The sequence below is a fragment of the Amycolatopsis sp. NPDC004378 genome, assembly GCF_053602455.1.
Window position 1 is genome coordinate 204,467 of record NZ_JBSGDR010000010.1, and the last position, 56,236, is coordinate 260,702.

The 56,236-nt window shown below is 68.3% G+C and carries 53 protein-coding genes, 2 tRNA genes and 3 pseudogenes (1 of these 58 only partly in view); 37 read left to right on the top strand and 21 right to left on the bottom strand.

Annotated elements, in window-relative coordinates; all coding sequences use genetic code 11:
- A protein-coding gene (gene cimA / locus ACWEN0_RS27840; protein WP_451979587.1) for a citramalate synthase crosses the window boundary here: on the top strand, positions 1 to 163 show its 3' end. 1,442 nt of this gene lie to the left of the window's left edge; only the last 163 of its 1,605 coding nucleotides appear in the window; the start codon falls outside the window, past its left edge; its stop codon occupies positions 161 to 163.
- Positions 164 to 257: 94 nt separating this feature from the next.
- Complete coding sequence (locus tag ACWEN0_RS27845; RefSeq protein WP_451979590.1) at positions 258 to 1,028, top strand: fumarylacetoacetate hydrolase family protein; 771 nt, start codon at positions 258 to 260, stop codon at positions 1,026 to 1,028.
- On the opposite strand, the gene ACWEN0_RS27850 is transcribed toward ACWEN0_RS27845, so the two are convergent.
- On the bottom strand, positions 1,025 to 2,266 hold the full coding sequence (locus ACWEN0_RS27850; RefSeq protein ID WP_451979594.1) for an FAD-dependent oxidoreductase: 1,242 nt from the start codon (positions 2,264 to 2,266) through the stop codon (positions 1,025 to 1,027). The genes ACWEN0_RS27845 and ACWEN0_RS27850 overlap by 4 nt on opposite strands.
- Positions 2,267 to 2,370: 104 nt before the next feature.
- On the opposite strand from ACWEN0_RS27850, the gene gltX reads away from it, so the two are divergent.
- The 4 genes from gltX to ACWEN0_RS27870 all read left to right on the top strand — a co-directional run bounded on the left by gltX (position 2,371) and on the right by ACWEN0_RS27870 (position 5,176).
- Positions 2,371 to 3,861, top strand: a complete 1,491-nt coding sequence (gene gltX, locus ACWEN0_RS27855; RefSeq protein ID WP_451979596.1) for a glutamate--tRNA ligase — start codon at positions 2,371 to 2,373, stop codon at positions 3,859 to 3,861.
- Between the two features lie 283 nt (positions 3,862 to 4,144).
- Positions 4,145 to 4,879, top strand: coding sequence for an HAD family hydrolase (locus tag ACWEN0_RS27860; protein WP_451979827.1), 735 nt, complete (start codon positions 4,145 to 4,147; stop codon positions 4,877 to 4,879).
- Between the two features lie 50 nt (positions 4,880 to 4,929).
- Positions 4,930 to 5,001 (top strand) — tRNA-Gln (locus ACWEN0_RS27865).
- Between the two features lie 102 nt (positions 5,002 to 5,103).
- Positions 5,104 to 5,176: transfer RNA gene (locus ACWEN0_RS27870), tRNA-Glu, on the top strand.
- An 830-nt stretch (positions 5,177 to 6,006) separates the two neighbouring features.
- On the opposite strand, the pseudogene ACWEN0_RS27875 reads toward ACWEN0_RS27870, so the two are convergent.
- Positions 6,007 to 7,035, bottom strand: a pseudogene (locus tag ACWEN0_RS27875) (recombinase family protein); the annotation flags it as partial.
- Positions 7,032 to 7,313, bottom strand: a complete 282-nt coding sequence (locus ACWEN0_RS27880; protein WP_451979599.1) for a hypothetical protein — start codon at positions 7,311 to 7,313, stop codon at positions 7,032 to 7,034. The pseudogene ACWEN0_RS27875 and the gene ACWEN0_RS27880, both read right to left, overlap by 4 nt.
- A gap of 306 nt (positions 7,314 to 7,619) precedes the next feature.
- Between ACWEN0_RS27880 and ACWEN0_RS27885 the strand changes: the two genes are divergently transcribed.
- The 7 genes from ACWEN0_RS27885 to ACWEN0_RS27915 all read left to right on the top strand — a co-directional run bounded on the left by ACWEN0_RS27885 (position 7,620) and on the right by ACWEN0_RS27915 (position 15,910).
- Positions 7,620 to 8,492: a hypothetical protein gene (locus ACWEN0_RS27885; protein WP_451979602.1), complete on the top strand. Its 873-nt coding sequence runs from the start codon at positions 7,620 to 7,622 to the stop codon at positions 8,490 to 8,492.
- A gap of 76 nt (positions 8,493 to 8,568) precedes the next feature.
- Complete coding sequence (locus tag ACWEN0_RS27890) at positions 8,569 to 9,462, top strand: conjugal transfer protein (protein WP_451979830.1); 894 nt, start codon at positions 8,569 to 8,571, stop codon at positions 9,460 to 9,462.
- 15 nt (positions 9,463 to 9,477) lie between these two features.
- The gene (locus ACWEN0_RS27895) at positions 9,478 to 9,717 is read left to right on the top strand and encodes a hypothetical protein (protein WP_451979605.1); all 240 of its coding nucleotides are present in this window, start codon (positions 9,478 to 9,480) and stop codon (positions 9,715 to 9,717) included.
- A gap of 80 nt (positions 9,718 to 9,797) precedes the next feature.
- On the top strand, positions 9,798 to 10,178 hold the full coding sequence (locus ACWEN0_RS27900) for a hypothetical protein (RefSeq protein ID WP_451979608.1): 381 nt from the start codon (positions 9,798 to 9,800) through the stop codon (positions 10,176 to 10,178).
- A 74-nt stretch (positions 10,179 to 10,252) separates the two neighbouring features.
- Entirely contained in the window at positions 10,253 to 12,754 is a 2,502-nt protein-coding gene (locus ACWEN0_RS27905) for an ATP-binding protein (RefSeq protein WP_451979611.1), read from the top strand.
- A gap of 166 nt (positions 12,755 to 12,920) precedes the next feature.
- Complete coding sequence (locus ACWEN0_RS27910; RefSeq protein WP_451979614.1) at positions 12,921 to 14,918, top strand: hypothetical protein; 1,998 nt, start codon at positions 12,921 to 12,923, stop codon at positions 14,916 to 14,918.
- Entirely contained in the window at positions 14,915 to 15,910 is a 996-nt protein-coding gene (locus tag ACWEN0_RS27915) for a C40 family peptidase (protein ID WP_451979617.1), read from the top strand. The genes ACWEN0_RS27910 and ACWEN0_RS27915 overlap by 4 nt, the downstream gene beginning before the upstream one ends.
- Positions 15,911 to 15,951: 41 nt before the next feature.
- Here ACWEN0_RS27915 and ACWEN0_RS27920 read toward each other — a convergent pair whose 3' ends face one another.
- On the bottom strand, positions 15,952 to 16,422 hold the full coding sequence (locus ACWEN0_RS27920) for a hypothetical protein (RefSeq protein ID WP_451979620.1): 471 nt from the start codon (positions 16,420 to 16,422) through the stop codon (positions 15,952 to 15,954).
- A 222-nt stretch (positions 16,423 to 16,644) separates the two neighbouring features.
- Here ACWEN0_RS27920 and ACWEN0_RS27925 point away from each other — a divergent pair, with 222 nt between their 5' ends.
- A complete protein-coding gene (locus ACWEN0_RS27925; RefSeq protein WP_451979623.1) occupies positions 16,645 to 17,250 on the top strand; it encodes a hypothetical protein in 606 nt (201 codons plus the stop codon).
- 35 nt (positions 17,251 to 17,285) lie between these two features.
- Here ACWEN0_RS27925 and ACWEN0_RS27930 read toward each other — a convergent pair whose 3' ends face one another.
- Complete coding sequence (locus ACWEN0_RS27930) at positions 17,286 to 17,690, bottom strand: histone-like nucleoid-structuring protein Lsr2 (protein WP_451979626.1); 405 nt, start codon at positions 17,688 to 17,690, stop codon at positions 17,286 to 17,288.
- 189 nt (positions 17,691 to 17,879) lie between these two features.
- Between ACWEN0_RS27930 and ACWEN0_RS27935 the strand changes: the two genes are divergently transcribed.
- The 10 genes from ACWEN0_RS27935 to ACWEN0_RS27980 all read left to right on the top strand — a co-directional run bounded on the left by ACWEN0_RS27935 (position 17,880) and on the right by ACWEN0_RS27980 (position 29,349).
- On the top strand, positions 17,880 to 20,054 hold the full coding sequence (locus ACWEN0_RS27935; RefSeq protein WP_451979629.1) for an ATP-binding protein: 2,175 nt from the start codon (positions 17,880 to 17,882) through the stop codon (positions 20,052 to 20,054).
- 4 nt (positions 20,055 to 20,058) lie between these two features.
- Positions 20,059 to 20,913: a replication-relaxation family protein gene (locus tag ACWEN0_RS27940; RefSeq protein WP_451979632.1), complete on the top strand. Its 855-nt coding sequence runs from the start codon at positions 20,059 to 20,061 to the stop codon at positions 20,911 to 20,913.
- Positions 20,910 to 22,010 carry a ParB/RepB/Spo0J family partition protein gene (locus ACWEN0_RS27945; protein WP_451979635.1) on the top strand — a complete coding sequence of 367 codons (1,101 nt, stop codon included), beginning with the start codon at positions 20,910 to 20,912 and terminating at the stop codon, positions 22,008 to 22,010. The genes ACWEN0_RS27940 and ACWEN0_RS27945 overlap by 4 nt, the downstream gene beginning before the upstream one ends.
- Positions 22,007 to 23,098, top strand: coding sequence for a DUF4417 domain-containing protein (locus ACWEN0_RS27950; RefSeq protein WP_451979638.1), 1,092 nt, complete (start codon positions 22,007 to 22,009; stop codon positions 23,096 to 23,098). The genes ACWEN0_RS27945 and ACWEN0_RS27950 overlap by 4 nt, the downstream gene beginning before the upstream one ends.
- Positions 23,098 to 23,403 (top strand): hypothetical protein, encoded by a 306-nt coding sequence (locus ACWEN0_RS27955; RefSeq protein WP_451979641.1) that lies wholly within the window; start codon positions 23,098 to 23,100, stop codon positions 23,401 to 23,403. Before ACWEN0_RS27950 ends, ACWEN0_RS27955 begins: the two co-directional genes overlap by 1 nt.
- Before the next feature lie 12 nt (positions 23,404 to 23,415).
- The gene (locus tag ACWEN0_RS27960; RefSeq protein ID WP_451979644.1) at positions 23,416 to 25,833 is read left to right on the top strand and encodes a hypothetical protein; all 2,418 of its coding nucleotides are present in this window, start codon (positions 23,416 to 23,418) and stop codon (positions 25,831 to 25,833) included.
- On the top strand, positions 25,833 to 27,803 hold the full coding sequence (locus ACWEN0_RS27965; RefSeq protein ID WP_451979647.1) for a hypothetical protein: 1,971 nt from the start codon (positions 25,833 to 25,835) through the stop codon (positions 27,801 to 27,803). The genes ACWEN0_RS27960 and ACWEN0_RS27965 overlap by 1 nt, the downstream gene beginning before the upstream one ends.
- Entirely contained in the window at positions 27,800 to 28,246 is a 447-nt protein-coding gene (locus tag ACWEN0_RS27970) for a hypothetical protein (protein ID WP_451979650.1), read from the top strand. The genes ACWEN0_RS27965 and ACWEN0_RS27970 overlap by 4 nt, the downstream gene beginning before the upstream one ends.
- A 429-nt stretch (positions 28,247 to 28,675) precedes the next feature.
- On the top strand, positions 28,676 to 28,909 hold the full coding sequence (locus ACWEN0_RS27975) for a hypothetical protein (protein ID WP_451979653.1): 234 nt from the start codon (positions 28,676 to 28,678) through the stop codon (positions 28,907 to 28,909).
- Between the two features lie 8 nt (positions 28,910 to 28,917).
- Entirely contained in the window at positions 28,918 to 29,349 is a 432-nt protein-coding gene (locus tag ACWEN0_RS27980) for a hypothetical protein (RefSeq protein ID WP_451979656.1), read from the top strand.
- A 122-nt stretch (positions 29,350 to 29,471) separates the two neighbouring features.
- Here the strand turns inward: ACWEN0_RS27980 and ACWEN0_RS27985 are convergent, their stop codons facing one another.
- Positions 29,472 to 30,350 carry a hypothetical protein gene (locus tag ACWEN0_RS27985; protein ID WP_451979659.1) on the bottom strand — a complete coding sequence of 293 codons (879 nt, stop codon included), beginning with the start codon at positions 30,348 to 30,350 and terminating at the stop codon, positions 29,472 to 29,474.
- Positions 30,351 to 30,622: 272 nt separating this feature from the next.
- Here ACWEN0_RS27985 and ACWEN0_RS27990 point away from each other — a divergent pair, with 272 nt between their 5' ends.
- Positions 30,623 to 31,483, top strand: coding sequence for an N-6 DNA methylase (locus ACWEN0_RS27990; RefSeq protein ID WP_451979662.1), 861 nt, complete (start codon positions 30,623 to 30,625; stop codon positions 31,481 to 31,483).
- 40 nt (positions 31,484 to 31,523) lie between these two features.
- The gene (locus tag ACWEN0_RS27995) at positions 31,524 to 31,805 is read left to right on the top strand and encodes a hypothetical protein (RefSeq protein WP_451979665.1); all 282 of its coding nucleotides are present in this window, start codon (positions 31,524 to 31,526) and stop codon (positions 31,803 to 31,805) included.
- Positions 31,806 to 32,315: 510 nt separating this feature from the next.
- Here ACWEN0_RS27995 and ACWEN0_RS28000 read toward each other — a convergent pair.
- From ACWEN0_RS28000 to ACWEN0_RS28025, 6 genes are all read right to left on the bottom strand, one after another.
- Positions 32,316 to 32,927, bottom strand: coding sequence for a DUF2231 domain-containing protein (locus ACWEN0_RS28000; protein WP_451979668.1), 612 nt, complete (start codon positions 32,925 to 32,927; stop codon positions 32,316 to 32,318).
- Between the two features lie 154 nt (positions 32,928 to 33,081).
- Positions 33,082 to 33,348: a hypothetical protein gene (locus tag ACWEN0_RS28005; RefSeq protein WP_451979671.1), complete on the bottom strand. Its 267-nt coding sequence runs from the start codon at positions 33,346 to 33,348 to the stop codon at positions 33,082 to 33,084.
- 23 nt (positions 33,349 to 33,371) lie between these two features.
- Positions 33,372 to 33,914 carry a phage holin family protein gene (locus ACWEN0_RS28010; RefSeq protein ID WP_451979674.1) on the bottom strand — a complete coding sequence of 181 codons (543 nt, stop codon included), beginning with the start codon at positions 33,912 to 33,914 and terminating at the stop codon, positions 33,372 to 33,374.
- A complete protein-coding gene (locus ACWEN0_RS28015) occupies positions 33,914 to 34,714 on the bottom strand; it encodes a hypothetical protein (protein WP_451979677.1) in 801 nt (266 codons plus the stop codon). Before ACWEN0_RS28015 ends, ACWEN0_RS28010 begins: the two co-directional genes overlap by 1 nt.
- A gap of 217 nt (positions 34,715 to 34,931) precedes the next feature.
- On the bottom strand, positions 34,932 to 35,663 hold the full coding sequence (locus ACWEN0_RS28020) for a hypothetical protein (RefSeq protein WP_451979680.1): 732 nt from the start codon (positions 35,661 to 35,663) through the stop codon (positions 34,932 to 34,934).
- Positions 35,624 to 36,043: a hypothetical protein gene (locus ACWEN0_RS28025; RefSeq protein WP_451979683.1), complete on the bottom strand. Its 420-nt coding sequence runs from the start codon at positions 36,041 to 36,043 to the stop codon at positions 35,624 to 35,626. The genes ACWEN0_RS28020 and ACWEN0_RS28025 overlap by 40 nt, the downstream gene beginning before the upstream one ends.
- 233 nt (positions 36,044 to 36,276) lie before the next feature.
- Between ACWEN0_RS28025 and ACWEN0_RS28030 the strand changes: the two are divergent.
- Positions 36,277 to 37,139: pseudogene (locus ACWEN0_RS28030) on the top strand (manganese catalase family protein).
- A 498-nt stretch (positions 37,140 to 37,637) separates the two neighbouring features.
- Here the strand turns inward: ACWEN0_RS28030 and ACWEN0_RS28035 are convergent.
- The gene (locus ACWEN0_RS28035) at positions 37,638 to 38,048 is read right to left on the bottom strand and encodes a hypothetical protein (RefSeq protein WP_451979685.1); all 411 of its coding nucleotides are present in this window, start codon (positions 38,046 to 38,048) and stop codon (positions 37,638 to 37,640) included.
- Between the two features lie 363 nt (positions 38,049 to 38,411).
- On the bottom strand, positions 38,412 to 39,539 hold the full coding sequence (locus ACWEN0_RS28040; RefSeq protein WP_451979687.1) for a lipase family alpha/beta hydrolase: 1,128 nt from the start codon (positions 39,537 to 39,539) through the stop codon (positions 38,412 to 38,414).
- 409 nt (positions 39,540 to 39,948) lie between these two features.
- Here ACWEN0_RS28040 and ACWEN0_RS28045 point away from each other — a divergent pair, with 409 nt between their 5' ends.
- Complete coding sequence (locus tag ACWEN0_RS28045; protein ID WP_451979689.1) at positions 39,949 to 41,544, top strand: polymorphic toxin-type HINT domain-containing protein; 1,596 nt, start codon at positions 39,949 to 39,951, stop codon at positions 41,542 to 41,544.
- Positions 41,545 to 41,935: 391 nt separating this feature from the next.
- Here the strand turns inward: ACWEN0_RS28045 and ACWEN0_RS28050 are convergent, their stop codons facing one another.
- Positions 41,936 to 43,045 (bottom strand): hypothetical protein, encoded by a 1,110-nt coding sequence (locus tag ACWEN0_RS28050; protein ID WP_451979691.1) that lies wholly within the window; start codon positions 43,043 to 43,045, stop codon positions 41,936 to 41,938.
- Positions 43,046 to 43,313: 268 nt separating this feature from the next.
- Between ACWEN0_RS28050 and ACWEN0_RS28055 the strand changes: the two genes are divergently transcribed.
- Together ACWEN0_RS28055 and ligD are read left to right on the top strand one after the other, a co-directional pair.
- A complete protein-coding gene (locus ACWEN0_RS28055; protein ID WP_451979694.1) occupies positions 43,314 to 43,556 on the top strand; it encodes a hypothetical protein in 243 nt (80 codons plus the stop codon).
- A 380-nt stretch (positions 43,557 to 43,936) separates the two neighbouring features.
- Positions 43,937 to 45,184 (top strand): annotated as a pseudogene (ligD, locus tag ACWEN0_RS28060) (non-homologous end-joining DNA ligase); the annotation flags it as partial.
- A 40-nt stretch (positions 45,185 to 45,224) separates the two neighbouring features.
- Here ligD and ACWEN0_RS28065 read toward each other — a convergent pair.
- Positions 45,225 to 46,343 carry a class I SAM-dependent methyltransferase gene (locus ACWEN0_RS28065; RefSeq protein WP_451979833.1) on the bottom strand — a complete coding sequence of 373 codons (1,119 nt, stop codon included), beginning with the start codon at positions 46,341 to 46,343 and terminating at the stop codon, positions 45,225 to 45,227.
- A gap of 66 nt (positions 46,344 to 46,409) precedes the next feature.
- On the opposite strand from ACWEN0_RS28065, the gene ACWEN0_RS28070 reads away from it, so the two are divergent.
- Positions 46,410 to 46,643 carry a hypothetical protein gene (locus ACWEN0_RS28070; protein WP_451979697.1) on the top strand — a complete coding sequence of 78 codons (234 nt, stop codon included), beginning with the start codon at positions 46,410 to 46,412 and terminating at the stop codon, positions 46,641 to 46,643.
- A 368-nt stretch (positions 46,644 to 47,011) separates the two neighbouring features.
- Here ACWEN0_RS28070 and ACWEN0_RS28075 read toward each other — a convergent pair whose 3' ends face one another.
- The 3 genes from ACWEN0_RS28075 to ACWEN0_RS28085 form a co-directional block, all read right to left on the bottom strand.
- Positions 47,012 to 47,788, bottom strand: a complete 777-nt coding sequence (locus ACWEN0_RS28075) for a Scr1 family TA system antitoxin-like transcriptional regulator (protein WP_451979700.1) — start codon at positions 47,786 to 47,788, stop codon at positions 47,012 to 47,014.
- Entirely contained in the window at positions 47,785 to 48,000 is a 216-nt protein-coding gene (locus tag ACWEN0_RS28080) for a hypothetical protein (RefSeq protein ID WP_451979703.1), read from the bottom strand. The genes ACWEN0_RS28075 and ACWEN0_RS28080 overlap by 4 nt, the downstream gene beginning before the upstream one ends.
- 603 nt (positions 48,001 to 48,603) lie before the next feature.
- Positions 48,604 to 48,834 (bottom strand): hypothetical protein, encoded by a 231-nt coding sequence (locus ACWEN0_RS28085; RefSeq protein WP_451979706.1) that lies wholly within the window; start codon positions 48,832 to 48,834, stop codon positions 48,604 to 48,606.
- A gap of 179 nt (positions 48,835 to 49,013) precedes the next feature.
- On the opposite strand from ACWEN0_RS28085, the gene ACWEN0_RS28090 reads away from it, so the two are divergent.
- From ACWEN0_RS28090 to ACWEN0_RS28105, 4 genes are all read left to right on the top strand, one after another.
- Positions 49,014 to 49,850, top strand: a complete 837-nt coding sequence (locus ACWEN0_RS28090; protein ID WP_451979709.1) for a helix-turn-helix domain-containing protein — start codon at positions 49,014 to 49,016, stop codon at positions 49,848 to 49,850.
- A complete protein-coding gene (locus ACWEN0_RS28095) occupies positions 49,847 to 50,020 on the top strand; it encodes a DUF397 domain-containing protein (protein WP_451979712.1) in 174 nt (57 codons plus the stop codon). Before ACWEN0_RS28090 ends, ACWEN0_RS28095 begins: the two co-directional genes overlap by 4 nt.
- Before the next feature lie 87 nt (positions 50,021 to 50,107).
- Positions 50,108 to 50,278: a hypothetical protein gene (locus ACWEN0_RS28100; protein ID WP_451979715.1), complete on the top strand. Its 171-nt coding sequence runs from the start codon at positions 50,108 to 50,110 to the stop codon at positions 50,276 to 50,278.
- A gap of 83 nt (positions 50,279 to 50,361) precedes the next feature.
- On the top strand, positions 50,362 to 50,988 hold the full coding sequence (locus ACWEN0_RS28105; RefSeq protein WP_451979718.1) for a prepilin peptidase: 627 nt from the start codon (positions 50,362 to 50,364) through the stop codon (positions 50,986 to 50,988).
- Positions 50,989 to 51,001: 13 nt separating this feature from the next.
- Here the strand turns inward: ACWEN0_RS28105 and ACWEN0_RS28110 are convergent, their stop codons facing one another.
- A complete protein-coding gene (locus tag ACWEN0_RS28110; RefSeq protein WP_451979721.1) occupies positions 51,002 to 52,336 on the bottom strand; it encodes an FAD-binding protein in 1,335 nt (444 codons plus the stop codon).
- Positions 52,333 to 54,585: an ATP-binding protein gene (locus ACWEN0_RS28115; protein ID WP_451979724.1), complete on the bottom strand. Its 2,253-nt coding sequence runs from the start codon at positions 54,583 to 54,585 to the stop codon at positions 52,333 to 52,335. The genes ACWEN0_RS28110 and ACWEN0_RS28115 overlap by 4 nt, the downstream gene beginning before the upstream one ends.
- Before the next feature lie 358 nt (positions 54,586 to 54,943).
- On the opposite strand from ACWEN0_RS28115, the gene ACWEN0_RS28120 reads away from it, so the two are divergent.
- Both ACWEN0_RS28120 and ACWEN0_RS28125 read left to right on the top strand, forming a co-directional pair.
- The gene (locus ACWEN0_RS28120; protein ID WP_451979727.1) at positions 54,944 to 55,279 is read left to right on the top strand and encodes a DUF6355 family natural product biosynthesis protein; all 336 of its coding nucleotides are present in this window, start codon (positions 54,944 to 54,946) and stop codon (positions 55,277 to 55,279) included.
- 71 nt (positions 55,280 to 55,350) lie between these two features.
- Complete coding sequence (locus tag ACWEN0_RS28125) at positions 55,351 to 55,962, top strand: hypothetical protein (protein ID WP_451979730.1); 612 nt, start codon at positions 55,351 to 55,353, stop codon at positions 55,960 to 55,962.
- Positions 55,963 to 56,236 lie beyond the last annotated feature (274 nt).

Consider the following 56,236-nt stretch of genomic DNA (forward strand, 5'->3'; position numbering starts at 1 on the left):
CCTCCAGGGCCACCCGGGCACCGACGCGGTGACGCGGGTGCTGGTCGAGAGCACCGACGGCGAACGCGAATGGACCACCGTCGGCGTGCACGGCAACATCGTCGAGGCCAGCTGGCTGGCCCTGTGCGACGCGCTCGTCCACAAGAGCACCACCGTGGCCTGAGTCACTGTGACATCCGGGCCTTCGGCCCGGGCCGGGGGCTCCGCCACCCGGAACCCCCGAAGGGCGTCGAGTGGGCGCACGTAGACTGAGTCACGTGCGCCTAGCCCGAATTGCTCATCCCGGTGGAGTCGCGTTCGCTTCGGTCGAAGGGGACGGTGACGACGCCCAGGTCCTGGAAATCGCCGAGCACCCCTTCGGCAACCCCAACTTCACCGGCAAGCGGTGGCCGCTGGCCGACGTCCGGCTGCTCGCGCCGATCCTGCCGTCCAAGGTGATCGCCGTCGGCCGCAACTACGCCAAGCACGCGGCCGAGTTCGGCAACGAGGTGCCCACCGCCCCGATGCTGTTCCTCAAGCCGTCCACGACGGTCGTCGGCCCCAATGCCCCGATCCGCCGTCCATCGAACGTCGGCCGCGTCGACTTCGAGGGTGAGCTGGCCATCGTCATCGGCCAGCCGGTGAAGAACGTGCCCGCCGCGCGCGCCGCGAGCGCGATCCTCGGCTACACGATCGCCAACGACGTCAGCGCGCGCGACCTCCAGAAGTCCGACGGCCAGTGGGGCCGCGCCAAGGGCTTCGACACGTTCTGCCCGCTCGGCCCGTGGATCGAGACGTCGCTCGACGCCTCCGACCTCTCGCTCACGGCGTCGGTGGACGGCGAGCTGAAGCAGGACGGCCGCACGTCCGACCTCGTCCACAAGATCCCCGAGCTGGTCGAGTTCGTCTCCGGCGTGATGACGCTGCTGCCCGGCGACGTCATCCTCACCGGCACCCCCGAGGGCGTCGGCCCGATCGAGGGCGGTCAGAGCGTCTCGATCACCATCGAAGGCATCGGCACCCTGACCAACCCGGTCGAGAACGTCTAGCCGCGGGAAACCGGCTCCATCGGCCGCCGGGCGAACGCCGGAGCGTGCTCCGGCCGCAGCCCGAGGCCGAGGAGCCGGGCCGGGAAGTACGACAGCCGCGGGAACCGCGCGAACGCCTTGATCATCGGCTCCGGCGGGCCGTTGCGCCTGCCGCTCATCACGCCGCGCACGACCGTCCGGTGCATCAGGCGCTGCAGCCCCTGCACCAGCAACGTCGGCGCGAGCCGCCGCGAACGCACCTTCGCCAGGTCGGCCTCCGACGGGCGGCCCCGCCGCAGCGGCTCGGCCAGCAGCGTCGCCGCCGCGACCGCGTCCTGCACCGCCAGGTTGATGCCGACGCCGCCGATCGGCGACATCGCGTGCGCCGCGTCGCCGATGCACAGCAGCCCGTCGACGTGCCACTTGCGCAGCAGGTTCAGCCGCACGTCGAGGAACTTGACGTCGTCCATCGTCTTCAGCTCGTCCACCCGGTCGCCGAACTCGGGGCAGATCTGCGCCACGTTCTCGCGGAACGCCTCGACGCCCTGCTTTCGCAGGTCTTCGCCCTTGGGTGCGAGGTAGGCGACCTGGTAGTAGTCCGGCCGGGGGAGCGGCACGGCGAACCGGCGGTCCCGCATCTTCGGCAGCAGCATGCCGCCCTGCTCGCCCTCCTTGCGCGAGAGCCGGAACCACCAGACGTCGAACGGGCAGTCGTACTCGTGCGGCACCAAACCGGCTTCGCGGCGGGCGAGCGACCACCGGCCGTCGGCGGCGATCACCAGGCCGGCGCGGATTTCGCCGGTGTCACCGGCCGTCGTGCGGTAGGTGATGCCGGCGACCCGGCCGTGCTCGCGGACCAGGCCGGTGCACTCGGTCTCCATGCGCTGGACGAACGTCGGCTCCTTGCGGGCGCTCTCGGCGAGCAGGTCGAGGAAGTCCCACTGCGGCACCATCGCGATGTACGGGTGGGGGACCTTCAACCGGGTGAAGTCGGCCAGCTTCATCAGCTCGCCGTCCTCCTTCGGGAAGCCGGCCGCGGTCAGCTCGCTGTGCGGCAGCGCGTCGAACCTCTCGCCGAGGCCCAGCTCGTCCAGCAGCGTGAGCGTCGACGGGTGGACGGTGTCCCCGCGGAAGTCCCGCAGGAAGTCCGCGTGCTTCTCGAGCACTGTCACCTCCACGCCGGCCCGCGCCAGCAGGAGTCCCGTGACCATCCCGGCCGGCCCGCCACCGATGACGACGCAGCCCGTGCGCTCGGCCATCTCGACCATCTCCCCTGGTATTCATCGCTTGTTGAATAAGTTGAGGATGCACCGGGCCGGTCCCCGGCGTCAAGCGATGCGGCGACGGATACGCTGATCGGGCTATGAGTGAGACATCGGTGGTACGCGCGCGCTTCTGTCCTTCGCCGACCGGCACCCCGCACGTCGGGCTGATCCGCACGGCGCTGTTCAACTGGGCCTTCGCCCGGCACAACCAGGGGCAGCTGGTCTTCCGGATCGAAGACACCGACGCCGCCCGCGACTCGCAGGAGTCCTACGAGCAGCTCCTCGACGCGCTGCGCTGGCTCGGCATCGACTGGGACGAGGGTCCCGAGGCCGGCGGCGAGTACGGGCCGTACCGCCAGAGCGAGCGCCGCGCGATCTACGCCGACGTCGCCGCGAAGCTGCTCGAAGCAGGGGAGCTGTACGAGGCGTTCTCGACCAACGAAGAAGTCGAAGCGCGGCGCAAGGCGGCGGGACTCGACCCGAAGCTCGGCTACGACAACTTCGACCGCGACCTCTCGGATGAGCAGCGCGCGGCCTACCGCGCCGAAGGCCGCGCTCCGGTGTTGCGCCTGCGCATGCCCGACAAGGACCTCGGCTGGAGCGACCTGGTCCGCGGGGACATCAGCTTCCCGGCGGGCACGATCCCGGACCCGGTGCTGGTGCGCGCCAACGGCGACCCGCTCTACACGCTGACCAACCCGGTCGACGACGCGCTCATGAAGATCACGGACGTGCTGCGCGGCGAGGACCTGCTGCCCTCCACGCCCCGCCAGATCGCGCTCTACGAGGCACTGCAGCGGGTCGGCGTCGCCGAGTTCACGCCGCGGTTCGGCCACCTGCCCTACGTCATGGGCGAGGGCAACAAGAAACTGTCCAAACGCGACCCCTCGTCGAACCTCTTCAACTACCGCGACCGCGGTTTCATCCGCGAGGGCCTGCTGAACTACCTGGCCCTGCTGGGCTGGTCGATCGCCGACGACCGCGACGTGTTCAGCGTCGAGGAGATGATCGCCGCGTTCGACGTCACCAAGGTCAGCGCCAACCCCGCGCGCTTCGACCTGAAGAAGGCCGAAGCGATCAACGGCACCCACGTGCGGGCCCTGCCGGCGGACGAATTCGTGAAGCGCGTCACGCCGTATCTGGTCACGGCGGGTGTTCTCCCGGAATCACCGGGCGAAGAGCAGCTCGCGCGGCTGAGCGCGATCGCGCCGCTGGTGCAGGAGCGCGTCACGGTGCTTTCGGACGCCGCGCCGATGGTCGCCTTCCTCTTCGTTGCCGAAGACACTTTCGCACCGGAAGAAGACGCCGCCGCGAAAAATCTCGGCGAAGCCGCGCAGCCGGTGCTCACCGCGGCGGTCGCCGCGCTCGAGGCGCTGCCTTCGTGGGAGACCGCGGCCATCGAGGAGGCGCTCAAGAGCGCCCTTGTGGACGGTCTGGGTCTCAAGCCCCGCAAGGCTTTCGCGCCCGTGCGCGTCGCCATCACCGGGCGGACCGTTTCCCCGCCGCTGTACGAATCCATGGAGCTGCTCGGCCGCGATGTCTCATTGGGACGTCTTCGCCGCGCATTGGTCGAACCTTATTCGGGCTAGGCCGGCGCGACGGGTCGCAGGGCGCCTGCCTGCAGTGACGCCGGCGCCGGCCGACGGCTGAATAAGGTTCGCAGGTAACCGAAAGAAGACGGTTCGCCAACTGGGAGTAGAGCCGGTGCGCCGGAACAGGGGAGCCGTAATCACCTCTTTGGCAGCGTCGCGAACGCGGCGGTTGCCCTAGCCTCACTGGGTGGATTTCGCTCTGGCACCCCCGACCCCGTTGCGATCCGCCCCGCCCGCTTCGGCGGCGCCCGAGCCCTGGGCGCCGCCCGAGCTCCGGCTGGTGTGCCTGGACATCGACGACACCCTGATCGACTGCACCGCCGCGATCCGCCGCAGCCTCCACATCCTCACCGGCCGGGGCGACCTGTGGCCGTTGTGGGACCTGATCACCGAGGAGCACGTCGCCCTCGTCGTCGCGGGCGAGATCGACTACGCGACGATGCACCAGCGGCGCACGGACTGCTTCCTGGCCGAGATCGGCATCCTGGCCGACGCCGAGCAGGTGTGCTCGTTCGAGCGGCGCCGAAGAGAGCTGCTCGACCATTCCTGGCAGCTGTTCGGCGACGTCCTCGACTGTCTCGAATGGCTTCGCGCGGCCGGGCTGATGCTGGCCGCCGTGACGAACGCTTCGGGCGCGCACCAGCGGCGGAAAATCGCCGACCTGGGTCTGGCGCCGTTCTTCGACCACGTCGCCATCGCCGGCGAGCTGGGGGTGGCGAAACCCGATCCGGTGATGTTCCACACGGTCTGCCTCGGCCTGGGCTGCGCACCTGCCCAGGCCGTTCACGTCGGGGACAAACTCGACACGGACGCGATCGGCGCCCGCGACGCCGGGCTGGGCGCGGTCTGGCTCGACCGCGACGAGATCGGCGAGCGCGCCCCGGCGGGCGTCCACCGCCTCGCGGGCCTGGCCGAGCTGCCTGAGCTGCTGGTTTCGGAATACGCGACGATCGGCGTCCCCGCCCAGCGCCGGAGTGACACCCCCGCTTTGGGCGTCCGGAACGGCGTGCTCTAGTATTTCTCCTCGTGCGGTGCTGAACCGGCCAGGCTGGCTCGGTACCTCACTGGGGTATGGTGTAATTGGCAGCACGACTGGTTCTGGTCCAGTTAGTCTAGGTTCGAGTCCTGGTACCCCAGCTGCGGAGAGTGACCCCCTTGCAGAGCGAGAAATCGCCTCTGGTAAGTTCTCTCCAGCAAGAAAAACAGAAAAGCCCCTGGGAAACCAGGGAAAGATCCTAAGCCCCCGTCGTCTAGCGGCCTAGGACGCCGGCCTCTCACGCCGGTAGCGTGGGTTCGAATCCCATCGGGGGTACAGGCAGCATCCACCAGAGCTGGACTGACGCAGGTCAGTCCAGTTTTTTGGTTTGTGGATGCCATGGCGTCGGAGATCCTTTCCGCGGCTCGCGCCGTCTTGGGCAGCTGATCACCGGGTAGTTTAACCGTGATCGTCACATCGTCCCCGCGCCCGTGGACCTGAACGCTGAGCTGGGTGACCTCGAACAACTCGTACAGCAGCTCTGGCGGTGCCTTCGCGAGGTTCAACGCGAGGTAGGGAAGCGCCTCCAGCCGGCTGAGGTCTGTCGCTGTCTGCGCGACGGGCAGGTCGGCCGCGTTCAGTTGTTCGATGATGGCCAGTGAAGCGGCTTTCCGGCTCTCCAGGTCGTTGTAGCTCTGGCGCAGCCCTCGGGTGAACGGATCATCCGGATCGCCTTCGCAAGCCTGCTTCAGGACGGAATCCTGCTGGCGCGCGAGCGTGGCCAGGAGCTTCTGCTGGCGGGTTCGCTCGGCTTGGCGCTCCCGTGTCGCGCTGTCGTCGACGATGCCCTGCTCCGCCTCGATGATCGCTCGCCGCTCCGGGCCGAAGAGCCGGTCGGCGTAGAACCGGCAGATGGCTTCGAGGAGTTCGTCTTCGCGTACGCGGACCGAAGCCGGCAAACCCGGGTGTAGGTGCGGTGTGGCTTGGTTGTTCTTGCGCGGCCAGCAGAGGTAGTATGCCACGCCCTTTGCCTTTGTGTCGCCAGTCATGCGGCGTCCGCAGCTGTGGAACACGCGCCCCCGGAGGATGTATTTGCGCTTCGTACTCGGATGGGCGTTGAGCGTGTAGCTGTCGCGTGATCCGCGCTTGGTCCCGCGATTGCGGTTGATCTCGTCGAACATCCACTTCTCGATCAGTGGTTCGTGGGCAGGCTGCGGTGACCACACCCACTTGTACGGCTCGTTGACACGCCCGTGTTTGGAGGTCGTCGCGCGTCGGTTGAAGACCTGGTAGCCGGTGTACTTCGGATTGCCGAGGATGTTGTAGACCGCGCCCCTCGTCCAAGCACCGCGGGTGCGTGCTTTACATGGCGCTTCGGGAGGCGGGTACTTGTCAGGATCGGCGTTGAGCCGATCAGCGATCGCCGTGCACCCGAGGCGCTCGTAGTGCCTCCACAGAGCCATCTGCGTGACCGCTGGGCCCCGGACGACGTCGGGCTCCAAGCGGGATTTGGTCTTCCCCTTCTCCGCCTTCACCGGGCTCGGGTGCGGGACGATCTTCGCGGTGTAGCCGTAAGGTGGCTGACCGATGTTCCAGCCGTCGCGGACATGGGTGCAGAGGCCGCCCCACGACTGTTCGAGGGTGTTGAGGACCTCGTACTCCGCGATCGACTGGTTGATCCGCCGCTGCAGGATCCGCTGTGCTCGGCTTCCGGACAGGGTCATCGGCTCGTTGGACGCGAACAGCGGGACGTCGGCGTGTTCGAGCTCTCGTTCGACCGAGAGCCCTTCGAAGGCCCGGCGAGCCACCCGCGAGACGCTCTCGCAGATCACCACGTCGAAGCGGCGGTCGTGGCGAGACGCCTCTTCTAGCAGGTCGGTGATACCGCCGGCGCGGGGTACTGGGATGTCGAACCGCTCATAGCCGGAGCCGAGACCGCGTTCGTCGAGTTCGAGACGACCGGACTCGACGTCGAAGAAGTGGGTCGTGATCACCCAGGACGCGGGCAAGGCGTTTTTGCTGTTCGTCAGCTGGCGGATGATGGACTGACGTGGGTCCTGCTGGTCCTCGGTCGAGGTGCGAGCGAGGAAGGCCACGCGGACTTCGTCGTTGAGCAAGGCGCGCGGCATCCCCAGCGGTGACACGGCGTAGTCGGACAATCCCGCTGACGGCGGTGCCCAGTCTTGTATGGTCATTCGAGATGATCGTCCTTCTCGGACTCTTCGCAGAGACGCGACTGGGCCCAGCCGAGAAGCTCGTGGGTGATGGCCGCGATGCGGGTGCGGACTCGTGCGCCCTCTGCGCCGGAGATGTCGTCGACCCGACCGGAATACGTTCGGCCGCGAGCGTTGTCGAGTCGCCAGACGCTGTCGGAAGACGACGCTAGCGTGGGTTCGTCGGCAGCTGCAAGCGCCGCGGCTTCCCCATCGATCGCTGGTGGACAGCCGGTTTCGCCGGTGGTCCGATGATCCACGAGAACCCCCTTCGCCCGTGACCGAGACTTCGGGCTCCGTGAGGGAGACATGGTCGTGCCGTGCTCGCGCGATGCTTCATCCGATTTCGCGGTGGATTTCGAAAGTCCGTCGAGACCTGCTCCGCCGTGGTCTCGATCGCTGTCTCGGGATGAGTTCACCACCGGCAGACCACTCCAGAACAACCACTCGTCCGAGTGAATGCCGGCTTGCTCCCGGACCGGGGCAAGGATCCGGCCGAGCAAGGGGGCGAGGGGCGACTCCGACGCTGGCTCGGATCTTGTCACCCGAGCCAAGGAGTCGGTGTCATGTCCGCCTCGAGCAGCCGATCCACCGCGAACAGCCCGTTGACGATGCTGCAGAACCAGTTCGCACAACCGCGCACCGTCGCAAAGTTCGGCCAGGCACTGTGTGCGTGGTCCTCGGAGGAGCCGGCGTTGTCGGGGATCGCCGATCACAGCGACCTGGTCGGGCTTCTGTCCACCCGGGACTACGACCGGCACGACGAGGTCTTGCACGCGCTCCTCGTGCGAGCGGCCTCGGATGGCGAATCGGGCGTGATCGCCACCGAGATCGTGGTCAACGCGATGCTGCCCGCGGTCCCGGGCATCGTCGCGCGAGTGGTCCGGGCCGCGCGTGCGGCGACCGGAGGAGTCGGTGCCCGACGTGGGGTGACCGGTGGCGGGGTCTCGGCGTCCGAGGACAGCCGAGACATCCAGGCGTCGGTGATCGGTCATCTCTGGGAGCAGTCTCGGTGCTATCCGCTGCGTCGCCGGCACCATGTCGCGGCGAACTTGATGCGCGAGACCCAGCGTGCGGCGCAACGAGACTTCGGCGTCGACCACGGCCAGGCCGCCGCGGACGTCGTCAGCATGGACGACGACGAAGTTCACCGACCGCTGGCCGCGGCGCAAGCCGAGATGGATGCCTCGGAGGAGCTGCTCGAGCTGTTGTCGTGGGCGATTCAGGAGGAACGGCTCGACGAGCACTCCGCGACCATCCTGACCACGCGGTACTTCCACGGCCCGCTCGGCCGCGACGGCGTTGCCACGGACCGGCAGATCGGTGCGCTGACCGGCCTGAGCCAGCCGACGATCACCCGGCACCGCCAGCGCGCGGTCGAGCAGCTGATCGACGCCGTGGCGGAGTTCCTGGGCGGGGACCTGCCGTGGGCCGGCTGAATCAGATCACCCCGGTCGATCCGTGCCTCTCAGAAGCAGTCCCGTTCGAGCTTGGAAGGAGGAGGTTGTGACGCGGATGTCCACTCTCCTCCCTGATGCGGAGACGGAAGCGGCGCTGAGGGGTGTGACCCGGCGCGGTGGTCGGCTGTTGGCCTGGCTGGCCGTGCTGGCCAGTCCGCTGCTCACAGTCGCCGGTCTCGTGGTCCTCCAGCCAGCGGGTGCGCCGCCGATGCGGGACGGCGGCGCACCCGCGCCCTCGGTGGGCCCCGAGGGCTGGGCCGAGATGTACGTTCGAGCCTGGCTCTCGGCGACACGAGACGACACCGCGGGGATCGAGACCTTCTACCCGGCAGGCACCAAGCAGCTGCGAGAGCCGGGCAGTCAGGTCCCGATCGATACGGCCGTGGTCTCGTCGGTCTCGCCCGCCGGAGGCGTGTGGTCAGTCGTGGTCGTCGCCGACGTTCTGACACTTCAGCCGGACGGTAAGCGCAAGGCTGCGTTGTTGTGCGCCCAAGCGACCATGGTGGGCGCCGACGGCTCCTGGGTCGCCGCTGCGCTCCCTACGCCGGTCGCCTGCCCGGGCGCGCACGGCTCCGCGGCTCTTGCCTACGACGAGGTCGCCGATCCGGAAGGGTCGATCGTGCAATCGGTCAGCGGTTTCCTCGCTGCTCACCTCGCGGGGCAAGGGCAGCTCGACCGGTTCGTCAGCCCGGGAGCAAGCCTTGCTCCACTGCTGCCTCCGCCGTTCGCCGCAGTGCGGATCAGCGAGGTGCGGACGCACGAGAAGTTCGAACCCGGGCAGGCCGCTCGCCCGCTTGACGGCACCGTCGTTCATGTTCTGGTCCACGCCGAGGCGTTCGACGCCACCGGGCAGACCACACCGGTCGACTACGCGCTGACGCTTGTCGCACGCGCCGGCCGGTGGGAGATCAACCGCATCGATCCGGCGCCGCTGATCGCGGGCGGGTAAGCGAGGAGAAGTCCGATGATCGTGCTCGCCGCGGACGTGAAGTCCTGGATCGACATCAACCTCGCGTGGGGTGACCAGTCCGTCCGCCGGCTGATCCTGCTCGCGGCGATCGTGGGCGGGATCGGGCTGCTGATCGGCACCCGTGGGAATTTCACCCGGGCGATCAAGTACGGCGTGATCGCGGCGATCTTCCTCGGCATCCTGCTCAACCTCGACGGGGTCGCCGGCATGTTCGGCGCCTGGTTCACCCATTGAGCGCGCCGAAGAGCCGCGGCGAGGTCCTGGTTGGCCGCTCCTACACCCGCTCGCGCCGGTTCCCGCGCATGTTCGGGCGGATGCCCGGCCGCGACGGCGGCTATCTGCCCGGCGGGCCCTACACCGTCACCCAGGGCACCTTGTTCCTGATCTTGCTGGTCATCGTGTGGAAGCTGCCGCTGCTGGACTGGTTCGGACCGGCTCGCTGGGGGCTGCCGCTCTCGGCGGTGTTCCTCCGCCGCGCTCGCATCGAATCCCGGACCCCGCTCGGCTGGCTCGCCGGCCTCGGCGCGCACCTGCTCGCGCCGCCGGCCGGGATGCTCGGCCGCCGTCCGTTCCGGCCCGCGCGGCCGGAGCACACCCGCGGCCGGCTGTACGTGCACCTCGGCGACACGGTCGAAGAGCCTGTGGCGCCGGTGTCGTCGTTGCAGCAGGTGCTGGCCCAGGTCCGGGAGCGGTGATGGAGTTTCCGGTGACCGATGTAGCGGGCAACCTGCTGTTCTGCGTCGACGGCTCGGTGTGGGCGGTGTGGCGGGTGCTGCCGCACGAGAGCGCCCGCTCCACCGGCCGGCAGTTGCGAGCGCTGTACGACAGGACGGTGACGTTGATGAAGTCGCTGCGCGGGGAGGTGATGATCGCGTCGCTGTGCGAGCAGGTCCAGCCGCACGCGATCGTCCAGCGCTGTCTCGACGGGATCGATCTGGATGCGAACCCGCACTGGGCCGAGACCGTCCACAACGCCTGGGACCAGCTTGAGCACCTCGACGTCCTCGGCCGCAGCTTCTGGCTCGCCAAACCCCTCACCGGCCACAGCTGGAAAGAAGCAGCCCAGGCAACGGCGCGCGCCACGGCCGCCGCGCTCGGCGAGCTGCTCGGCATACCCGCCCGGCTCGCGTCAGCCGCTGCGGTGGCAGCCGGTCGGGAACGAGCACGGGTGGCGGCTCAGGAGCTCGGCGGTGCGGTCCCGTTCCGGCCGGCGACCGAGGCGGAACTGCTGTGGTGGCTCACCCGCGCACCCGTCCGCGGGGTGAACGAACCCCAGCTCGACCGGACCGACGCCGTCCACAACACCGGCATCGCCGTCCGACGGGGGAGCGGACGCGCCCGGCTGACGACGCTGCGCAGCTGCGTGTTCGATGAAGGCGGACGGACCGATCAGGCCGAAGATCGACAGGGCTGGGGACCGCTCGGACTGTTGAACCGGCGGTTCGTCAAGTGCGTCACCCCGGGCGACAATGGCGCGGTCTCCAGTTACCAGGCATTCCTCGTGCTGGCCGAGATGCCGCGGGCATTCACGTTTCCCGGCCACGAGATCCTGGCCCGGCTGGCCGACATCGGCTTCGGTGTCGACTATGCGCTGCGGATCACCGCCCGCTCGAACGAGGACGCCCGCGCCGCCAACCGCCGCCGGACCCGCGACCTGATGAGCCAGGACGAGGAGCACGCCGGCGACACCGCCGGCGTCCCGGCGGACGTGATCTCGGCGCAGGAGGAGATCCAGCACAAGAACGCCCGCCTCGGCGCCAGCTCCACCGAGATCGACCTCGAAGTCGGCGTCGTCGCCTGCGTCTGGGGTGAGACTGCCCGCGACGCCGACGCCCGCGCGAAGGCGCTGCGGCAGGCGTTCCTGGGCGGGCAGTACCGGTGGGAGCGACCGCTGGGTGGTCAGCGGCAGCTGTATCAGGCGCTGCTGCCGGGGAGCCGGACGACGATGGCGGTGCGCGAGTGCAGCCAGAACCTCCTTGCCACCGACGCCGCGATGCTGCTACCCGTCTCGGCTACCGACTTCGGCGACCCCACCGGCGCGCTGTTCGGGCTGACCGTCGACGGCGGCGCCATCACCCCCTTCCTGCTCGATCCGACCTACGGGCCCACCCACGACTCCTCCGGCGGGATAGCGGTCATCGGCGAGCTCGGCGCCGGGAAGTCGGTGATCCTGAAGAACGTCGCCGCGGTCGTGCGGCTGATGCTCGACGGGCGGGTGATCGTCATCGACCGGACGCGCAGCCGTGAATGGGTACCCGTCGCCGCGGCGCTGCCGGGGAACGCGCAGATCGTCGACATCATCGATCCCAGCATCGACGATCGGCCTGCCGCGGCCGAGTTGCGGCACTCCTGCGACCCGCTGCGGGTCTTCCGCACCGCCGGCAAGTCCAGCACCGGGATCGCCGAGACTTTCTTCGCGTCCTGGCTTGACTTGGAGTCGAACTCAGCCGAGCGGGACGCGCTCGGCCGTGGCCTCGACGCCGTCACCGGCCATCCGGACACCTCCAGTAATCGACTTGTCGACATCCTCCGCAAGCACGGTGCGCGCGACCCGGCGGCCCGCGCGCTGGCGGACCGGCTCGAGCGGCTGCGCCGCGACCCGATCACTCGCCCGATCTTCGACCCCGACCTCGTCCCGGTGGACCTGTTCGGCGCGGAGATGGTCGTGTTCTGCACCAACGAGATTCCGCTGCCGAGCGCGCTGGAGATGAGCAACGAGCGGATGGCTGCCCGGATCCCGCCGCGCAAGCTCTTCGGCCGCGCCTTCCACCTGCTCATCGCGGCCATCGCCAAGGAAATCTGCTTCACTCCGGGCCGGTGGGGTGAGTTCATCTGCGACGAGGCTTACAACGTCACCGGCACTCCCGAGGGCCAGCAGATCGCGCTGGAGTTCGTGCGTGACGGCCGCAAGCACGGCGCCGACGCTGCCTTCGGGTCGCATGCTCCGCAAGACCTCGGCGATGAGGTCCTGCGGGGACTGATCGCGGTGCGGTTCCTCGGCCGCCACCGCGATGACGGCCTGGCGCGCAGCGGACTGGCCTGGCTCGGTGTCGACCCTGCCGACGTTCGCTACCACGAGGTCGTCACCAAGGACCTCTCGCCGCTGAACCCGGCCGGCGGTGAGGAGGAGCGACGCGCCCGGGCGGGCGAGTTCCTCGTTCGTGACCACAGTGGACGAGTCGGCAAGGTCAAGGTCATGACCCAGTCGTACCGCACGCTGCCTGACGCCGTGCTCACCACGCCCTCCATTGCTCGCGGCCACCACGCCTGACCTTCGAAGAATTACCGGCAGAACTCAGCGCGCGCATGCGATGCCCTCGCGTGCCGAGTTCCGTATCCCCAACGAATCGGCAGAACGCTGCGCGACGCCGCCGACCTGCATGAAACCACCCGACCGGAGCCCTGTCTGAAGCACGACGGCGCGACGGGGAGGGCTGATGAAGCTGGCAGTGGCGTTGACGATCGCCATCGCGGTCGCCCTGCTGAATTCCGGCCCGGCTGCAGCGCAGACCGCACCGAACCCGTGCGAGCCGTACCCGACTTGCTTGTGGATTCCCGGCAACCAGCCGGCACCGCCGAAGCCGGATCCGGACGCGCCGCCACTGCCGCTGCAGGACGACCCCGGCCACCACGTTCACCTCGGCGGGATCTTCAGTATCGACGACGGCTACGGCCGCGATCTACACAACTACGACCTTTTCGCCAACCTGCCTTCGCTGCTGGACAACCCGATGCCGGCGATCTGGCTGTGGCTGGCCAACATCGGCTTCGCAGTCGGCAAGTACGCGGTCGGATTCTCCGTCTGGTTCACCGAATGGGCTGCCTCCACTCAGGTCTTCGACTGGATCAAAGCACCGGCCCGCGACCTCGAAGGCATCTGGCAAACCTCGGTTATCGGCGCGCTGAAGCTGCGCGAGATCGCGCTGCTCATCGCCACCTGCTACCTCGGGCTGCTGTTCGCCAGCGGCCTGACCACCCGGGCGTGGCGGGAAACCGCGTCGACCATCGCGGTCAACGTCCTCGCCATCGCGATCCTCACCCACCCCGTCGACGTCCTCATCGGCGACGACGGCGTCCTCTCACTCAGCCGGGACCTCGGCGCCGACGTCTCCAGCGTCATCATGGGCCAAGAGCCTGGTGGCGCCGGGAACCCGGCCGCGCCGATCGGCCAGGGGTTCATCGACAACCTGCTGGTCACGCCCTGGGAGACGCTCAACTACGGCACCCCGATCAGCCGGGTCCGAGGCATCTCCGGCGCCTGCCAGTACTCGGTCAAGAAAGTCCTCGACGACGGGCCCTGGTCGAGCAAGGACGACAGCACCAAGGCCCGAGAACTCGACGGCTGCCCCGGCGACTACGGCAAGTACAACGAGGTCGCCGACGGCGACCGCGCCCTCGGATCCTGGCTCTACGCCATCGCGATGCTCCTGTTCGCGATCCTCGTGATCTGCCTGAACACCGTGCAGGTACTCGCCCCCTACCTGCTGCTGTTCGAAGGACTGCTGCTCGCTCTTGCCCTGGTCGCCGCGCTGGTGCCGTCGATGCAGCACCAGCTCGCCTACCGGGTCAGCTCGATCGCCGCCACCATCGCCAAGCTCCTGGCCGGTATGGCGTTCCTCGCCGTCATGACCGTGTTGCTGCGCACCCTCATGCTCGCCGACCTCGGCCCGCAGCTCGTCCGGTTCGCCGTCATCGACCTCGTCGTCTTCTCCGGATTCGTCTTCCGCAAACGGCTCGCCGCGAACCTCCAGCGTGTCCGCGGCCAGGTCAGCTCCCGGCTGCAGCGCCTCGGCCGACCCCGACGCGCCCCGAAGGCCCTGCCGACGCCGATTGTCCCGGCCGGCCCAGACCGGCTGGCCCGGACCGCCAGAGCCGGGACGGCAGCGTTCACGGAGACCATGGCACCAGTCGGACGGCTGAAGGAACGTCTGGTCACCGCGGGCCGCGCTGGTGGGAAGGCGCTCAACTACACCGTCGGGGCGCCAGTCTCCTGGCCGCAAGCCGCACGACGCGCGCAGACGGCGCTCACCGCGAAGGCCGGCGTCGCCAAAGCCGCACTGGCACGTCGCGCCGACGCAGCGAAGACGTACACGACCGCCTACGCCGGCAACCTCGGCACGGCGACCGGCGTCGTACCGGCGTGGCACGCGGCGACCACCGTGCTCACCGCACTCGGCGACCGAACGGACCGGCCGAAGCCTGGCTCCTCGACCTATCGGGAGGCCGAGCTCACCGCGGTGACGCCACCGGCAGCCGGCCGGACACCGGAGTTCACCGGCACCGACCTCGCTGCTGCAGCCCGTGGCCGCAAGTTCGTCCCAAAGCCATCAACGCAGCTGCCGGAGTCGCCCCTGCCGCCGGCGATGCTTCCCACGCCCGTTCCGTGGGCGCAGCGATTGCGCGATCGGCTCGGCAACTCCCCGGACCGGCGATGAACCCTCTGCTTGCGCTGCGCGCCGCCGAGATCGCGCGGGACCAGGTCCGAGAACATCCGGGGCGTTGGGGATGCCTGGCCGTGGTGCTGCTTCTCGGGCCGCCCGCCACTTGCGTGCTGATCGTCGTCGTCCTGCTCACCACGCTCACCGGAGCCGGCGACACGAGCTCGGCTTCCGCGCCCGGTGACGGTGCGGTGGCCGACATCCCGCCCGACTACCTCGTCCTCTACCGCCAAGCCGCCCAGACCTGCCCTGGGCTCGACTGGTCGATCCTCGCCGCCATCGGCAAGATCGAAACCGACCACGGCCGTTTGAGACTGCCCGGCGTCCACAGCGGGGAGAACAGCGCCAAAGCCGGCGGCCCGATGCAGTTCCTGCAAGCAACCTTCGACAGCGTCGTCGCTCGCCACCCGATCCCGCCCGGTGGCGCGCACCCGCCGTCGCGGTACAGCCCGCACGACGCGATCTACGCCGCCGCGGCCTACCTTTGCGACTCCGGCGCCCGCGACGGCCGGGACCTGCACGCCGCGATCTTCGCCTACAACCACGCCGAGTGGTATGTGCGGAAGGTCCTCGATCAAGCGCAAAAATACAACTGCGGCGCGGTGCGCGCGCCGAACAGCAGGGTCCAGGCCGCGATCGAGTTCGCGTGCGGTCAACTAGGTTTGCCCTACGTCTGGGGTGGCGACGGCCCCGCCAACGGCGACCGCGGATTCGACTGCTCCGGCCTGACCAAGGCGGCCTACGCCGCAGCGGGGATCGCTCTGCCGCGGACAGCGCAAACCCAGTACAACGCCGGACCCCGGATCGCCCTCGATCACCTGCAACCGGGAGATCTGGTCTTCTTCGGAAGCGGTCAGGGACACATTACGCACGTCGGGCTCGCCCTGTCAGACGGTTCGATGATCAACGCGCCAGACTTCGGCACGCCCGTCAGGGTCGACGGCATCGGCAAGGCGTTCGGCGCCGCGCGACCGACGGCGCCTCGGTGAGCACGGGTTTCAGGTACGAGGCCAGATTCGCACTCGCCAGACTACTTGAAAGACGTCGGGATCGCCGTCTTCGGCGATGTTGCGGGATTCGAGCCGTTGCGCGCGGAGGTAGTAGTCGCCCGGACCTGGCAGTGCGACGGTCTTGTCGCCCTAGGCGAGGCAGTGATGCAGTCGATCATGACACGCCCGTTGGGCGTGTGGAAAACCTGTTCTGTAGCGTCGTCGGCCCCGAGCGCGCTGATCCCGTTGGTGAAGATCAGCAGCCGCGCCGCCCGCGGCACGCGACTTTCTGGCGCCTCGGACCAGATTTCGAGCGTGACTTCCGGGGACAGCGCCCGGTCTGAGGTGGGGAACAGGGCACCGCCGCGTCCTGCGGAGAACAGCCAAGCGGGGTCGCGCGGGATGTCGAGGCCCGCGTAGGTGTCGTCGCCGAACACGTCGAAGATCGTGAACTGTGAATGGTCGACCGGAATGGTGGCGGTGTGCACTTCTGCTTGGCCTTGGCCGGCCATGCTTCCTTCCCGATTCGCGCAGCTCACGGCAGCATAGATCAAGTTCTATCTGCGCTCGCAAGCCGCGCGAACGGGTATTCTTCGCAGTCGTTCGTCTCACCGGGAGCCGCGAGGTTGGGCAAACCGTGTAATCCTTGCCCCACTTCACGATGCACGCCTCGCATGGAACGGTTTCCCGGCTTCCTTGACTGGTCTCGAGTGGCGGACCGAAGGAGAGACGTCGTGCCGGTGATCGATGACCGTGGTGTTCGCGGAGCGTTCGCAATCATTCTCAAGTCCGTAGATTGCGCTGGTCAGGCAGAAAAACCGTGGCCTGCTCCGAATGCCGACATGTTCCCCGGCACGCGCGGCCGCCAGGCCGTGCTGGAACACCGTGCGCCGCAGGCGCTCCGTCCAGGTGACCTTCTAGCGAGCGGCGCGTTCTGGTGGGTGACCACCGCGGTGGTCGCGATCCTGATCGCGGTCCTCGTCCTCCACCGCCACTTCCGTTCCCACCACCTCCGCTCCCGTGTCCGGTTCGACCTGCTGCCGACCGCCAGCTTCGATCCGTCGTCGCAAGCCGTGCGGAGTTTCGCTCACCAGCTTGGGCGAGTGCGGCCGGTGCGCGGCTGGGTGCCGAAGAGCGCGGTCGGGGTGCGGATCCGGTTCAGCACGGAACCCGAGTTCGGGACAATGCTGATGAGCGTGGAGGGACGCGAGTCCGTGACCGGCGTGCTCAACAAGCTCAGCTATCCGGATGTCGAGATCCGGCGGGTGGTACCCGAGGGTGAAACGGCCACCGTCGACGGCGAGGGCGATGCGTCCTCGCCGTCGACGGCACGGCAGTGATGATCTCTCCCCAGTGATCTACTGGCCACGCGCGGCTACTTCTTGGTGGCGGCGACTTTCGTGCGTGGCGCGCGCTTGCGCGGGGTCGGGGCTTCGACCTCGGCAGTCTGGGCCGCGTCGTAGGCCGAAATCACCTCGGAGGACAGACGTCCTCGCTCCGACACTTCGTAGCCGTTCGCGTTCGCCCAAGCGCGGATCTGCTGGTTGCGCTCCCGGTCGGTCGAGCTGGTCGTCGACTGGCCGGTCGCGACGCGGACCTTGCGGCCGCCGGTGCGGCGACCGGCGGCGATGTACCGGGCGAGCTCGTCGCGCAGGGCGGCGGCGTTCTCGTCCGAGAGGTCGATCTCGTACGTGACACCGTCGAGCGAGAACGGGACGGTGTGGGCGGCGGGGGTGCCGTCGATGTCGTCGAGCATCTCGACGAGGACCTTCTGGGCCATTCCTGCTCCTTGAAGCGGTATATACCAGTTTTCTGGTGGTTGTGACCGAGCACACCAATACCTGTGCTCCACAGTGGAGTATAGCCATACCGGCCGGTTTGGGGAGATATATCCCCCGTCCTGTATCGAATACACCCGCCTTCGTGCGTGGCTTCGAGGAAACCTTCACTTGCGGGAGGAGAAGCCACCGTGAAACCGCGAAGGGCGGCAACGGGCAACGCGGATCTGCACCTTGCGCGCGGGGAGCTGGTGCTCGCGCGTCCGGCCCACTTGCCGCTGGCGGCATTGCCTGTCCGCCCGGACGATCCGTTGCAGGCACTGGCCAACGCACTCGGTGACGTACGCCCGGATCTCGGTGAGTCGGTCGACGTATGCCTTGACCTCGTTCCGCTCACGCCGGCCCGGATCCGTCATCACGCGCGACACGTTGCCGAAGAGACTGCCCTCGGTTCGCGGCTGTTCAGGGCGGTCGGCGAGGTGCTGACCGACCTGATCGGCGAATTCCTGCCGACCGCCCGAACGGCCGGCACGCGTCGGACAGCGACGAAATCGGCGCAGCGGGTGAGAAACAAGTTCGCGACTGATGAGCCCGTATTCGCTGTTCAGGTGCTGATTCGCGCGCAGTCGGAGATCCCGGGGCGCGCGCAGGCGCACCTGCGGAGCGTGATCGGTGCGTTCGACGTGTATCGCGGCGAGAACTACTGGCGCGTCCGGGGTCCGCGGATCTTCGGCTGGCACTTCGGAGCGGACACCTTGCTGGTGCGCAGGTCCTTCGACCGCCGGTTCGGGACCGGCATGGCCAAGCCTCGTCCGGGGTCGATGGTGACCACGAGCGAGATCGCCGCTCTCTTGAAGCCGCCTTCCGGCCGCTGCCAATCCCCGGTGATCGCTCGTAGCCGTGGCTGGGTGCTGCCAGCGCCCCGGGAGGTCCCGACTTACCGGCCAGGCACGGGGTTGGTGCGGCTCGGCTACGTCACCGACGTCAACGGAAGCGAACGCTTGGTCGGTGTACCCCTGCGGGAACTGCTGTTTTCGGCGCGATTCGGCAAGGCCGGCTTCGGGAAAACCGAAGAAGCTCTCGTGCAAGCCATCGAGATGGGGCGGCTCGGCGGTGGCGTCTGGTTCCTCGATCCGCACGCCGACGGCTGGAAACGCGCCAAGCCGTACCTGTCGAATCCGGCCCTGCGCGGCCGGCTCTGGGAGGTGAACCTCGACGTCCGCGGCCGGAGCAAGCGCTTACCGGGCTGGAACCCGCTGAGTATGCAGGGCTTCACCGAGTCCGACATCGAGGACCGCGTCGACGCGGTCGTGACATCCTTCGCCACGGCGCTCGGTTGGGGAGATGCGGCTCCGCGGGCGAAGTCCATTCTCACCAAGGCTTGCGAGGCGCTGTGCTACCTCGCGATGCGGCTGCCGGCGGACTGCGCACCGACGATTTTCCAGATCCCGACCCTGTTGGACGACGAGACCTGGCGCGAGTCCGTGCTCCCGGTGCTGAAGCCGAGCGTGCGCAGGTATTGGACCGATTCGTTCCCGAAGCTCGCCCCGGATGCGACGACGGTGGTCACGAACATCATCAACCGGTTGCGGACCAGCCCGACGCTGTCGGCGTTCCTCGGATCCTCGGTGACGACCTACGACGTCCGGCGGGCGATGGACACCGGGCGAATCGTGTTCGTCTGCACCACCGGCAGCGGCGAGACGAACAAGCTGATCACATCGTTCATGATCTACGACCTGTTCCGGGCCGGCCGGTCCCGCGCCGATACGCCGGTGGAGCAGCGGCGCAGGTGCGACGCGTTCGTCGACGAGCTCGCCGCGGTCGACGGCGCGTCCCGCGGCTACCTCGCGGCGATCCTGGAGCAACTGCGCAAGTACCAGGTCGCGCTGCACGCGATGAACCAGATGCCCGACCGGCTCGCTCCCGAGACGCGCAGGGCGTTGCTGCAGAACCAGTCGCTGCTGATGACCTCTGCCGCGGCGATCGATGGCGCCAGGACCGTCGCTCGCGAGTTCGGAGGCTTGGTGCAGCCGGCGACCGTGACCGAGCTGGAGCAGTTCCACCACGTCGTCACCGTCACCCTCGGCGGTCAGCGCACCACGCCGTTCAAGATCCGCGGTCTGCACGTCGACGACGAGTTCGCCGAGCACTTCCACCCCGAGTGGAACGACCAGGTCGACGCAGCTCTCGACGCCAACCTCGCCCGCCGCCCGATCGGCGAAGTCCTGGACGAGCTGGAGGACCTGGACGACCGGATCCTCGCCGCTGTGCAGTCTGCCCGCCCCACGCCGCCGTACCGCCGTGGCCGTCCACCGACCCGCGGCAGCGGCGCCGCGATCGACCTGACCTCGACCGTGGAGTGAACTCGTGGATCTCGATGTCTTCCAACGTGATGCCCTGACCATCCTGTACTGGCATCGGCTGGTGTCGACGGAGCAAGTCCGGCGGCTGCTGGCACCTGCGCTGTCGCCGGTCTCCGTCCGCGCAAAGCTCGCTGGCTTGCGACGTGCCGGGTTGGCCGACCGGATCACGCGCGAGCACCGCCCTCGCACCTGGCACGTCACACCGGAAGGAGCCGAAGCGGTGGAGGCGGCAGGCGAGATCGACGCCCGAACCTACCGCCTGCCAGGCACCGTCGTCGCGCACCTGCTGCAGGAGCACACGCTCGACGTCGTCGAAACCGGTCTCGCGTTCGTCGAGTGCGCTCGGCGCCGAGGTGACGAATGCGGTCCGCTGTCCTGGACGCCGGAGGTCGCGCATCCCTTCCAAAGCGAACCGCGTCGCGGGGTGGTGATCTCCGACGCGGTCCTGCACTACGTGCTCGAGGAGGCCGGACGCCGGTCTCAGCGAACGCTCTTCATCGAACTGGACCGGGCCACGATGCCGGTGGCGCGGCTGGCCCGCAAGCTCGTCGGCTACGTCCGCTACCACGACCACGCGCCCGCGGGCACCGGCGGCCGGCTGCAGTGGCGGCAGCGCTACCCACGGTTCCCGCGGCTGCTGATCGTCCTTTCCGGGGCCCAGCCGCACGTGCTCGAGCGTCGGCTGGCCGACCTGCGGGCCCACGCTCAGGCCATGCCGGCGGTGAGCACCGCCGCGGGACGCGTGGACATGATCGCCACTACGTTGCCCCGTCTTCGGGCCGACGGTCCGGTGTCCCCGGTGGCGATGCCGTTGCTGGGCGATCCGCGCTGGGTCACGGTGTTCGGCAGGCTGTCGTGACCGGCGTCGTCGAGCAGTTCGGGCTGTCGCCACGGCTGCGACAGCGCCGGTTCGCGCTGTTGCCGCTTCGTGGTGACGGGACGCCGTTCACCGAGCTGCAGGGCCGGTTGCCGGGCGACAGCACGACGCCCGCGGACCTCGCCGACCTGATTTCCTCCATCGGGACGGTCGGTGTGCTGCAGCCGGTGCTCGTCGAGGAGATCGACAAGGGTGACGGTACGCACCCGTCGATGAAGCTGGCCGCGGGGGAGCGGCGGCTGCGCGCCTGCCGGTGGGGTGCGGTGAATCGGCCTGATAACCCGCACTTTGCCGCGCTGCCCGCGGTGGTCTGTCCGGGGCCGCTGTCGGACGAGGAGCGCCGGATCTGGCAGCTGGTCGAGAACCTCGCCCGGGAAAACCTGCGACCCGGCGAGCTCGCGGCCGCGCTGGTGCTCGACCGCTGTGCTGTTCTGCTGGGCAAGCTCCTGGCCGGCGGCCACGCGGTCCCAGCTGATGTCTACGCGATCGACGACCCGATCGCCCGGTTCGCCGCCATGGAGCGTATCCGTGGGAACGACAATCGCTCCGCTGCCCCGTGGGCCGAGGTCCTGAGCCGGCTCGGTCTGCAGCTGAGTCCGCGCAAGGCACGTGAACTCGTCCGGGCGTTCGCCGAGATGCCCCGCGACGTCGCTGAGGAGATGGATGAAGCCAAGGTGTCCCTGCACACCCGCATCCGGTTCATCGAGCTGCGCCGGGGCCGGGAGCAAGCCGCGCACGACATCTGGGCCGCGGTGAAGGAGGCCGGGCGCACTCGGTTATTGCCCTCCGCACTCGCCGCCGCGATTGCCGACGACGAGCTGAGCGCAGAGCAAGCGCTGGGCGAAGCCGAGCGAGTCCAGGAGCAAGCCGACGCTTCCCGCGCCGACAAGCTCCGCGGGAAGAACGACACGCAGGTCACCGGCGTCGACGCCCGGCTCCTGGAGCGCGCTATCGGTGCCCTCCGCCAGTTGCTTCTCGCGCTTGTTCAAGGGGCCGAGCTGGGTGAGCACGACCGTGGCTCGGTCGCGCTGCTGCTGGATCAGCTGCTCGACGTCATCCACAAAGGAGCAGCAGCATGAGCACGTTCCTCGGCATGCCCACCGCTCCGGCTGCGCGCTGCGATTGCAGGAACTGCCCCTGGTATGCGGACGCGGATCCGGCGGTCGCGATCGCGCCGTTGTGCTCCGGCTGCAACTCCGACTGCGCGTACTGCGGCTGCGCCCGCTCGGACTGCCGGGCGTGCCCGATCCGCTGCGGCTCGCGCACCGACATCGACGCCTGGATGCGTGACGTCGGCGGCACGCTCGAGTTCGACGACCTCGCCGTCGGCACGCCGCTTCCGGCGTTGATCCCGGCCTTCATCCCGCAGGTGGACGGATCCGGCGCGGCCGGCCTCGACGAGGTCGTGAAGTGGCCGGCGTACGCGGTCGGTCTGCGACGGGTGTTTTCTCCTCGGACGCACACGCTGTACCCGCGTTGGACCGATGGCCGGACCGCGGCCCAGGTCCTCGAGGTCCCGGACACCACTCTGACCGTCCTGAGCGGATACGGAGAAGACCCGCTCGTCGAAGCGTTCTGGACCGCCCGAAACCGGGACGACCTCATCGGCCGGATCGCCGACCTGCGATTCGGCCTGGTGCTGGCGCCGAACTACTCGATCTACGGAAACTGGCCCCGAGCCGAGCACCTGATCAACATGCGCCGCTCGCTGATCATCGCCGCCGAGTTCGCCGCGGCCGGCGTTCCGACCGTCCCGAACCTCTACTGGTACCGCCTGGAAGACCTGCGCCGTCAGACGGATTGGATCGCCCAGACCGGAACGGCGGCGATCGCGGTCAACGTCCAGACCGTGCGCGAGAACAGCAACTGGCAAACCTGGGTGCTTCCCGGCCTGTCCTGGCTGGCTGAAAACCTTCCCACAGACGTCGTCGTGGTCCTGACCGGACTGTCCCGCCGCGACCGCGTCGATACCGCGCTCGAGCTGTTCGGTGACCGGCTCGTCGTGGTCAGTCAGAACCCGGCGCAGTACGCGCTGCACGGCGCCGTGATTACCGAGACCGGCCGCCACGACGTCCATGCCCGCATTCCCGACGCCTTCGCCCGCTCCGTCCGGTTCATGGCGTCCCTGCTGCCCCACGGCACCGTCACCACCAGGACGGCTGCGTGATGGCGCGGCACATCTGGGTCCTGCTGGGCTGGTCATCGCAGCACGGTGTGGCGAGCACCCCGGTCGGCGTCCTCGGCCTCGACGTGGCGGAGGTGTTCGTTGAATGGGTCCCGCGAGAGCCCGCCGCGGGCCGGACCTGGCGGGAACGGCTGGTCGGCGCAGGCGCCGCCGGGGTCGCGGAGCGGATCGCCGGGTGGGCCGAGACGCCGATCGCGCCGGCAGTGCGAGTGGAACCGCTTCTGGACACCGCGCTCGCAGACGTGGTTCGGGCGCAGCTGGACGACGTTCTCGGATCGGCACGCTGACCGGCGGCGGGCATGGGAACGAACGCGAAAGCCGGCCACGCCCCCTACACGGTTGCACCCACCGGTCCGTCGGACGAGGCGCCGGCGTCGGCAGATGACGCGATCCTGCAGCACCTCGCCGCGGTGTGCGCCTACGCCGTGGAGCCGGCGAACGCTGCCGAGGAGAACCTCAAGTTCGTGGCGGGCATCGTGGCCGGCGGCATCGACCCGGACGACCCGCTCGGCCCACCCGCGATCGACCTGCCGGACGACCCAGTTGAGAGCTACGGCGTGTTCTCCGCCGCCGTCGCCTCCGCGCTCGCCGCGGAGAGTCAGCTCTCCGACACCGCGGCGGGCCCGTACCAGCAGCAGCTGCAGGCGCTCACCGCCGAGTACCTGGCCGGCCTGACGCCCGAGGATCTTGAGGCGGCCGCGGCTGCGTCCGGGTTCGAGAACCCGGAGCTGGTCGGGTTCACCGGGCACGCGCCCCACCCGCTCGCGGTGTGGCTTGACCCGTCCATCCCGGCCGACGCCGAGGCCAAGAAGAAGATCCAAGCCCTCGCGCAGGCCCGCCACGACGCCTTGTGCGCCGGAGCGGAGATCAACGGCAAGGCACTTAGCCAGTGGGACCTCGCCGCAGCGTCATCAACGCTGCCGGAGGGGTTCGACAGCTGGCCGGCGACCGAAGCTGACCTCGCCGAAGTCCAGTACGACTTCGACACCGCCGCGACCGTGGTCGCCCACTTCGGCACCGACGCGAAACCCGAGCAGATCGCCCAGCTGCTGCGCCTGGAAAACCGGATCGCCACTGCACAAAGCTTCGAGACGGGTGTCGACTACGGCACCGCCACTGCGGCGGCCCGCCACCACGTCGACGGACTGCTCGGCGCCGTCACCGTCACCCAGCTCAGCAGTGCCGTGGCAGAAGCCAAACACCATGGACAAATTACCGACGCTCAGCTGCAGACGCTCGATGCACATCAAGTCCTGCAGCTGATGCGCGCGTCTACGTCGGCGGTCGAGCGCCAGGACATCGCCGACACCGTCGCCGCACGAACAGCGTTGCTGACCAATTCCGCCACCTGCGCCGCGAACGTCAGCGCCGCGCTCGAAGCCGGTCCGGTCGATGCGTCGAACGCCGGAGCGCTGGTGCAGGAGCTGCGGGCGATCGCCGAGGTTCACACGGCTGCCGCGTCATGGGACACGTTCACCGCGGCTCCGCTGAACCAAGCGGTAATGCACGCCGGCCACGCGAAGGTGCTCGCGTGGGCCGACGAGCTGAAGGTCGGCGCTTTGCGGAAGTTCTTCAGCGACACGGGCGTCACGACCGCGGCGCAAGCCGCCGTAGCGACCAAGTCCCAGCTCGGCAAGCTGCTGCAGGCCCACCTGAACAACTCGAGCGCGGTCGTCACCGCGGTCAAGAACGAGCTGCCGGCACCGAAACCGGCGGCCGAGCCCCTAGACGCGCCAGCTCCCAAGCCCGCGGAAGCGACGCCGAGCGCGAAGCTGAGCAGCCGGTTCGGGATGCAGCACGCCCAACTGGTCGCCGCGCTGCAGCAGGCCCAGGCCGCCCACGCTGCCGTCCCGAAGCCGATGGACGCCGCTGCGGTCGCGGCGTGGGACTTTGGGCCGGGAACGCCGGCGAACCTCGGTGGCACGCATCCCAAGACCCTCCACACCGGTCCCGACGGCAGCACCTGGATCGCGAAACGCGAAGGCAAGCCGCACGCCGGCGCCATCACCCACACCGAGGCTGCCGCCTCGCGTCTCGCCGCGCGAGCCGGGCTTCCCGTCGTCCCGGTCTACGCCACGAAGGTCGACGGCCACCCCGTCAGCGTCCAGCCCCTGCTGGCCGGCGCGAAGCCGATCTCGGGCAGCGCGTCGAGCTGGTCGCAGGCCGACGTCGACGAGATCGTCCGGCTGCACGTCACGAGCTGGGCGCTGGGCAACCACGATGCCCACCACGACAACGTCCTGCGCACCGGCACCGGTGGCCTTGTCCCCATCGACCAGGGCCAGGCCTTCAAGAACTTCGGCCACGACAAGCTGAAGCTCGGCTATCGTCCCAGCACCACAGCCGTCTACCACCAGGTCTACGACGCCCACCTCGCCGGCCAGCTGGGCAAGGGCGTGCAGGTGAACCCGGCCGCGGCGCACTCGGTCATCCGCCGGCTGGAAGCCGTCCCTGACGCCGAATGGCGCGCCACCCTGCACACCGTCGCCCACGCCGGCGCCGCGCAGAACCTGACCTGGGTCGCGCCGATGCGGGCGCGCGCGGCGAAGACCCATGGCATCGCCGAGTCCGCCGTCACCACCAAGCAGATCGCCGAGGCCTTCCTCGACCATGCTGTCGAGCGGAAGAACAACCTGCGGCGCGACTTCGTCGAGTTCTTCACCGGCGACCTGAAGATCGCCTCCGCAGCGGCCCTGCAGCACCTCGGCAAAGGCTGATGGGCACCAACGCCAAGACCGCGCACACCCCGTACGCCCTCGCGCCCGCCGGCAGCGACCAACCGGACGAGGGCGACGAGCCGATTCAGACTGATCCTGACGTCGGCGAACTGCCACCGCCGGTCGTCGACGAGCCAGTGCCGCTCGAACCGGGCCAGCTCCCGGTGACGCCGATCCCGCTGACCCCGGACGTCGGGCACGCCTACGGCGAACCCGTCCTCGTCGGCGGCGCCGACCTGCTCGCCTCGACCGCCACGCTGGTCAGCTACGCCGGCGACCACGGTCCCCGCACCGTGCTGCACGCCCGCGTCGACGAGGACGCCGAGGCCAAGCTCCTGGACGCGCTGAACATCAGCCCGGAGATGGTCCCGGCGCAGGTCGAGCAGCAGGTCACCGGCCGGCTGCCGATCGACGAGCAGCACAGCGTCGCCGAGAAGATCATCACCGCGGCCAAGAGCGTCAACCACCACATCGCCAACGGCACCCTCACCGCCGGCGGCGCGACCCCGGGAACGACCGCGGCGAAGATCGACGCCGCGGAGACCGCCATCGGCGGGCTCGCGGAGGGCCTCGGTGACGCCTCGCCTGTCGAGCAGGCGATGCTCGACCACTACGTGGCCCAGTTCCAGGCCGTCCAGCACGCCGTCTCCTCCGGCATGCCGGTGGACCACGTCACGCCGTTCCTGCACGAGGGCACCGCAGTGGTCACCGTCATGGTCCCGGCGCTACCGCCGGAGGCGTTCGGTGGCGCTGCGGTCGCGGTGCTGCGCGATGCGACCCGGATCAAGCCGACACTGGACGCCGACACCGGGCAGGCCAGCTGGGACGGCGGCCGCACGACCGGCGTGCTGGGCAAGGAGTACGCGATCGACCTCGGCGAGGGTTACCAGGCGGTGTATCGGCCCTACGGCGTCAACGACCCGGCGAAGAGCGAGTACAGCCTGCGCGGCCGGCTCGAGATCATCGCGCCCGCAGGGGAGGGGCACGGGCCCGACGTCGTCCGTCGGCTCGGTCAGCTGAATCTCGCGAACCGGCCGATGACCCGTGATGAGGGGGAGTACAGCTACCTCGCCGCCAATGTCACGGCGCAAAGCCTGGGCGCGCATGCCGAGGTTGCGGCCGCGCAGGTCACCGGGGATCACCTCGAGGAGATGGTCCGGCAGGAGATCTTCCACGAACGCGCCCACCAGGCGGTCGGCATGAGCGACGCGCAACTGGCGAAGTTCGCCAAGGACATCCAGCTCGAGGCGCACACCCGCGCGTTGCCGGCGAAGGTGCAGGTGCTGCGCGACGCGGTCGCCAAGGTGACCGGCTTCGCCGACGGGTTCGCGCTCGCGTCGAGCCCTGGCTACGACCCGGCGCCACGGCGCTCGGCCGGCTGGCTCTCGTGGACGCGCTTCGACATCGGCAACGCCACAGACAAGCTCAAAGCCGCGACCTCCGGCCGGTCACTGGCCCATTCGACGTCCTTCGCCGGACTGAAGGCGATGCTCGCTACCGGCGTCCTGGCTTCCACCGAGCGTCGCGCGACGATGGGCACCGGCACCGGAATCGGGAAAAGCGAGGACGCGGACAAGCTCACCGGCGGAGCGAGCTCGGTATTCCTGCGGATGCGGCCGAGTTCCTCGCTCAAGGGCTCGGCCACCCTGATCTGGGATCAGCCGGAGCGGCTCCTGGCTCGCGCCGACTACTACGGCGCCAACGCCGACACCTTCGGCGTGGTCAACCCGGCCAAGGCCGGCGAGTACGCCAAAGCGCCGCTGACTCGGAATCCGTTCAAAATCGCGAAGTTCGGCAACGCCGCCAACGAGGTCATGTTCGCCGACGGCATCGACCTGCTCGGCGCCGAAGGCCCCAGCCGCATCCTGTGCAAGAACGCCGCGCAACGCGACGAGATCACGGCGCTCCTGCACGGCAAGGGTGTCACCAGCATCGCCGGAAAACCGATCGAGGAGGTCGTCACGACATGAAGCACCTGACCGATGACCGGTTCTGGAACAGGCTTCGCGAGTTGCTTCTCGGCAGCGGCCGAACCGTCGATGACGACCTGCCGGGAGCTGAATTGGTCGTGTTCGAGGGCGGAGCCGAGGTCTTTCGCGCTGCACTCGCGCGGCATGCCCGTCGTGACCGTGACGACTCGGCAGTCATCTGGATCCGCCCGCTCGTCGCGCCTGCGGCCTCGCACGACGGGCTGCCGGCCTTTGACCCTGCCGTCGTGCGCCGCCGAGCGCTTCACGTCGCAGGCGCTCGAATCGACGGGGACGGACTGGCGCTCGACCTACTCAGGGGCCAGCACGCGCGAATCGAACCCGCACGCGACGACTGTCTCGCAAGGCTGCAGGACTTCGACACCTGGATGACCACTCTCGATCTCGAGCAACGCACTGACATCGAGAGGCTCGAGCACGACTGAATTCCGTCTCGCCGGCTGCGACGTGTCTTCACCGAATGAGGCGGTGAGGCCACATGCGAGAAGTCACGCCGACACCCAGGGCTGTCGAATGGGTCACCCATCACGGCGAGGCCCACGGCCACCTGCTCATCCGGGCCGGGACCCTCGGCGAGATCATCCGCCGCGTCCAGTCCACGCCGGGTACCGGGCAGACGCGCCTGAAGATCCACCCCGGTTGGTGGCGCACCGAACGCTGCCGATGCCGGCAGACCCTGGCCAGTTCGAACCACCCAGCCTGGCACTACCGCCCGGCCGCGCCGACAGATGACGGTGCGTGGCGCGGTGCTGAAGTCCGGCTGGTCCTCTCACACCCCGGACGGCCCTGAATCAGCGGGCCTGGACCGCAGCCCTGTCTTCGTCGCATCGATGGTTCGCCGGCAGGAGGCAAACATGGACGAGTACACCGAGGACGATCTCGACAACGCCGCCACCTGCGCGGCCCAAAGCTACGACCTGGACCAGGACGAGGCACGGCGCTTGGTCGACCTGGTCGCCACAGCGCTCGGCGACGGCGGCGACGCGATCGACGACGCCGCCTGGGACGTGCAAGACCGCGACGTGCGGATCGACGGCCAGGACTTCGTCGAGGACGTCGCGACGAACCTGGGCTTCGACTTGCCATGACTGCCGACTTGGACGACAGTGCCGAGAACTACCTGGTGCTGCAACGGAAGGGACAGCTGTTCCCGGCGGTCACCCTCGCCGCTTATCGGCTGCACCGCATCCCGGTCTGGCGCGACCGGGCACCGGTCGATCCGCAGCCGGCGTTCGACGCGCTGGAGGACGCTGTCGTTCAGGCCACGTTCTTCGGAGGCGACAACCTCAACGCCGTCCTCGAAAGACTGCTTGCCGCAGCGCGATCTTTTGTGGACACGGTCCGGATGATCCAGGACGCCAGCCGTCCAGGATTTGGCGGCACCGTGCAGGAAGATTACCGTGGTGACGACGAGGCTGCCCGCCAGAGACTCCAGAACACGATCGAGAGCTTCGTGACCGTCGCGCGCGCCGATCTGCACATTGAGGGAATTTGGCGGTCAGCGTTCGGTGATTCGCCAGCGACGTGACGAATGGTCCCACGTCGCTTCCGTGTAGAGCCCCGGTTGAAGTCCGGGAAGCCGGTGTCGGTCGTGAGGTTGGGGATTAGGCAGTCTTGCAGGCCGGGCCGGTACCCATGTGGACTTCCTCTTCAATCGCGAGGGCGGTCGAGCGGAGTGTCCACGAGGTTCACCTTCTTGGAGATCTGAACCGGCGCGTCGGCGGGTCCGCGCCAATGCCCGGCGACGGGCGTGAGTTTCCGAAGCTGCCGACCGGGCCCGTAAGCCTGCCGCCGGAAGAACGGAGCGACCGGGAACCGCACACTCACGGTCCGACCCGACGGTTCACCCCGTCGCGCGGGCTTCGAGGACGTCCGATGCCGCACCGACACGACCCGCACCGGTGACGTCGCGTGCCCTGCATGTTCAGCCCGAACGCGCTGAGTGCGGCGCAGGTGTTCTTCCGTAGTGTCCGTCAACGTGTTGGGATTGCAGAAGATCCAACCCGCATGGACGGTTTGCAGCCAGGTGATCGTCGTTTCGGCGGCCGCGATCTTGCTCGGGTCGATCGATCGGATGCGTGGCAGAGACTTGTCGATTGTCGGCGCGGTCGCGCCCCACGGCATGTAGATTTCGTTGTCCCACGTCAGTTCGGCGTGTTGACGTCGGGCCAAGAGCTCAGCTTCGCGCTCGGTGGCGCCGGCTTCGCGGGCCAGCCTCTTGGTCGCTGCGAAGTCCGTGACACTCCAGAAGCTCAACCACAGTCCGCCGGTCTCGCTGGTCAGCAGTTCGGTGCCGCCCCATGACACGCCGACGATGTCGATCCGCTTGCCGTCCGTTTCTCGGATGTACTCGGCCATCGGCTCGGCGAACAGCATGAAGCCGGTCGGTGCGGGCAGGTCGTGCGGCTGGATCTCCCACTTGTCCTGCAGGCTCGGCGCCGCTTGGCGGACGAGCTTCGTGATGTCGGCGGTCACGTAGAACAGCTGCGCGTCGCAGAGCCGCTGCTGCTCATCGGTCAGCAGGAGCACGGACCAACTTCCGGGTCAGCGTTTGGCCGGAGGGTGCCGCGTCCCTGTCGCAGCGCTTCCGCGGTGAACAGGTAGGCGTACTCGGTTTGCAGATAGTCGGCGAGATGCTCGCGCAGAGCAGGCAGCTCCCGCGGCGCGGGTGGCCGCCATTGTGCTGGATCGGGATTCGGTGTCATCGCAGCCTCCATCAAAAACCTTGTGTACTTAGTATTCGTGATCTACAGTAGGCAAACTGCGAGTACTAAGTCAACAAGGATTCTTTGGAGGGCGCGATGAACCACCGAGCCGGCACGGCCGGACCAGGAAACCCGATCAACGCCGAGTGCCACGCCCTGAAGATCGCCGTCGAGGTAGCCCAGGCATGGCACAAGGGCGGCGGCCCCGACCGGCCGGAAGTGCCGCTGGGTGTCGTCGCCACACTGGCGCTCACCGGCCTGGCGACACGCCGGAAAGCCGACGTCGCGGACTGGGTCCGAGGCCGGTCGCCAGCCGAGTTCCTCGGGTTGGCCCGGTGGGTGTGGCGGGCGGTGCTGGTGCAGCGACCGGACGTCCTGCGCATGGCCGCGCCCATCGTGGGCTGGCTCCACGGGGAGGGTGAGCAGCTGGCCGGCCGCATCAAACGCACCGCCGACGCCGCCCTCGCTGCAGGACAACTCGAGCTGACCGGTGGCGACCGCCGGTTCGACGCCGACCTGCTCGGGCCGGTCCTCGGCGCGCTGCGATCCCAGGCGGCCACGAAGGTCGACGCCCAGATGTACACCCCGGGAGACGTCGCCCTCGCTCTGACCTCGGTCATGCTCGGTGACGTCAAGCCGGGTCAGGTCTTCGTCGACGACACGGTCGGCACCGGCGGGCTCTTCCGTGCGGCAGCGCAGGTGATCCGCAATTGTGGCCTGGACCCGGCGGCGTTGACTTGGTACGGCGCCGACGTCGACGAGCTGGCGGTCGCCGCCGCCGCGGTCAACAGCGTGATCTGGCAGCTTGGCCCGAACGTCGTTCTCTACGTCGGCGACCCGCTCGCCGAACCGGACTGGTCAGCCGCAGCTACCCAGCAGAAGGTGCAGTTCCAGCGGGAGGTCCACGCCTTGCGGGGCGTGCTGGCGGCGCTGGACCTGGAGAACACGCCGCGATAAATGCCCAGGTCACGCCCGGAATCCCTGCTAGGTTCGCCGGGTGGGCGACGGCCAGCGCAAGATCACCGACGGTCCTCCGGCGGACCCGGACACGACTTACCGCTACGCCGACATGGTCGAAATCGCCGGCTGGTTCGGCATCACCCACCGCGCGGTCGCCAACTGGCGCAACCGCTACGCCGACACTCACCCCTTCCCGGAGCCTGACGTCATCATCGGCCGCACCCCGGGGTGGGCGCGGGAACGCAAGTCCGAGATCGAGACATGGGCGGCCGGTCGGCCCGGCCCGGGAGCCGGAGGCGGACGGCCGCGGAAGTTGTGAAGGCCCACTCCGCGACCTCCCTCCGGCGGCCAAGACGTCTCTGAACAGATCACGCGCGGCGTGACGCTGGTGGGTTCTGGAAGACCCGGAAGCGGTCGGGCAGAGCTCATGTCTACGTTGGCGATAGGTGAAACGCTCGCCCTGGTCGGATCCGCTCCGGTCGACCAGCGTCCGTTGCGCGGGCCGCAGGTGCCGTCGATACGCGTGCCCGCCCTCAATCCCCCTGGCAAGGCTGGTGGGGAGACCGAGTCGACGTCGGCAACGGTGTCGTGCTCGGGCTGACCAAGAGGGCCGAAAAGCGCACTGGTGACGGCGTCTGTCGACCTCGACCTGGCGGGGTACGGTTCGCTGCGTGACGGCCTGCTCAAGGTAGCCGCCGAAAACCTGCCTCGGCTCGTCGCCGACGTCAACGCCCTGGTGATCGACGCGCTCCTCGCCGCCGACGGTTCGGCGCGCCACCAGGCACGTTGGCGGTCGGGCTCGACAGCGCGCCGACGTCCCGGTTACGTGTCAGGCGGGATTTCTGGGCGCCGTCGGGGCGTCCCCGGCCAGCTCCGCGGGGTCGGCATCCTCGGACGGCTGTTGCCAGCGGAAGACTCCGGCCCCTTGCGCGTAAGCCAGGTGGCCGCCCCACGCGCCGCCGGCGCTTGCCACGGCGAGGCCGAGGGCACCCAGTAGCCTGCCTCCGGCGACTCGGCCGCGGGTGCGAGCGAGGTAGGACGCGCCGAACAGCGTGGTCGCCGCCGCGTTGCAGCCCGCGTGCACCAGACCGACGCGCCGTTGCCGGGCATCGAGGTCGGCGTACTCGGCCCAGCCGAGCGCTATCGCGGGCGGCGTGGCCAGCAATCCGGCCGCGACCAGCCGGCGTGCTGTGTCCTGCTGTCCGGGAACCAGGTCGAACGCTGCGGAGCACAGCCAGGCGCCGATCGGGACCGTGACGGCAAGCGGGTGCAGCGGATGACCGAGTGGACGTCCACGCAGCAGCCGCCCGAGGGCACTGCCGGCCGGGCGCCGCACCAGCCGGGCGATTCCGGCAGCGGGACGGTCGAGGGCCCGAGCGTCTTCGACGGCTCGCAGCGCCCGGTGGGCGGGCTTGATCTGAGCTTCGTGTGCGGCGTCCATGGGGTCCCGGCTACCCAGCCGGTCGCCGGTCAACCACCGAGGACCGGCGATCTTCGGTCACTTTCAGGCTGCTCCGGCAGCGTTTGCCTCGTGCGGTTCGGCGGCGGATGGCCGGGTACGGCGCGCCCGCCACTGGGCGCGCCGTACGCGGGTCTCACGACGACCGCACGTTCTGCTGCGCTTCCTGGGCGCGGTCGGTGACATCACCGGTCGCCGAGCGGGCTTCCTCCTGCACCGTCGACGCGCTGCCGGCAGCTTCGGACTTCACCGATTCGACCGTGTGCTGCGTCGGCGCGCGCAGGTTGTCCTTCAGTTCCTCCGTCGCGTGCTGGGCGACCGGGGCCAGCTGCTCGCGGGCCAGATCCGTCGCCTGGCCCGCCAGCTCGCGCTCCGGCTCGCTCGCCGGGAGCAAGGACGACACCAGCCAGCCGGCGCCGAAGGCGATCAGGCCGGCCGCCAGAGGGTTGCCCCGGGCGCCGCTGCGGATCTGCTGGGGGCGTCGGACACCGCGTCCGCCGCCGAATTCACCTTGTCCTGCGCCGTCGTCGCGACCGAGCCGACCTTGTCGCCGGCGGCCGACACGTGGTGGTCCGCGGTACCCATTACGCGCTCCTTGGCGGTGCCGAACGCCGAACGCACCCGGCCGATCCGGCGGAACTCGCTGCGCCCGGTCGCGTACAGCACCGCGCCCGCGATCGCCCACCCCGCGGCGACGATGAGCGCGGTCCAGCATCCGTCCATGATGTTCTCGAAGCCCTGCCACAGCGCGACCGATAGGAACAGCAGCACCATGTAGGCGGCGAACCCGGCGCCGCCGAACATGCCGGCGCTTTTGGCGGCCTTGCTCGCTTCGGCCTTGGCCAGCTCGACCTCCTGGCGCACCAACGTGGAGATCCGCATGACGTTCGACAGCAGCTCGCCGACCGAGGTGTCGGCGACGTCGGCGGGCGAGCTCGCCTGCGGGGCGGGGCCGGGTGGCTGGGTCATCACGGCACCTGCCCGGGCGCTGTGTGCCGGCTGGGCTGCGGCAGGGGTTCCGGCGCCGGGTACCCGCCCGGCTGAGGCGCGGTGAAACCGGCGGGGGTGATCGGCGGCGCGTCGAACTCACCGGGCCTCGGCGCGATGAGACCGTCGGGACCGACCGGACCGCCCGGCTGAGGCGCCGAGTACCCGCCCGGGGCGACCGGCGGCGTCCGGGCCGGGTGCCGGGGGCACCGGCGGAATTCCGGCAGGTCCGGGGTGCGGCGGCGGGTGGCCGCGGCCGCGCGGCTGTCCGGCGCGTGACCGGAGGTCTCCTGCTGCTGGGCGACGACACCGCGCGCGAACCGGCCGACGATGGCACCGGCGACCGCCGCGCCCACTAGGAACGTCCCGGGACGGCGGCGGGCGAAGCGGCGCACCTCGTCGAGCAGGTCGCCTGGTTCGCGGTGCTCCAGCCAGTCCGCGACCGACCGCGTCCGGCCCGAGACCTGCCGCGCGACGTCGGCGGCGACGCCGGGGGAGTCGGTCTGCTCGGCCATCCGATCCAGCTCGGCCGCCAGCTGGTGGAGACTTTCGGCCGCCTTCCGCTGGTCGTCCCGCGCCTGGGACTGGAGCTGTTCGCGGCCTTCGCGGAGCAGGTCGCGCGCATCCTGCTGGGCGTGCTGCGCGACGTGCTTCCCTTCCTGCGCGGCGGTTTGCGCGAGGTGGCCACCACGGTCGGCGGCCGTGGTGGCCACCTCGTGGGCTTCGTCCTTGGCGATTTCCGTCGTCGGTGGCGGTGACTGGCCGCCGGATCCCTGTGTCATCTCGATCTCCTTACGGGAAGGGCACTTCCGTTGCACTCGGCTTCGTAGAGCGGCGGGCTACCCGGGCGTTACCGGCATAAACTGGCACGCGTGTCCGGCCGGAATGGGGTAGCCCGTCAACGGGCGCCTCAGAAGCATCTGCGGTTCGCCCCGGTGGAGGTACGAGGCCGTCAGGTGGCGATGGCGAACAGCCCGGCCGGCCCGAGCACGTACAAGATCAAGACGACGAGCGAATCCAGACCCATCCGGGCGCGCCGCCGTCGGGGGCGGAAGAGAAGCCGGCGGCGTAGACGAGGGTCAGGAGCGCGGCCAGAGCGGTGAGATAGATGTCGGTGTTCTGCGCCTGGGGCAGCACGGCCTTGCCGGACAGCAGCGTGGCGGCCGGGAACAGCGCCGGCAGGAAGATGTCACTGACCGCGTGCTGGTAGTCGCCGTGCTTGACCGAGGCCGGGCCGGTGGAAATCTCCGGCAAGGACGTCACAGCGGCCAGCACCGTGGCGCCGAACAACACGCCCGACAGACCGATGTGGTCGGCGATGGCATCCCCGCTGCGTTCCAGGAAGACCCCGGCGACCAGGATGACCAGGGCCGCGGCGGCGAAGATCGACGCCGCTTTGGTGGTGCTCGTGCCTTTCGCGGTGGCCTGCTGCTCGGTGTGGCCGCGCTTGTGCCCGCGTGGGCGGTCCTGTCCGTCGGGTGCCTGCCCGGACTCCTGCCACGGCAGTGACCGTCCGGCGCGGCGCAGCAGGAACAGCCCGGCGACCCAGAGCCCGGCGATCAGCACCTGGCCCGGCGTCAGCCGGAACGCGATGAGGTTCACGGGCAGTTGGGTACCGGCGATGACGACCGCCAGCACGGCGACCGCCAGGAGTGCTTCGAGGACGAAGACCAGTGAGGCGGCGCGGTAGGTCAGCGGCCAGTCACCGCGCACGCCGGCGACGTCCAGCACGACCAGGACGACGGTTTGAGGGCGATACCGCCCAGGATGTTGCCGACCGCGACTCCGACGTTGCCCGACAGCGACGCCGAGGCCACGATCGCGATCTCCGGCGGGTTCGTGGCCACCGCCAGCAGGATCAGCCTGCCCAGCGCCGACCCCAGGTGCAGCCGCGTGGACAGCACATCGGTCTGGTTCGACAAGAAGATCCCGGCTATCCAGATCGCGGCCCCGGCTCCGACGAAGATCAGCAAGAGAAACGGCAACGGAACACCGGACACACGCTCGTGGGTTACCGTGCCCGGGCGCTTTGCACGTGCGGATGTCGGCGCGGCGGTTGTCCGGCGGGCGCCGGCGGCCGATGCCGTGTTCGCCATGACACTGGTCGTCACGTGATCGCCCGGAGCGGTTCTCTCCGTCACCGATCGCCAAGGTCGGCGCCGAGACCGCGTATTACGTCGGCGACGTCATCAAGCTGGCGTTGGGCATTTCAATGGTGAGGCGCCCGCGTCCGAGAGGTAGCGCGAGCTCGCAGGCAAGACCGACCAGCGCGGTTAACGGTCCGCTAACCGGGAACGTCGTGGTTTCGCTTCCCTCGAAGCCACGACCTGACCGAAGGATCCCCGTGTTCCGTCACACCAAGCTGCTTCAGTTCGAAGCCAAGCCCGAAAAGCCCGACGCCGTCAACGCCCACAAGTTGCAGGAGCTGATCGGCGGCGGGTTCGGCGAGATGAGCGTGACGATGCAGTACCTTTTCCAGGGCTGGAACTGCCGCATCGAAGGCAAGTGCAAGGACCTCATCATGGACACCGCGACCGAGGAGATCGGGCACGTCGAAATGCTCGCCACCATGGTCGCCCAGCTGCTCGAAGGCGCTCCGGCGACCGTCACGGCCGACGCGGTCAAAGATCCCGTGATGGCCGCGATGGTCGGTGTGATGGACGTGCAGCAGGCCATCGTCGCCGGTGGTGGGGCGCTGCCGGCCGACAGCAACGGCACCCCGTGGAACGGCAAGTACATCGTCGCCTCCGGCAACCTGCTCGCCGACCTTCGCGCCAACGTCGCGGCGGAGGCGCAGGGCCGTCTGCAGACCGCGCGGCTCTACAACATGACCGAAGATGCAGGCGTGAAGGCGATGCTGCAGTTCAACCTCGCCCGCAACACAGTGCACCAAAAGCACTAGCTGCAATCGAGGAGCTGAAGGCCGACGGGCTCGAAGAAACCATCGCGCCCAACGCCCTGCTCGACGAAGAGAACCAGACCCACAACCACACGATCTGGCACCTGTCCGACGGCCCCGACGGCGCCAAGGGCGCCAGCCGGACCACCGACGCCGGCGTCGAGTACCTCATGGAGCCCGAACCGCTCGGCGGCCCCGGTACCGCACCCAAGCCCGACCCGGCGCTCTACGGCACCTACGCCCCGCTGCAAGACGCCAAGGGCACTGCGAAGGGGAAGGCCAAGTCGGCCAAGAACAAGCTGACCTGACGGCAGTGCGAACGGTACGGGTCGCAGGCGTGACCCGCACCGTCATGCCTTCGGCCAAGGTGAGAGTTACAGCGATCAGCTCAAGTTGTCGGAAATAGCGCCGCGTGCCCGGACAAGTGCCGAGACGCTTTAGGAGATCGCGGACACCAGGGAAAGCCGCACCAGACCGACACTGGGCCTGGGCACGTCGACGAAAGGTCGCGCGACCGTCCAAGAGCGACGGTCGAAACTCCGCCCGTCTTCGATCCTTGGCGAACCGCAACGTCGAGTGAGCACACCTGAGGATGTCAGGCGGCTCGCCAGCTCGCAGCGGCTGAGTGCTGCGGGCGACAAGCCGTGCAGATCATGGTTTTCCCAGCAAGTCTCCGGTGCTGGACACGATCCGCCTGACATGCAGTGCATGCTGGCCGCATCGCGAACACGGGATGGGTTGCTGCGATGGCTGATTTCGATCCGGTCCGGCATGGGGCACCTTCCTCGGGCGTCGATCGCCGACGGCTACCCGAGCCGCCGGACGACATGCCCCTTGCGGTCTAGTTCTTCCGAATGGCTTAATTCGATGTTCAAGTCGAGAGACGGTTCCGAGATGGACCACGAGGTCGCTGTCGGTGTTGCTGCCGAGGAGCAGCAGTCGGCCGAACTTCGGGTTTGCGTCGGCGGTCGACGTTTACTGAACCGGACGCTTGCGCCGGCTCGTGGAGTACGCCTGTAAGCAATGCCAGAGTTCGCACTGCGGCCGCACCGCACGAACTCGACACGGTCGTCGATGCTCAGCGCCTGCACGCGGCTGACGGCGTGATCGATCGCGGCGTGCAAGGTCCGCGTGCCTGCCGCCGCCAGGAACTGCAGCTCGGATAGATCGATCACGATCACTTCGGGCCGCTGGACCCGAGCCAGTGCGGTGCTCACCGCCTGGTGTGAACCGGAGGACGTTCCCATGAGTAGCCCACCTTCGCGCGACGGGAACCATGCATGCAGGCTGGGAATTCAACTGATGGACCCAGGTTAGCTCCGCTCGCGCGGCGGGGGAGCTGGTGCGCAACGTCATCGAGCACCCGTCGTCGGGACCCGAGCTTGCGGCTCGAGCTGCGCGTGGCGGCTGCTGTTGGTGGCCGTGGCCGATGACAACGACGGACTCGCAGTGCTGCTCGACCGGGCCGACGCCCGTGATCCGGGCCTCGGGCTGCGGATCGTGGCCGCCGCCGCGCAATGTTGGGCAGCAGCCGCCGCTGGTCGGGCGGGAAGATCGTGTGGGCGGTCGTCACGCCTCGATCACCCGAGGACCGGTGCTGTTGTGATGCCAGGCGAACCGACTCCGTTCGCGCTCGGATCTTCGCCCGGTCCGCCGCGGTCAGGTCGCGCCGGATCGGCGCCCGTCTCCGCTGTTGTGCGTAGCCAGTCGAGCAGTGTCATGTAGACGGTGTCGTCGTGGAGCAGGCTGAAGTGGTGCAGGCCGCCGAGCCAGGCCGTGTCGGCGGCTTCGGCCAGGTCGTCGTCGGTGACCGGGGACACGAGGAGATCGCCGACGACGCGGCCCCAGCTGCTTCCTTCGGCCCGGGACAGTGTCGCGGATACGAACAGCCGACGGATCCTCGTGTCGTCGTCCGGCTGCCGCGTCGGTGGGGATTTGGCACCGGTCGCCCATTGCGTGCGGTGGACGTAGCCGTGGGCGAGGTCTTGGATGCCGTCGCTGCGGATCGCGAGCAGGCGGGCAAGGGGAGCGGTCAGGGAGGACTTGCTCAGCAGCCGGGCGAGCTGGGCGACGCGGCGTTCCAGCGGCGCTCCGGTGTGCGGGGTGCCCAGACACACCAGTCGGCTCGCGCGAGACAACCACGGCGAGTTGCGTTCTTGCGCCTGATACAGGGCACTTCGGGCGACCAGGCCGCCCATTGAGTGTCCGATGAGGACGATTTCGGTCACGGATATGGGCCACGCGGCGACCAGCCGGGTCAGGAGTGTGACGAGGTCGCCGCCGTTGTCAGAGACGTGTCGGCCGGAGTTGTAGCGCACGTAGACGGAGCTGGTGTCCAAGTCCTCGGCGAGGCGTGCGCCGAAGCCGGTGCCGCGGAACCAGCACCGCTCGGTTTCGACCAGTCCGTGCAGGAAGACCACCAGGCGACCCTTGGCGTCGGGGAAGGCGGTCATCAGGGAGCGGTTGTCGAGGCCGACCGGTCGGCGGTGGGTGCGGACCGTCATCTCCGCTTCGTGTTCGACCGTGGGGAGGTGTGCTCCGAACATGCCGTGGGCGAGGGCGGTGGCGTAGTGGGCGGGAGGCGATTCGAGGAGGGAGGCGGCCCAGTAGGCCGGGGTGAGCGGCGCAGGCAGCCGGGAAGTCGCCTGGGCGAGGGCCGTGAGACCGCTCGCCGTCTCGCTGAGCGCCGAAGTAGCTTTCTTGATCATGCGGTTTCCCTTCGTGCCGAGTCGCCGCAGGACCGGCAAACCTCGACGATTGGCTACCCACCTCGGAGCGCGTCATGCGGGTCGTCCTCGTCCTTCGACGTGATGCTCGGCGCACAGCAACCGGAGACGGCGTTCGCCACCGCCGACTGAAGCCAACGGCGCATCCAGCAGCTACCTCTACGACGCCGACGGCAACCTCCTCATCACCAAAGATCCGTCCGGCACGACGCTGTCGATCGGTGATATCGAACTGTTTGTCCCGACCGGTGGGTTCTTTGCCTCCGGGACCCGGTTCTACAGCTACAACGGCCAGGCCATCGCGACCCGGACACGTTCGGGCGGTCTCACCTGGAAGCTGGCGGATCACCACGGCACCGCCTACGCCACGGTCGACGCGGCCAATCTCGCGGTGACCAAGCGCTGGCAGGACCCCTACGGGGGTGATCGCGGCACCCCGGCGTCGAACTGGCCGGACAAGCACGGATTCCTCGGCGGCTACCAGAACACCACCGGTGTCACCCACGTCGGTGCCCGCGATTACGACCCGCTCGCGGGGCGGTTCATGACTGCGGACCCGGTGCTCGACACCAGTAACCCGCAGGCGCTCAACGCCTACAGCTACGGCAACAACAGCCCGGTCTCGTTCAGCGACCCCACCGGCATGATCCTGCAGATCGACGGCCGCCCCGCCTACATCGGCACGGACGCGATGAGCACCATGGGGGCCGAGGCTTGGGATAGGGCATTCCGTTACAACGCCGGTGTCGCCCGCAACTGGTTCTACGCGGTGACGCATAAGACTCGACCGACATACCCTGGGTTTGTCGGTCGAGAGAACCATCTCATGTCGCCGAAGCAACGGCGGGCGAAGTGGGAGACGGAGTTCGCCAACTGGTCGTTGCAGCCGCCGGACCACCGTCCGCAGGACTGTGACCAGTTCGCCGCTGCGTTCTGCTCTGAGTTTCCAGATGTCCGCGCCTGCGACCCGTCACCGCCCAGCCTCGAAGAGACGCTGGAAGTGGTGGGACTCCTCGCCTCGATACCTACGGGCGCCTGGCTGGCACGCCTCGGCGGCGAAGCGGTCGCCGGAGCGATCGCCGGCATCGAAGGTTCGGTCGAAGCCGGCGGCGCCGTCGCAGCAGGCGCCGGCGCGGGCGCGTTGGGGGACTACAGCGGTTACCTCGTCGCAGCAAAGATCACCGCAGAAGCAGTCGGCGGCGACAGCGCAGCGGCCACATGTATGAACAGCTTCACCGGCAACACGCCTGTCCTCACGGCGGACGGAACCAGCAAGCCGATCGACGAGGTCAAGGTTGGCGATGTAGTCAGGAACGCCGAACCCGATAGCAGCTCCACCGAGCAGCATGTCGTGACCGCAGTGCACGTCACCGACGATGACCACGACTTCGTACGCCTCACGGTACTGACGTCGGATGGATCTCGGACGATCGTCACCACTGCCCACCACCCGTTCTGGAACGCAACTAGCCACACTTGGACCGATGCCGCCGATCTCACAAATGGTGACCAGCTTGCTACGCCGGGCGATGGTCGGGTGGTCGTGCGGCGTCTGCTTCGGTACACTGCCAGCGACCGCACCTACAACCTCACCGTCGAAAATGTTCACACGTACTATGTGCTCGCTGGGACCACGCCTGTACTGGTCCACAATTGCGCAGCGCCCGCCATTCGGATTTCTCCGGCCGCATCTGACTGGGCCACTAAGGGTGCACACATGCATGTCGGAAGTTCTGAAGTTAGAATTTTCCCTACGGGTGACGGCGGGGTCGGGTTCGAGGGGCTTCGCATGAGTAATGGAACGGCCAGTGCACGTGATGTAGAAACTGCGCGAAATGCCATCATGAGCACCCCCGAGCTAAGAGCCGATCTTATCGGCAAGGCGCGATCGGCAATGGCGGATATGAATGATCACAACTGGGGAAATTCGGTCAACCGAGCGTCGGAGATGAACTTCCTCATCAAGGCGCTGGAGAAGATTGGATGAGTGTCACAAGATTCCTCGCGGCCGTAGCCGTGACAGGAACAGTCGTTGGCCTCGGACTTGGTGCCTCTCCGGTGCAGATCCGCGATGCGCTGGGGAGCGAGTATATCGCGGATCGGAGGAAGAAGTCTCTTCGTCTGGATTACGGGCTACTGGAATTCAATTTGTTTGAAGGATCCTGTGAGACTATTGCAATACAGGTTCATCGGTTGGCAAACGGTATTGAAGGCCTAATTCCCGCTGCTTTGTGCGCCTTCTTTCAGGGTAATCCGAGGAGCATTCCATTTGAACCCATTCGCAATGAAATCGAGAGGGATGGCGCCTGTTTGTTGGAGGAGCTGCAAAAGCAGTATGGATATCGGTGCTATCGCGTTGCTGAATCTCATGTGAATCTCTACATCGTCGACGAAATCATGTCAGAGGGGGAGCCTTTTGCGCCCGGTGATCTGTGGTCGATTATGATTTCTGGGCGCGGTTGAAGGTAAAGGCTAATAGTAACACGGCCGTACGCCGGAGCTTCCACGATTTTCTCGTGGGAGCCCGGCGCGTCAGGACGCAGTTCAGCGGACTGCCGTCTAAGCGAGGGGCGGACTGTTAGGCACGTCGTCATCGAGAACACCGCCGCAGGGTAGCGGCTCGAATCGTCGGGGAGCGGGGGTGTGCTGGTCTTGATGTTGCGGGCGATGTTGCTCGTCGTGGGCGCGCTGCAGCTCGGCTTCACTCCACTCTCGGCGTACCTCAATGACCTGCGCGAGTTCCAGGACACCTCCCGGCCGGCCCGCCACGCCTCACGTCCTGCGCCAGCGGTGGCCTGCTCGCGGGCGCTGTAGCGGTCATGCTCCGCGGTGCGCATCGTGGCAAGAAGCAGGACATCCCGGTCCCCGTCCCCGAGCATCCTGGTGGCCATGGCGGCAGTCAGCCCGTCCGCGCCAAGGAACCGCTCCAGGTCATCCAGCCATACCACGCACTGCCGCTGCGCGAGCACCGCTGGCAGCACGGTGCCCAGAGATTCGCGGGTCGTGGGCGCGAGCAGCACATGGTCGGCTAGCACCGCCCGGACCGCCTCGTAGCCCGCGCGGGTCTTGCCCGCGGTGGAGTCACCAACCAGCAGGACAAAGCCGCCGTCAGCCACGGACTCCCACAGCTCGCGCTGGCAGTCCCGCAGTACATATGGCGGGACCCGATCAGCTGACTGGCCACTGATGCAGGCGCGCAGGGGGGCGGCGGGGTGCACCCGCAATAGGACCGGGTCATCCAAATCTCGTACGCGTCGCGGCCTGCCGGACAGGACCTGATCGGGCAGCGCCTCCTGCTGAGCGGCGCGCCGCTCCAACATAGCTTGCCCCCGGGCGCCGACGATGCCGAACACCGCGACCGCCAGGACTGACCCGACCGCCGCTGCTGCAGGTCCCGCCATCCACAAGATGGCCGCACCAGATCCCCCGGCAAGCACCGTCGCCCCGGACACCAGAGCCCAGCCGCGCCACTGCCCCATCCCCGTCATGCGCCACCCCTAAAGGAACACCCCGACACCCATCACCATCGGCCCTGCCGAGACCAGCGCCTAGCCTGCATCTAGGTGACAGTCCACGGTCGACCGGAACGAGGCGTGGCCAATGTGCTGGATCTCCGGCCTGACCGCGTGGCAACGCCTGTTCCAGCACGGTCGTCTCCAGGCGGCACAGACCGTCCCCGCACACGGCGCCGCTGGCGCGGTCGTGACGCAGCTCGCCCGGGAGTTCGGTGCCTAGGTCATCGGTACCGGGCGAGCTGTGGACCGCCAGGCGGCGCTCGCCCTCGGCGCGAACGAGTTCCTCGACCTCGACCACGACGATCTCGGCGACATCGGCGGGGTCGACCTGGACTTCGACGTCATCGGCGATGACATCCAACGGCGCTCGACGAGCATCGTCCGTCCCGGCGGGACGGTGGTGTCGGTGGTCGGGCCCGCTGAGGCTCGCCCGCCGACGGTCTCGCGATCGACTTCGTCGTCGAATCCGTTCCGAGCCAGCTGACGGAGATCGTCGACCGGGCGCGGGACGGGCGGCTTCACATGCACATCGGAACCGTCGCGACTCTCGACGACGCCGTCCCCGCGCTCAACCCGACCAAGCGGCGCAAGGGCAAGACCGCCATTCGCGGACGCCCCGGGCCGGGGTGGTCGGTGACGAGATTGCAGATCATGAACACCCGGCCGGGGGATGCTCGATAACCGCGCCCAGCGCTGCCTGGCGCCAGTTTCCGCAGGTGAACTGAAGGGCGCCGGGGTGACGAGGTCGCGCGGCCGGTTACGGCAGGCGAGGGGTGCGGCTGCTCTATCCGGGTTACCGTGATGACCTGCGAAGACGCACACCCTGCCAATCATCGGGAGCGGGTGGCCGGGACGGAGGCAGTCATGGCGACACGACGCGCCCCGGCCGGCGGGGTGCCGGCCTGGATCGAGCCGATGCTCGCGACACCCGACGGCGGCTGGCTGCCGTCGGGGCCGGAGTGGGCGTACGAGTACAGACTGGACGGCTACCGCGCCTGCATGCGCATCGCACGTGACGGCACAACCGTGCTGACCAGCCGCAACGGCATCGACTTCACCGACGAGTTCGCCGACCTGGCCACCGTCCTGGCCCCCGCGCTGGACGAGCAGGACGCCGTACTGGACGGAGAGGTCGTCGCCTACAGCCCGGCCGGCCGGATCGACTTCGAACGGATGCAGGAACGCCGCGGCCGCTACCAGACCCACCGCAGCTCCATCCGCCGCGACGAGCCGTTCGAGTCCGACATCGAGGTCCGGCTCATCCTGTTCGACCTGCTGCACCTGGCCGGCCGATCCCTGCTCGCCGAGCCCTATGACGAGCGCCGCGCCCGCTTGGCCGCGCTGCCGATGCCCGACCCGTACCGGGTGTCGGTGGTGCGGGCGTTCACGTTCACCGAGCTGGACGCCGACCGCCGCACCCCCGCCAACCTGCTCGAGCACGCGTCGGCCGCCGGCTACGAGGGGCTCGTCGCGAAGCGCCGCACCGGGACTTACCAGCCGGGCCGGCGCAGCGACGGCTGGCGCAAGCACCCGCTGATCCGCACCACCGAGGTCATCGTCTGCGGCTACCGGCCCGGCCAGGGCCGCATCGCCGGCCGGATGGGCGGCCTCGCGCTCGGCGCCCACGACCCCGACACCGGCGACCTCGTCTACATCGGAGACGTGGGGAGCGGCTTCAGCGAGGCCGACCGCTCCCGTCTGCAAGCCCGCCTCGAGCCCCTGGAGCGACGGACGCATCCGTTCGCGGTCGCGCCGCCCCGCGCGGACGTCGCCCATGTCCGCTGGGTCGAACCCGAGCTCGTCGGCGAGGTTGTGTTCCGCGCCTGCACCAGCGCCGGCCGCGTCCGGCACACCGCCTGGCGCGGTCTACGCGAGGACCGCGGCCCCGATGAGGTCGTCGCACCCGATCCTGTGGTGGCATCGGCCGAGACAGCGGCGGCACCAGACCTGGCGGGCACCGCCGCCCCGGTCGAGGCGGCTGCCGCGCCGGCCGCAGCACCGACGGCCGCCCTGGGGAAGAAGGTCACGGTCCAGGCCGGAAACCGGCGTCTGACCCTGTCCAACCTCGACAAACCGCTCTTTCCCGATGGGTTCACCAAGGGCGAGGTGATCATTCACCGGACTGCGGATCCTAGATCCGGAGAACCCGCTGCTATTGGCCGCTTGCCTCCGGCAGGGCCGGGCGTCGGGCGGCGAGCAGCACCTGTGGGTGCTGCGGTGGCTGTGGAGGAAACCGCAGGTCGGCGACCAACTCAAGACCGGCGTCGGCCAGCATTCCAACCAGCTCTTCGGGGCGGTACAGGTGGGTCGTCCAGGACACCGGCAGGCCGCCGTAGCCCTTGGTCCGCGGCACGTCGCCATCGCCGACATGGGTGCCAACCAGGACCTGACCACCGCGCACGAGCGCCCCAGCGAAGGTCTTCAGCACACCTGGAAGCAGCTCCCGCGGGAGGTTGAACAGCGACCACCAGCCGAGCACGCCGCCTAACGATGCCGGCGCGAGGTCGAGTTCGGTCGCCGACGCGACAGAAAACCGCAGGTCGGGGTACAGCTGCCGGGCGTGCTCGATCATGCGCGGCGACAGGTCGACGCCCGCTGCGTCCAGCCCGAGTTTGGTGAGGTGCGAAGTGATGGTGCCTGGGCCGCAGCCGACGTCCAGGACCGGGCCGAGCCCCCGGACGGAGTCGGCAAAGGCGGCAAGCGCGGCCTGTAGCCACGGCTCCTCCTCCAATCGACCCACACCAAGCTCTACATAGACGTCGGCGACCCGGTCGTAGGATTCACGGACCGCAACAAGATCGGATGGCTGCACGTAGGGCATCCTATCGAGCCCGCGTTCGAGTGTCGTTCTCCTTTCACTAGCGGCGAAAGCACCCGTCGGCGATGGAGTGGCTAGGTCATGGGTGGTCGCCAGTTGCGGAAGGTGGGTGACCGTCGCTGTAGCCGAGAAGCCGACGCGGAAGTCTACGGCGCGCGCCGTCGGTAATGGCCAGCGAACCGGGCCGGCTGCACTGGCCGAACGACAAGGCCCTGCTGAGAGCCGGCAGTCAGCCACGGGGATGGCAGCATCGCGAAAACGCAACCGGGTGTGGTGTGGAGTTCCACCTGCTCGTTGCCCCTTGCGCAGCGCACGGGACAGTGGGTCTGCCCGAAGGTGGACGATTCGGGTGCACCGGCGCGAGCCCCGTCGGCGCCGACGGGGCCGGCCGCAAAGGCTTTCCGGGACTCCTACTGCTATCCCGCGACTCCCGGCACCGGACCGGTGGAACATCGACGCGTGCGGAGGGCAGATCGGCAGCACCCTGTCTGGTTCTACAGCCCCTACTACGTTGGGTTCGTGCCGCCGGACGTCACCATGAGCTGGGACCCGTCAGGGTACAACTACTCCGGCGACCCCGCCTGCAAGTCCGAGGTCATCCAGGTCAGCTTCGGGCAAGCCGACAGTCCGGGTGTCAGCTGGCCGATCACGATGAAGAGCCCGGTCGCCTACAGTCTCGACCCGGACACCGATCCCCTCTACCGCTTCCGGACCGCGCAACCGTCGGATCTGCCTGCTGATCCGTTGTCCTGAACTCCGGCCTGACGGGCGCGGGCGCTGGTACGATCCCGAGGTGGCCGACTCGGAGCGCCCTGAAGCGGGGTGCGTTCTCCTCATCCCGTCGGCCGGGCGCCGTTCGTGGTCGGCGGCTTGGGCGGAGACCACGACCGGCGAACACCGCGAGTGGTTCGACGGCGAGAGCTTCCGCGACGTCGTGCTTTGGGCACTCGGTCGAACGATCGAGGTCTACTTGCGGGAACCTAGCGGAGAACTGACCCGGCTCGTCCCTCCCGTCGCGGAGTGAGTGTCCGTCCGGTCCCGCGACCGACCGTCGTTGATGCCGGGCGCCTTGCGCTACAACGTCTCCGTAGCTTGCTGTCGCCTGCCGTGCGGGCGCCTGGCTAGCGCTGTTCGATCGCTTGGTACTCGACGGCATCCCGCTCGAGCTCCCGAAACGTCGACTGGTAGCGCTTCACCGCATCGGGTTCGGTGACGAAGACGGTGCTGTGCAGATGGAGCAGTGCGACAGTGAACACCTTGTCCTCGGTCTCGTAGATCCTGAAGGGCTCGATCACCCCGGCAACGCACGTGCTCGCCGGGACGATCTTGATGCTCAGGTGTCGGTGACTCGCTGCGGCGCCGTTCAGGTGCGCTCCGAAGTCCCCTTGTGCGGCCGACTCGCCCAGCAAGACAACCTGGGGGCAGTGAGGTCGGCGATCCAGCTGACGGACCTGACGCTCGAACAGTTCCTGGTCGAGGTCGTCCGGCCGGATTGCCCGGCCCTGGAGGATCGCGCGGGTGTAGTCGGGAGTTTGCAACGGCTCAGGGATGATATGGGGCGCCCACTCCAGGATGCGGATCGCCATTTCCTCGAAAATCTGCTGCAGGGTGAACGAATCGGCACCGGAGGTTTCGAAAAGGTTTGGATGGTCGAGCCGCCGCCGGAGTTGCATGATGCGCCCGTACTCTGAGGCGTCTACCTGGAGAAAACCGAGTATGTGCGCTACTTCTTCCAGCGTCGGCGATCGTTTACCGGTTTCCCACAACGACAACACTTGCGCCTGGACGCCCAGCTGGTCCGCCAACCGGCGCAGACCCATTCCACGCCGAGTCCGGGCCGCCCGCAGTGACGCGCTCAACGCGAGCAGGGCCGGAAGGCGTGACGCTGTCTTGCTCATAGGGTTCTCACTCCAGAATCAGGCAAAGTCGGAACGACGCCGGCTTCGGTGTCGTCGGCGTGGGATCGCAGCAGTTCGAGCAGCTCGGACAGTTCGTCGGCGATCTCGTTCTGCTCCTCGGCGGTGGCTGTGCCGTCTCGAAGCTGGGTGATCAGCGGGTAGAGCCGCCAATGCCGTTGCTTCGAGGAGGTCGACGAGCTGCTGTGTGGCACGGGTCATGTCAGCCCCGGTTCCGGTTGGACGACAGTCCGAAGTGGATAGTCTCCGTAGGCCGGCCCGAATCCGGCAGAGCAGAACGAAGTCCGGGTGTTCCGCCAGAAGCAGATCGGTCTCGGTCGGCCAGGTGATCTCGGACGACTGCACCTGGGCACACCACCAAAAGGGTTCATCGGGTCACCGGTTTCGACTGGCCTAGGCCACGTAGACGGCGCCACCAGGAACGGTCGCGTGCTTCGCTGCGGCAGCGCGTCCGCCCGCGCACGAGGACCGCGCGGCACGCAGCGCACGTCCCCTGCGGCGCTTCGATCATCGGTGCCGCCGAGAAGTGGCCCCCGCAAAGTCCCACGTAAGAGCCGGAGCACTTCATGCCGTTCACGAAACCTGCCTCGGTGACGAGGTGGTTCAGGCCGGTCGAGGCCTCGGTGATCCAAAACAGGCGTGGCCGAGGTTCGGGTCTTGAAGGCGCTGCGGTGGTCATGGCGAATCTCCGCGGTCGAGTGCTCGTGGGAAGTGTGGGTGCTCGGCCGCTGCGCCGGGTCGGGGCAAGCGCAGCGGCCGAGCTGCTCAGGGGGTGTTCGCGACTGTCGGCGTCGCCGTCATCTCCGGTCGCCGGGGAGATCTCGGTCCAGCAGCACCTGGGCGTGGCTGACCAACTCGGCCATCGCCTGACGAGGCAGGATCGCGGGCCGGCCGTGGGTGCCCACTCGGACGGCGCGGACGAGTCCGTCGGCTGTTTCGACCAGTCCGAGCGCCACCTGGGTCGCGATACCCGCAGGCGAGCGCGCGGGGACGATCAGCGGTACTCCGTGCCAGCGGTGTTCTCGCATGCTCGCCTCCCCGCTACCCTGTCAGGGCCGTGAGCTGCGCGCTGACAGTGCTACCGACTATTGGTAGCAAGTGTCAGCGCTGGTAGCGACGCTGTGCAATGCCCTGATCAGGTGACATCTGCGGCGGCATCCACCTGCATTAGCATGTGCTGCATGGCTGGTAGCACCGCGAGGCGCCGATGAACCTCGGCGAAGCGCTGAAGAGTGCCCGAGAGGCGCAGGGCATCTCGCTGCGGAAGCTGGCCGTGCTCATCGGCCGCAAGGAGTCGGACTCGGGATTGATCTCTCGTTGGGAGACCGGCGAGCGCAATCCGAAGCCGGAGGACGTGGCGGCGATCGTCGAGGCGCTCGACATCGGCGATGACGTGGCCGCCGAGCTGATGGCCCTGGCCACGAACGCGGGGCAGAGCGGGCGTTGGCACGCCGTGACGGTGGCCGAGCGGCGCCAGCAGATGAACGCGCTGCTCGCAGCAGAGCGCACGGCGACCACAGTCACACACCTGGCGCCACTGCTGATCCCCGGCGTGCTTCAGACGAGTGCGGTCATCCGCGCCATGATGGAAGAAGGCGACGTACCCGTCGGCGAGATCGACGAGCGCGTGGCGATCCGGATCGGCCGACGCGACCTGATCACCCGCAAGTCGCCGGCCAAGCTCGACGTCGTCCTCGGTGAAGCGGCGATCCGACAGGCCATCGGTGGTCGCGAGGTGTGGGCGGAACAGCTAGCCTATCTCGCGGAGATGATGGAGCTCCCCAACGTCGAGGTGCGGATCGTTTCGTTCGGCGCCGGCTGGACACCCGTTCTGGCTGGGCCCTTCATCCTGTTCGACTCGGACCAGGCGCCGTCGATCATCAGTCTCGAGCTGCACCGCGGCGGCCTGATGCTCTACGCCGACGAAGACATCGCTGTGCATCGGCAAAAGGCCGAGGCGGCACGTAGCAAGGCGATGAGCGTCGAGGACAGCCTCGACCTCATTGCGAAGGTCAAGAGCGAGCTGTTGGAGGCGACGGAATGACGAACTCGACCGGCTGGTTCAAGTCGAGCTGGAGCACTGAAACGCAGGACTGCGTCGAGGTTCGTCATGGCGATGAAGTCTGTGTGCGTGACTCGAAGGCCCCGTCCCAGGGGCAGCTCGCGGTCGACCAGGCAGCTTGGGTAGCACTTTTGGATCACCTGAACGCTTGACGAGGGGTCAGGGGGTTGTCGAACGCATGTTCTACGGTTTGATAGCTTGGCCGCGCCGAGGTCGTGAAACTCTGAGCGGAGGTCGTCGTGGCGTGGTTGCTGAAGGAACGGGCATCCGGCCGCGAATGGCGAGTCGGCGACAGCGACCTCGCCTGGGAAGCCGGCGGCTACGACTCCGCGCGCTTCGAACTCCACGTTCTCGACGAGGACGTCGTCGGTACCCCGGACGGCGTGCCCGCCGGAGTGACGACTCGATAAGGCGATCTTCCGCTCGCGGACTCCTGTTCCCGGCTGGACCTGCCATGATCGGTTCCCAGGGCCGATCGGGAGGTGAGGCCGCTGTGGACGTCGGTGTTCGCTTGCTCGTGGGGCTGGCACTCGGCTTGGCTGCCGCCCCAGTGGTCGCTCGTCTCACCCGCCGGGCCGCTCACGCGCCCCTGCCGCGTCGGTACGTCGCCGAGACGATCGCCGCCGCTGCGGTGGCCGGAGCGGCCGTCGCGCTGTGGGCTCCCGCCGTCATCGCCGTCGGGGCGACGTTCGTCCTGCTGGGCATCCCGGCGGCCGCGGTCGACGCCGCCGAGCACCGGATCCCGCACCTGCTCAGCCTGCCGCTCGTCGGCGCCACCGTGGTCTGCTCGGTCGTCGCCGCCATCGCCGGGCCGGACGTCGGGGGCGGCGTCCGTGCCCTTGTCAGTGGGGCCTGTTGGGGCTTGCTACTGCTGTTCTCCTACTTACTCAGCGGCCAGCCCGGGCCGGGTGACGTAAAGCTCGCGCCGAGCGTCGGCGTGCTGCTGGGCTGGCTCGGTTGGAACTGGGTGCTGGGTGGACTCATCGCCGTCTACGTCCTGACGGCTGCCGCCGGCGTCGTCGGTGTCGTCCTGCGGCGATACTCCTTCCGGGCCGGCCAAGTGCCGATGGGCCCGCCGATGATCGCGGTCGCGCTGGCGTGCGGCACTCTGGCGCGGTAGTGAGCCGACCGGATCACGCGAAGCGTCGCGGGAACAAGTTCGACGGGTCGTAACGGGCTTTCGCCTTGGCGAGCGGCCCTTGTGCCGTCCCGAGGTGACGCGTCCAGTCCGCCCTGGTGAACGGGATGGCTCCGGTGGGATAGCTGGTACCGCCCAGGCTGACCGCCACTTCGTACCACTGCCGGTTTCCGGCCACCATGTCTCGGGCCTTGGCCGGGTCGGTGGCGAAGCGAAGTCCGGCGACCAGGTAGGCCATGCTGCCCTCGGGTAACCGGAAGAGCGGGGTGCCGAAGGCAGTGGTGGCCATCGGGTAGATGAGGATCAACCCGGACGCGCCCAAGTCGGCAGGTTCGAGGTCGGCCATGATCTCGCCCGTGAACGCATCGAGCTCCGCGTCGGGCAAAAGCAAATTGGGCCACGGGTGCGGGGCTTGCCATTCGCCGGTGCCTTCGAGGTAGGTCACCGTCTCGTCGAGGCGCGTGAGGAACTCCCAGTAGCTCAAGTTCTCGATCTTGTCGCGGGCGGCCACGAAACCAATTCCCGAAACGAGCAGGTGATCGTCGGGCTCGCGAGGCGGCGTGTAGTACGAGGCGACGTCCAGCATGTACACCCAGCCGTCCGGAGTGGGCAGTATCTCTCCCTGCAGGAAGTCGAACCGGCCGTCGGCGAGCAGCCTGCGCTGGCTGACGAGCAACTCGTCGATGGTGGGGTAGTAGACCTTGATGCGCCGCACGCGCTCAGGCGCCGGGATCAGCGGCAGGGTGGCTCGCACGATGATTCCGCATTGACCGAAACCTCCCCGCACGGCGTGGAAGAGGTCGGACAGCTCGGTCGGTGAACAGTGGCGGAGGGCTCCGTCGGCCGTGACAACGTCGAGAGCGAGCACGTTGTCCGTCTGGACTCCGTACCGATGGCTGGTACCGCCGATCCCGCCTACCGAAAGAGTTCCGCCGACGGAGGTCCCCAGGTAGTCGGTGAGGACGCGCGGTGTCAGTCCGTGCTGGAGTGTGCGTGCGAGAAGTGAGTTCCAGGTTGTGCCGGCGTCGACAGTGACCTGGTCCTCGGTGAGGTCTTGAACATCGGCCAAAGCGGTCAGGTCGATGACCAAGCCGTCGAGTGCCTGCGCCTGTCCCAAGCTGCTGTGGCCGCGCCCGCGGGCCACGACCGGGATGTCGTGGGCCGCGGCGACGGGCAGGACGATCTCGATGTCGGCCGAGGATCCGGCGTGGAGTACCGCGAGCGGTGGGTGGTTGATGATGCCGCCGAAGTCGGCTGCCGCGAAGGCCGTCGAGGCAGGGTCGGTGACCATCGTGCCGTCGAAGTGCAGGTGAGAAAAGACGTTGGTCAAAGTGCTGTCCCATCCTTCAGATTGGCGATGCCGGCGCGCACAACAGCTTCGGCGGGATCGCCTCGCCGTTCGAAGATGTCCGCGGCCTCCTCGAGCCGGCAGCGCGCCATGGTGCTGTCGCCGCGAGCGTCCCACGTCCGGCCGAGAGCCCAGAGGGTGTCGGCTTGTCCCTTGTCGTCGTGTGCGGCTTGCTGTACCGAAAGAGCCTCTTCGAGCCGGTGCAACGCATCATCGAGCATGCCGGCGGCGAGGTAGGTCGTCCCCAGCTGGTAGAGCGAGAGCCCTTCGCCGTATTTGTCGTCGATGGACCTGCAGAGTGCCAGGGCTCGGCCGGCATATCCGAGTGCGTCGTCGGTGTGCATCTCTGCTCGGCAAAGATCGGCGAGATGGACCAAGGCCACCGATTCGGCGTGCCGGTCGTTCTGGCCGCGGTGTATCACCATGCCGTGTTCGAGCGCGCTCCTGCCCTCGCTGACGTCCTCCATGTCCGCGTGCGCGAGCCCGATGCCGATGTAGCACCACGCCGACCTGGTTGGCTCTCCCTCGCTTTCCAGCAGGTCCAGTCCCCGCTGGAACGCTTGACGGCCCTTGTCCGGGCTGCCCAAGCCGAGTTCCACGAGACCGAGTCCGGTCAGCATGTCGGCCTGCAGGCAGGGGTCACCGAGCTGGTCCGCGGCTTCCAAGCCCAAGCGGTAGGTGCGTTCCCAGATCGTCCACGGCTTGCGCAGGTGGAAGTAGGAAAAGAGTGCTTGCGACAGGCTGCACGCCAGAGCAGGGTGCCCGATCCGGAGAGCGAGGCCGACCACCGACGGAAAGCTGGCCAGTTCCTGCTCGCACCAGGCGAACGCTTCGGCGTAGCCGGGTAGCGCGGTATCGGAGGTCGGTGGCCGGAACGGCTCGAGAGCGCGCCCGGCCGCGCCGGCGGTGTCGAGGTACCACGACAGCTCACGTACCTGAGCTTGCTCGATCTCTTGGGGCGCGTCCACGGCGAATGCCTGTTCGGACGCGTACACCCGCAGCAGCTCGTGCAGCCAGAAGTGGTCTCGGTCGGCCTCCTCGACCAAGTGGCAAGTGGCGAGCGCGCGAAGGAGCTGCGCTGCCTGGTCGGGCGGTATGTCAGCGAGCGCCGCGGCCGCCGGAACGCCGATCTCCTTGCCGGGGTGCAGGCCGAGCAGCCGGAACATCCGGGCCGCCGAAGCCGGCAGCGCCCGGTACGACCAGGAGAAGACGGCCCGGACGTCGGCGTCCTCGTCCGATGCGAGGGCGGCGAGACGCTGGCGCTCTTCGGCGAGGTCCTCGGCGAGCTCGGACAGCCGGATGGGGTGGGCTGCGATCCGTTCCGCGGCGACCGCGACGGCGAGCGGGAGATGACCGCACCGATCGAGGACGGCTTGCGCTGCCGCCGGCTCTTCGTCGACCCGCGGGCCCACGACTTCACGCAGCAATCGGAATGAATCGCCGGTGGCAAAGGAGGTGAGTGCCAGCTGCGTCGCACCTGCGCGCACGACCAGCCCCGTCAGCATGATCCGGCTCGTCACCAGGACCGTGCTGCCGGCTGCGCCGGGGAGCAGGGGACGCACCTGTTCCGAAGAAAGCGCGTTGTCGAGCACGACCAGGATGCGGCGGTCGTGGGTCATCGTGCGGAACAGTGCTGCGCGCTTCTCCTCGCTGGCCGGTACGTCCGCGGGAGTGAGCCCCAGGGAGATCAGGAAGTTTTCCAGTATTTCGGTGGCGCTGGTCGGCGATTGGTGTCCCGAATGACCGCGAAGGTCCGCGAACAACTGACCGTCGGGGAAGCGGTCGATCTCGCGATGGGCCCAGTAGAGGGCGAGGGTCGTCTTCCCGACTCCGGGTGGCCCGTGGACGGTCGCGATCGACAACCTGTCCGCTCTTCCCGAGGCGCTGTCGAGAGCCGACAGCTGAGAGCTTCGCCCGACAAACCGGCCCGGAGCTGCCGGCAGCTGGGCCGGGCGCGCCACTGCGGCTTCCGAATCACTCCGGCGTGGGCGCGGAATTAGTGCCAGCAGTTCGCCGCCGGCCTCGAGCGCGATGTCGCACGCCTCCGCCAGTTCCGTGGTTGCTGCACGGCGGCCGTGCTCGACGTTGGCGAGGTGAGCTCGACTGTAGTGAGTGCGAGCGGCGAGTTCGGTCAACGAAAGGCCGCGGGCGAGGCGAACGTCCCGGAGCTCGTTTCCGAAATTATTTCGCTTTTTCGCTTCCGTTCTCCGCGTTTCATGTTTCTGGTACATGAAAACAGAAACCCCCTGGTAATCGCGGTCGCTCCGGTTGATCCTGGGATGGAAGCACCGAGCGACGGATACGTACCCCTCGGCAACGAGAATAGCGCTGCGGGAGCTTCGAGACAGGGCAAGTTGCGGGACGCCGCGAGCAAGATCGTCAGCGAGATGGACGATCGAACACTGTAAGTGGTCCAAAGTTGGTCCGTGAACCCAAACGGGTGACGACTTGAACGGTGCGTGGCTAGCTCCCTGTAGCGACTCCGCTTGGCTCGTTCGAGGTGAACCTGTCCGGTCGGAATGACGCGCGTTCACGCAGAACGCCGCGCGCCTCGATTCAGCGAACTCAACACATTCATCGGAGAAGTAAATGTCATTCTTGACGTATCTTCAGCGGGCGTCCGCTGTCAGCTTGGTTGTTCTGTCGTTCGGTTGCTCCGTGGCGATGGATGCATCCGCTCAGCCGACGACGGAGAAAGCTGCGATCATTGGTTGCGGCTACCTCGGCGGAGGCGAATACGAGCATTGCGATAACGGTTCCGGGTCGACGGTGATGCTCGATGTTCAGGACATTTTCTTCAACTTGTACCACTACTGTGTCGGCCCGGGGACGACCAACCTCCAGCCGGTGATCCGGTGGCGCGTGATCGGCGCTTGGTGGAACGGCGGTGTGGGGTGCGGCCCGGGGTACTACGGGCCGGCGTGATGGGGCATCGCGCCACACATTCGTGTGAACAGAGGGCAGCGCGCTGATCGGTTCGTCCGCGCCTGGTTTGGATGGCCTGGTCGAACACACTGCAGGAAGGCCGGAATATGCCCAAGAATCGGTTCTCGGTTGTCTCGCTGCTCCTCGTCGTCGGTCTGCCGGGATGCGCGGGTGACGTGGAGAAGCCAGCGGCCATCACGACGTCCGCGCCAGTGTCGCTTCCGTCAGGGGTGGAACCTGCCGAGCCGGCTTCGAAGGCATCGAGCGCTGCGCTGGCCGCATACGAGCTCTACTGGCAGATCAGCGAACAAGCCGGTCGCGCACCGCGCGAGAAGGATTGGCGACCGGAGCTGGTGAAGGCAATGGCCGATCCGGCGCTGACCGACTACGTCAACGAGGTGACCAACCTGGCCTCGGTGCCGACGCACACCGTCGGCCGGTACGGACGAGCGCCGAAGGTGACTTCGGTGTCCCTCGGCCAGCCGCCGCGAGTGGTCATCACCGACTGCCTCGACGCCACCGACGTACACCTCATCAGCGACAAGGCCGGTGAGGCCGGCCGGAATCTGGACAATCCGGCTCAACCTCGGCGGTACGAGTTCGAGGCCCAGGTGGTCCGCTACCCGGACCCCGATCGGTGGCTGGTTCAGCAAGTCCAAGCACGTCTGGAGAAACCATGCTGAAGGAAAGCTGCGTCCTCGCCGCCGGCCTCGTCGTGGCCGCGGTGCCGACGGTGGCATACGGACAGTCGGGGTCAGGTGGATGTGAGTCGGCCAGCACCCGCGGGATTTGCTGGGTGACGGCCACCGACCCAGGCCGGACAGGCAGCACAGCGACTGGCCGTACGCCTCAACGCGGGACCTCGCAGGGTCATCAGGCTGGCTCATCCGGAGGATCACGTACGTCCTGCGTCGACCAGCTGTGGACTCCGCCGCCCGCGGGTGATCCGCTGTGGGG

Excerpts from the sequence above, each read along its gene's own strand:
- ACWEN0_RS27920 (WP_451979620.1), bottom strand. The coding sequence starts at position 16,422 with ATGGCCGGCCAAGGCCAAGCAGAAGTGCACACCGCCACCATTCCGGTC.
- ACWEN0_RS27930 (WP_451979626.1), bottom strand. The coding sequence starts at position 17,690 with ATGGCCCAGAAGGTCCTCGTCGAGATGCTCGACGACATCGACGGCACC.
- ACWEN0_RS28040 (WP_451979687.1), bottom strand. The coding sequence starts at position 39,539 with ATGATCAAGAAAGCTACTTCGGCGCTCAGCGAGACGGCGAGCGGTCTC.
- ACWEN0_RS28085 (WP_451979706.1), bottom strand. The coding sequence starts at position 48,834 with ATGCGAGAACACCGCTGGCACGGAGTACCGCTGATCGTCCCCGCGCGC.
- ACWEN0_RS27990 (WP_451979662.1), top strand. The coding sequence starts at position 30,623 with ATGAACCACCGAGCCGGCACGGCCGGACCAGGAAACCCGATCAACGCC.
- ACWEN0_RS27970 (WP_451979650.1), top strand. The coding sequence starts at position 27,800 with ATGAAGCACCTGACCGATGACCGGTTCTGGAACAGGCTTCGCGAGTTG.
- ACWEN0_RS28015 (WP_451979677.1), bottom strand. The coding sequence starts at position 34,714 with ATGACACAGGGATCCGGCGGCCAGTCACCGCCACCGACGACGGAAATC.
- ACWEN0_RS28050 (WP_451979691.1), bottom strand. The coding sequence starts at position 43,045 with ATGACGGGGATGGGGCAGTGGCGCGGCTGGGCTCTGGTGTCCGGGGCG.
- ACWEN0_RS27955 (WP_451979641.1), top strand. The coding sequence starts at position 23,098 with ATGGCGCGGCACATCTGGGTCCTGCTGGGCTGGTCATCGCAGCACGGT.
- ACWEN0_RS27900 (WP_451979608.1), top strand. The coding sequence starts at position 9,798 with ATGCCCGGCCGCGACGGCGGCTATCTGCCCGGCGGGCCCTACACCGTC.
- ACWEN0_RS28125 (WP_451979730.1), top strand. The coding sequence starts at position 55,351 with ATGGCCTGGTCGAACACACTGCAGGAAGGCCGGAATATGCCCAAGAAT.
- ACWEN0_RS27885 (WP_451979602.1), top strand. The coding sequence starts at position 7,620 with ATGTCCGCCTCGAGCAGCCGATCCACCGCGAACAGCCCGTTGACGATG.
- ACWEN0_RS27975 (WP_451979653.1), top strand. The coding sequence starts at position 28,676 with ATGGACGAGTACACCGAGGACGATCTCGACAACGCCGCCACCTGCGCG.
- ACWEN0_RS27950 (WP_451979638.1), top strand. The coding sequence starts at position 22,007 with ATGAGCACGTTCCTCGGCATGCCCACCGCTCCGGCTGCGCGCTGCGAT.
- ACWEN0_RS27965 (WP_451979647.1), top strand. The coding sequence starts at position 25,833 with ATGGGCACCAACGCCAAGACCGCGCACACCCCGTACGCCCTCGCGCCC.
- gltX (WP_451979596.1), top strand. The coding sequence starts at position 2,371 with ATGAGTGAGACATCGGTGGTACGCGCGCGCTTCTGTCCTTCGCCGACC.
- ACWEN0_RS28010 (WP_451979674.1), bottom strand. The coding sequence starts at position 33,914 with ATGACCCAGCCACCCGGCCCCGCCCCGCAGGCGAGCTCGCCCGCCGAC.
- ACWEN0_RS28095 (WP_451979712.1), top strand. The coding sequence starts at position 49,847 with ATGACGAACTCGACCGGCTGGTTCAAGTCGAGCTGGAGCACTGAAACG.
- ACWEN0_RS28115 (WP_451979724.1), bottom strand. The coding sequence starts at position 54,585 with ATGTACCAGAAACATGAAACGCGGAGAACGGAAGCGAAAAAGCGAAAT.
- ACWEN0_RS28075 (WP_451979700.1), bottom strand. The coding sequence starts at position 47,788 with ATGAGCAAGACAGCGTCACGCCTTCCGGCCCTGCTCGCGTTGAGCGCG.
- ACWEN0_RS27960 (WP_451979644.1), top strand. The coding sequence starts at position 23,416 with ATGGGAACGAACGCGAAAGCCGGCCACGCCCCCTACACGGTTGCACCC.
- ACWEN0_RS27915 (WP_451979617.1), top strand. The coding sequence starts at position 14,915 with ATGAACCCTCTGCTTGCGCTGCGCGCCGCCGAGATCGCGCGGGACCAG.
- ACWEN0_RS27850 (WP_451979594.1), bottom strand. The coding sequence starts at position 2,266 with ATGGCCGAGCGCACGGGCTGCGTCGTCATCGGTGGCGGGCCGGCCGGG.
- ACWEN0_RS27890 (WP_451979830.1), top strand. The coding sequence starts at position 8,569 with ATGTCCACTCTCCTCCCTGATGCGGAGACGGAAGCGGCGCTGAGGGGT.
- ACWEN0_RS28000 (WP_451979668.1), bottom strand. The coding sequence starts at position 32,927 with ATGGACGCCGCACACGAAGCTCAGATCAAGCCCGCCCACCGGGCGCTG.
- ACWEN0_RS28120 (WP_451979727.1), top strand. The coding sequence starts at position 54,944 with ATGTCATTCTTGACGTATCTTCAGCGGGCGTCCGCTGTCAGCTTGGTT.
- ACWEN0_RS28090 (WP_451979709.1), top strand. The coding sequence starts at position 49,014 with ATGAACCTCGGCGAAGCGCTGAAGAGTGCCCGAGAGGCGCAGGGCATC.
- ACWEN0_RS27910 (WP_451979614.1), top strand. The coding sequence starts at position 12,921 with ATGAAGCTGGCAGTGGCGTTGACGATCGCCATCGCGGTCGCCCTGCTG.
- ACWEN0_RS28065 (WP_451979833.1), bottom strand. The coding sequence starts at position 46,343 with ATGTTCCACCGGTCCGGTGCCGGGAGTCGCGGGATAGCAGTAGGAGTC.
- ACWEN0_RS27895 (WP_451979605.1), top strand. The coding sequence starts at position 9,478 with ATGATCGTGCTCGCCGCGGACGTGAAGTCCTGGATCGACATCAACCTC.